Annotated in this window: 59 protein-coding genes and 1 pseudogene (1 of these 60 cut by a window edge); 36 read left to right on the top strand and 24 right to left on the bottom strand. The window is 56.5% G+C overall.

What is annotated here, in order from left to right; all coding sequences use genetic code 11:
* Positions 1–105 precede the first annotated feature (105 nt).
* The 6 genes from ACXAET_RS21585 to ACXAET_RS21610 form a co-directional block, all read right to left on the bottom strand.
* Positions 106–267: a hypothetical protein gene (locus tag ACXAET_RS21585; RefSeq protein ID WP_267367431.1), complete on the bottom strand. Its 162-nt coding sequence runs from the start codon at positions 265–267 to the stop codon at positions 106–108.
* Between the two features lie 622 nt (positions 268–889).
* Complete coding sequence (locus ACXAET_RS21590) at positions 890–1144, bottom strand: BrnA antitoxin family protein (RefSeq protein WP_475190598.1); 255 nt, start codon at positions 1142–1144, stop codon at positions 890–892.
* On the bottom strand, positions 1101–1376 hold the full coding sequence (locus ACXAET_RS21595; protein ID WP_170638286.1) for a BrnT family toxin: 276 nt from the start codon (positions 1374–1376) through the stop codon (positions 1101–1103). The genes ACXAET_RS21590 and ACXAET_RS21595 overlap by 44 nt, the downstream gene beginning before the upstream one ends.
* 113 nt (positions 1377–1489) lie before the next feature.
* Positions 1490–1684, bottom strand: a complete 195-nt coding sequence (locus ACXAET_RS21600; RefSeq protein WP_267366216.1) for a hypothetical protein — start codon at positions 1682–1684, stop codon at positions 1490–1492.
* A gap of 10 nt (positions 1685–1694) precedes the next feature.
* Positions 1695–2297: a hypothetical protein gene (locus tag ACXAET_RS21605; protein WP_267366217.1), complete on the bottom strand. Its 603-nt coding sequence runs from the start codon at positions 2295–2297 to the stop codon at positions 1695–1697.
* Positions 2294–3187, bottom strand: coding sequence for a DUF3560 domain-containing protein (locus ACXAET_RS21610; RefSeq protein ID WP_475190605.1), 894 nt, complete (start codon positions 3185–3187; stop codon positions 2294–2296). Before ACXAET_RS21610 ends, ACXAET_RS21605 begins: the two co-directional genes overlap by 4 nt.
* 95 nt (positions 3188–3282) lie before the next feature.
* Between ACXAET_RS21610 and ACXAET_RS21615 the strand changes: the two genes are divergently transcribed.
* The 4 genes from ACXAET_RS21615 to ACXAET_RS21630 all read left to right on the top strand — a co-directional run bounded on the left by ACXAET_RS21615 (position 3283) and on the right by ACXAET_RS21630 (position 7531).
* Positions 3283–3801 carry a TIR domain-containing protein gene (locus ACXAET_RS21615; protein ID WP_475190607.1) on the top strand — a complete coding sequence of 173 codons (519 nt, stop codon included), beginning with the start codon at positions 3283–3285 and terminating at the stop codon, positions 3799–3801.
* Positions 3802–3877: 76 nt separating this feature from the next.
* A complete protein-coding gene (locus ACXAET_RS21620) occupies positions 3878–5311 on the top strand; it encodes an SIR2 family protein (RefSeq protein ID WP_475190608.1) in 1434 nt (477 codons plus the stop codon).
* 76 nt (positions 5312–5387) lie between these two features.
* Positions 5388–5858 (top strand): toll/interleukin-1 receptor domain-containing protein, encoded by a 471-nt coding sequence (locus ACXAET_RS21625; RefSeq protein ID WP_475190613.1) that lies wholly within the window; start codon positions 5388–5390, stop codon positions 5856–5858.
* Between the two features lie 584 nt (positions 5859–6442).
* Entirely contained in the window at positions 6443–7531 is a 1089-nt protein-coding gene (locus tag ACXAET_RS21630; protein WP_475190616.1) for a M20 family metallopeptidase, read from the top strand.
* On the opposite strand, the gene ACXAET_RS21635 is transcribed toward ACXAET_RS21630, so the two are convergent.
* Both ACXAET_RS21635 and ACXAET_RS21640 read right to left on the bottom strand, forming a co-directional pair.
* Positions 7501–8166, bottom strand: a complete 666-nt coding sequence (locus ACXAET_RS21635; RefSeq protein ID WP_475190617.1) for a TenA family protein — start codon at positions 8164–8166, stop codon at positions 7501–7503. The genes ACXAET_RS21630 and ACXAET_RS21635 overlap by 31 nt on opposite strands.
* Positions 8159–9001 (bottom strand): BtpA/SgcQ family protein, encoded by an 843-nt coding sequence (locus tag ACXAET_RS21640; RefSeq protein WP_475190620.1) that lies wholly within the window; start codon positions 8999–9001, stop codon positions 8159–8161. The genes ACXAET_RS21635 and ACXAET_RS21640 overlap by 8 nt, the downstream gene beginning before the upstream one ends.
* 32 nt (positions 9002–9033) lie before the next feature.
* Between ACXAET_RS21640 and ACXAET_RS21645 the strand changes: the two genes are divergently transcribed.
* Positions 9034–9927, top strand: a complete 894-nt coding sequence (locus ACXAET_RS21645; protein ID WP_475190623.1) for a PfkB family carbohydrate kinase — start codon at positions 9034–9036, stop codon at positions 9925–9927.
* Between the two features lie 55 nt (positions 9928–9982).
* On the opposite strand, the gene ACXAET_RS21650 is transcribed toward ACXAET_RS21645, so the two are convergent.
* From ACXAET_RS21650 to ACXAET_RS21675, 6 genes are read right to left on the bottom strand one after another with little or no spacing between them, the layout of a single operon-like run.
* Positions 9983–10741: a glutamine amidotransferase gene (locus ACXAET_RS21650; protein WP_475190625.1), complete on the bottom strand. Its 759-nt coding sequence runs from the start codon at positions 10739–10741 to the stop codon at positions 9983–9985.
* A 21-nt stretch (positions 10742–10762) separates the two neighbouring features.
* Positions 10763–11827 (bottom strand): phosphotriesterase family protein, encoded by a 1065-nt coding sequence (locus tag ACXAET_RS21655; protein ID WP_475190628.1) that lies wholly within the window; start codon positions 11825–11827, stop codon positions 10763–10765.
* Positions 11824–12831 carry an ABC transporter permease gene (locus ACXAET_RS21660; RefSeq protein ID WP_475190630.1) on the bottom strand — a complete coding sequence of 336 codons (1008 nt, stop codon included), beginning with the start codon at positions 12829–12831 and terminating at the stop codon, positions 11824–11826. The genes ACXAET_RS21655 and ACXAET_RS21660 overlap by 4 nt, the downstream gene beginning before the upstream one ends.
* Complete coding sequence (locus ACXAET_RS21665; protein ID WP_475190633.1) at positions 12831–13619, bottom strand: ATP-binding cassette domain-containing protein; 789 nt, start codon at positions 13617–13619, stop codon at positions 12831–12833. The genes ACXAET_RS21660 and ACXAET_RS21665 overlap by 1 nt, the downstream gene beginning before the upstream one ends.
* The gene (locus tag ACXAET_RS21670; RefSeq protein WP_475190636.1) at positions 13616–14545 is read right to left on the bottom strand and encodes a substrate-binding domain-containing protein; all 930 of its coding nucleotides are present in this window, start codon (positions 14543–14545) and stop codon (positions 13616–13618) included. Before ACXAET_RS21670 ends, ACXAET_RS21665 begins: the two co-directional genes overlap by 4 nt.
* A gap of 1 nt (position 14546) precedes the next feature.
* On the bottom strand, positions 14547–15620 hold the full coding sequence (locus ACXAET_RS21675; protein ID WP_475190639.1) for a LacI family DNA-binding transcriptional regulator: 1074 nt from the start codon (positions 15618–15620) through the stop codon (positions 14547–14549).
* Between the two features lie 306 nt (positions 15621–15926).
* Between ACXAET_RS21675 and ACXAET_RS21680 the strand changes: the two are divergent.
* From ACXAET_RS21680 to ACXAET_RS21690, 3 genes and pseudogenes are all read left to right on the top strand, one after another.
* Positions 15927–16694, top strand: a pseudogene (locus tag ACXAET_RS21680) (IS6 family transposase).
* A 47-nt stretch (positions 16695–16741) separates the two neighbouring features.
* The gene (locus ACXAET_RS21685) at positions 16742–17338 is read left to right on the top strand and encodes a DUF6088 family protein (RefSeq protein ID WP_267362916.1); all 597 of its coding nucleotides are present in this window, start codon (positions 16742–16744) and stop codon (positions 17336–17338) included.
* Positions 17339–17340: 2 nt separating this feature from the next.
* Positions 17341–18348: a nucleotidyl transferase AbiEii/AbiGii toxin family protein gene (locus tag ACXAET_RS21690; RefSeq protein WP_267362918.1), complete on the top strand. Its 1008-nt coding sequence runs from the start codon at positions 17341–17343 to the stop codon at positions 18346–18348.
* A gap of 55 nt (positions 18349–18403) precedes the next feature.
* Here ACXAET_RS21690 and ACXAET_RS21695 read toward each other — a convergent pair whose 3' ends face one another.
* Positions 18404–19102: a DnaA N-terminal domain-containing protein gene (locus ACXAET_RS21695; protein WP_267362920.1), complete on the bottom strand. Its 699-nt coding sequence runs from the start codon at positions 19100–19102 to the stop codon at positions 18404–18406.
* Positions 19103–19475: 373 nt separating this feature from the next.
* On the opposite strand from ACXAET_RS21695, the gene ACXAET_RS21700 reads away from it, so the two are divergent.
* Together ACXAET_RS21700 and ACXAET_RS21705 are read left to right on the top strand one after the other, a co-directional pair.
* Positions 19476–20786: an AAA family ATPase gene (locus ACXAET_RS21700; protein ID WP_267362922.1), complete on the top strand. Its 1311-nt coding sequence runs from the start codon at positions 19476–19478 to the stop codon at positions 20784–20786.
* Positions 20783–21835 carry a ParB/RepB/Spo0J family partition protein gene (locus tag ACXAET_RS21705; protein WP_267362924.1) on the top strand — a complete coding sequence of 351 codons (1053 nt, stop codon included), beginning with the start codon at positions 20783–20785 and terminating at the stop codon, positions 21833–21835. Before ACXAET_RS21700 ends, ACXAET_RS21705 begins: the two co-directional genes overlap by 4 nt.
* A gap of 84 nt (positions 21836–21919) precedes the next feature.
* Here the strand turns inward: ACXAET_RS21705 and ACXAET_RS21710 are convergent, their stop codons facing one another.
* Complete coding sequence (locus tag ACXAET_RS21710; RefSeq protein WP_267362926.1) at positions 21920–22975, bottom strand: tyrosine-type recombinase/integrase; 1056 nt, start codon at positions 22973–22975, stop codon at positions 21920–21922.
* Positions 22976–23205: 230 nt separating this feature from the next.
* On the opposite strand from ACXAET_RS21710, the gene ACXAET_RS21715 reads away from it, so the two are divergent.
* Entirely contained in the window at positions 23206–23871 is a 666-nt protein-coding gene (locus ACXAET_RS21715; protein ID WP_170481383.1) for a hypothetical protein, read from the top strand.
* Positions 23872–23875: 4 nt separating this feature from the next.
* Here the strand turns inward: ACXAET_RS21715 and ACXAET_RS21720 are convergent, their stop codons facing one another.
* On the bottom strand, positions 23876–24985 hold the full coding sequence (locus tag ACXAET_RS21720) for a transporter (RefSeq protein WP_267362930.1): 1110 nt from the start codon (positions 24983–24985) through the stop codon (positions 23876–23878).
* 236 nt (positions 24986–25221) lie between these two features.
* Here ACXAET_RS21720 and ACXAET_RS21725 point away from each other — a divergent pair, with 236 nt between their 5' ends.
* From ACXAET_RS21725 to ACXAET_RS21745, 5 genes are all read left to right on the top strand, one after another.
* Complete coding sequence (locus ACXAET_RS21725) at positions 25222–27216, top strand: heme lyase CcmF/NrfE family subunit (protein ID WP_170634736.1); 1995 nt, start codon at positions 25222–25224, stop codon at positions 27214–27216.
* Between the two features lie 4 nt (positions 27217–27220).
* A complete protein-coding gene (locus ACXAET_RS21730) occupies positions 27221–27790 on the top strand; it encodes a DsbE family thiol:disulfide interchange protein (RefSeq protein ID WP_170634734.1) in 570 nt (189 codons plus the stop codon).
* Entirely contained in the window at positions 27787–28275 is a 489-nt protein-coding gene (locus ACXAET_RS21735) for a cytochrome c-type biogenesis protein (RefSeq protein WP_170417876.1), read from the top strand. Before ACXAET_RS21730 ends, ACXAET_RS21735 begins: the two co-directional genes overlap by 4 nt.
* Complete coding sequence (gene ccmI, locus ACXAET_RS21740) at positions 28272–29420, top strand: c-type cytochrome biogenesis protein CcmI (protein WP_170634732.1); 1149 nt, start codon at positions 28272–28274, stop codon at positions 29418–29420. Before ACXAET_RS21735 ends, ccmI begins: the two co-directional genes overlap by 4 nt.
* A gap of 114 nt (positions 29421–29534) precedes the next feature.
* A complete protein-coding gene (locus tag ACXAET_RS21745; protein WP_170634730.1) occupies positions 29535–29993 on the top strand; it encodes an ATPase in 459 nt (152 codons plus the stop codon).
* A 9-nt stretch (positions 29994–30002) separates the two neighbouring features.
* Here the strand turns inward: ACXAET_RS21745 and ACXAET_RS21750 are convergent, their stop codons facing one another.
* From ACXAET_RS21750 to ACXAET_RS21760, 3 genes are all read right to left on the bottom strand, one after another.
* Positions 30003–32099, bottom strand: a complete 2097-nt coding sequence (locus tag ACXAET_RS21750) for a protein-disulfide reductase DsbD family protein (protein ID WP_170634728.1) — start codon at positions 32097–32099, stop codon at positions 30003–30005.
* Between the two features lie 117 nt (positions 32100–32216).
* Positions 32217–32420, bottom strand: a complete 204-nt coding sequence (locus ACXAET_RS21755) for a hypothetical protein (protein WP_475190658.1) — start codon at positions 32418–32420, stop codon at positions 32217–32219.
* A gap of 9 nt (positions 32421–32429) precedes the next feature.
* On the bottom strand, positions 32430–32741 hold the full coding sequence (locus ACXAET_RS21760) for a DUF2933 domain-containing protein (RefSeq protein ID WP_267362933.1): 312 nt from the start codon (positions 32739–32741) through the stop codon (positions 32430–32432).
* A 376-nt stretch (positions 32742–33117) separates the two neighbouring features.
* Between ACXAET_RS21760 and ACXAET_RS21765 the strand changes: the two genes are divergently transcribed.
* Complete coding sequence (locus ACXAET_RS21765) at positions 33118–33771, top strand: L,D-transpeptidase (RefSeq protein WP_170634726.1); 654 nt, start codon at positions 33118–33120, stop codon at positions 33769–33771.
* A gap of 10 nt (positions 33772–33781) precedes the next feature.
* On the opposite strand, the gene ACXAET_RS21770 is transcribed toward ACXAET_RS21765, so the two are convergent.
* Complete coding sequence (locus ACXAET_RS21770; protein WP_152460782.1) at positions 33782–34054, bottom strand: hypothetical protein; 273 nt, start codon at positions 34052–34054, stop codon at positions 33782–33784.
* A 351-nt stretch (positions 34055–34405) separates the two neighbouring features.
* Between ACXAET_RS21770 and ACXAET_RS21775 the strand changes: the two genes are divergently transcribed.
* The 8 genes from ACXAET_RS21775 (at position 34406) to ACXAET_RS21810 (ending at position 39983) form a co-directional block, all read left to right on the top strand.
* Positions 34406–34996, top strand: a complete 591-nt coding sequence (locus tag ACXAET_RS21775) for a L,D-transpeptidase (RefSeq protein ID WP_170634724.1) — start codon at positions 34406–34408, stop codon at positions 34994–34996.
* Between the two features lie 67 nt (positions 34997–35063).
* A complete protein-coding gene (locus ACXAET_RS21780; protein ID WP_170634722.1) occupies positions 35064–35513 on the top strand; it encodes a c-type cytochrome in 450 nt (149 codons plus the stop codon).
* 153 nt (positions 35514–35666) lie between these two features.
* Positions 35667–35849, top strand: a complete 183-nt coding sequence (locus tag ACXAET_RS21785; RefSeq protein WP_152460779.1) for a hypothetical protein — start codon at positions 35667–35669, stop codon at positions 35847–35849.
* 60 nt (positions 35850–35909) lie between these two features.
* Entirely contained in the window at positions 35910–36461 is a 552-nt protein-coding gene (locus tag ACXAET_RS21790) for a c-type cytochrome (RefSeq protein WP_170634721.1), read from the top strand.
* A 9-nt stretch (positions 36462–36470) separates the two neighbouring features.
* Positions 36471–37370 carry a c-type cytochrome gene (locus ACXAET_RS21795; RefSeq protein ID WP_050605716.1) on the top strand — a complete coding sequence of 300 codons (900 nt, stop codon included), beginning with the start codon at positions 36471–36473 and terminating at the stop codon, positions 37368–37370.
* 39 nt (positions 37371–37409) lie between these two features.
* Positions 37410–38780, top strand: coding sequence for a multicopper oxidase family protein (locus ACXAET_RS21800; protein ID WP_170634718.1), 1371 nt, complete (start codon positions 37410–37412; stop codon positions 38778–38780).
* On the top strand, positions 38780–39253 hold the full coding sequence (locus ACXAET_RS21805; RefSeq protein ID WP_170634716.1) for a c-type cytochrome: 474 nt from the start codon (positions 38780–38782) through the stop codon (positions 39251–39253). Before ACXAET_RS21800 ends, ACXAET_RS21805 begins: the two co-directional genes overlap by 1 nt.
* 1 nt (position 39254) lies before the next feature.
* On the top strand, positions 39255–39983 hold the full coding sequence (locus ACXAET_RS21810; RefSeq protein WP_475190680.1) for a DsbA family protein: 729 nt from the start codon (positions 39255–39257) through the stop codon (positions 39981–39983).
* A gap of 35 nt (positions 39984–40018) precedes the next feature.
* Here ACXAET_RS21810 and ACXAET_RS21815 read toward each other — a convergent pair whose 3' ends face one another.
* The gene (locus tag ACXAET_RS21815) at positions 40019–40216 is read right to left on the bottom strand and encodes a heavy-metal-associated domain-containing protein (RefSeq protein WP_170634714.1); all 198 of its coding nucleotides are present in this window, start codon (positions 40214–40216) and stop codon (positions 40019–40021) included.
* A 173-nt stretch (positions 40217–40389) separates the two neighbouring features.
* On the opposite strand from ACXAET_RS21815, the gene ACXAET_RS21820 reads away from it, so the two are divergent.
* From ACXAET_RS21820 to ACXAET_RS21845, 6 genes are all read left to right on the top strand, one after another.
* Positions 40390–42900, top strand: a complete 2511-nt coding sequence (locus ACXAET_RS21820) for a heavy metal translocating P-type ATPase (protein ID WP_170634712.1) — start codon at positions 40390–40392, stop codon at positions 42898–42900.
* Positions 42901–42915: 15 nt separating this feature from the next.
* Positions 42916–43302: a Cu(I)-responsive transcriptional regulator gene (cueR, locus tag ACXAET_RS21825; RefSeq protein ID WP_152460772.1), complete on the top strand. Its 387-nt coding sequence runs from the start codon at positions 42916–42918 to the stop codon at positions 43300–43302.
* Positions 43303–43919: 617 nt separating this feature from the next.
* Entirely contained in the window at positions 43920–46115 is a 2196-nt protein-coding gene (locus tag ACXAET_RS21830; RefSeq protein ID WP_170634709.1) for an efflux RND transporter periplasmic adaptor subunit, read from the top strand.
* Positions 46112–49291, top strand: coding sequence for an efflux RND transporter permease subunit (locus ACXAET_RS21835; RefSeq protein WP_209251487.1), 3180 nt, complete (start codon positions 46112–46114; stop codon positions 49289–49291). The genes ACXAET_RS21830 and ACXAET_RS21835 overlap by 4 nt, the downstream gene beginning before the upstream one ends.
* Before the next feature lie 29 nt (positions 49292–49320).
* Positions 49321–49662 (top strand): copper-binding protein, encoded by a 342-nt coding sequence (locus ACXAET_RS21840; protein WP_209251489.1) that lies wholly within the window; start codon positions 49321–49323, stop codon positions 49660–49662.
* A gap of 565 nt (positions 49663–50227) precedes the next feature.
* On the top strand, positions 50228–50848 hold the full coding sequence (locus tag ACXAET_RS21845) for a class I SAM-dependent methyltransferase (RefSeq protein WP_170634705.1): 621 nt from the start codon (positions 50228–50230) through the stop codon (positions 50846–50848).
* 73 nt (positions 50849–50921) lie between these two features.
* Here ACXAET_RS21845 and ACXAET_RS21850 read toward each other — a convergent pair whose 3' ends face one another.
* Both ACXAET_RS21850 and ACXAET_RS21855 read right to left on the bottom strand, forming a co-directional pair.
* Complete coding sequence (locus ACXAET_RS21850) at positions 50922–52319, bottom strand: ATP-binding protein (RefSeq protein ID WP_170634703.1); 1398 nt, start codon at positions 52317–52319, stop codon at positions 50922–50924.
* Complete coding sequence (locus ACXAET_RS21855) at positions 52316–53041, bottom strand: response regulator (RefSeq protein ID WP_170634701.1); 726 nt, start codon at positions 53039–53041, stop codon at positions 52316–52318. The genes ACXAET_RS21850 and ACXAET_RS21855 overlap by 4 nt, the downstream gene beginning before the upstream one ends.
* 172 nt (positions 53042–53213) lie before the next feature.
* Here ACXAET_RS21855 and ACXAET_RS21860 point away from each other — a divergent pair, with 172 nt between their 5' ends.
* From ACXAET_RS21860 to ACXAET_RS21880, 5 genes are all read left to right on the top strand, one after another.
* A complete protein-coding gene (locus ACXAET_RS21860) occupies positions 53214–53771 on the top strand; it encodes an EF-hand domain-containing protein (RefSeq protein ID WP_247748071.1) in 558 nt (185 codons plus the stop codon).
* A 252-nt stretch (positions 53772–54023) separates the two neighbouring features.
* Positions 54024–54746, top strand: a complete 723-nt coding sequence (locus tag ACXAET_RS21865; protein WP_371811950.1) for a TVP38/TMEM64 family protein — start codon at positions 54024–54026, stop codon at positions 54744–54746.
* A complete protein-coding gene (locus ACXAET_RS21870; protein WP_267362940.1) occupies positions 54743–55111 on the top strand; it encodes a hypothetical protein in 369 nt (122 codons plus the stop codon). Before ACXAET_RS21865 ends, ACXAET_RS21870 begins: the two co-directional genes overlap by 4 nt.
* An 84-nt stretch (positions 55112–55195) precedes the next feature.
* Entirely contained in the window at positions 55196–55555 is a 360-nt protein-coding gene (locus ACXAET_RS21875) for a hypothetical protein (protein ID WP_170634699.1), read from the top strand.
* A 132-nt stretch (positions 55556–55687) separates the two neighbouring features.
* On the top strand, positions 55688–55729 hold the beginning of the coding sequence (locus ACXAET_RS21880) for a YncE family protein (RefSeq protein ID WP_170634697.1). It continues 1008 nt past the right edge of the window; 42 of the gene's 1050 nt are visible here — the first part of the coding sequence; the start codon lies at positions 55688–55690; the stop codon falls past the right edge of the window.

Here is a 55729-nt window from a genome sequence, read left to right on the forward strand (position 1 = left end):
GGGGCCGAAGGGAGAAAGGACGTGATTGGTTCGGGTCGGAGGCCGGTGTGCCGGCGTCCGACTAGCACGCGGTCACGCGCCCATAGGCGCGGGATTTGCCCGGAACTATGGCTCCCGGCGTTTGGCCGTGAATGTGATCTTGATGACGATCAAGTTGACCTCGATGCTGAGGCTCAAGTCGATCTTCTGAAGCTGTTTTCTCACTGCTCTAAGGCGACGAGCTGCCAGCCTGCGAAGCTGTTTTGATTTTTTGCGAATGTATTTCATGTCTGTCTCCTGTTGAAAATTCGCGGCACCCGAACACGCCGGGAAAGCAGACCAGTCAACACGCGCGGCACGCGCCCCGAAGGGCTTGGTGTTTACTGGTCTGCGCGGCGTGTATCTTGGCCGCTTATTTTCGTCGGGACAGATCTAAGACAGGCGCGCGAAAAACAGAGGTTCGCAATGGAGGGTGCGACCTGGGGCTGAGTGTAGAAATCAGAAGTTTGAGGGAATGGCAGTCGGCCCAGACTCGCGGCAACGATCGGGCCGACTGGCTCATAAGAGCGTTTTGCCGATTGCCGTCGGCATAGTGAAGTTAGCACGGATTCTGCAGAGGTTAAAGGCGATCCGCTCCGGCCGCGATGGCGGCCCCGCGCGCGGGCAGCGCGCGGTCCTGGCTAATCGGGGCAAGTGGCCCCGGTTCGCCGGGACACCAAAACCGATTGAGCTGGTTAGCCTGGATAGGGATTTGCTGGGCCGTAATGCGTGCCCGCCTCAATAAAGCAGCCATCGTGACCGCTGAGCCATGCCCGATGAACTTGGGACCGGGCAAAAACGCGGCGAAGTGGCCGGGGCATTATCCAACCACTGTAACCCGCCAGATAGACCCGATGATAAAGCCGGGCCATCACAGACCCGCCGCCTTTCGCAGTGCATCATTCATTCGGCTTTGCCAGCCTTTGCCATCGGCTTTGAACGCCTCCAATACTTCAGGGTCCAAACGGATGGTTGTAGAAACCTTGGTAACTTCGGCTTTGGGCCTGCCGCGTGAAACCGGGGCCTTGGCTAACTTTTCAGTCCAATAGGGTTGCGACAGGTCCGGCAGATCGTCGTCAGCTTCATCGCCCAAGTACGGGGCCGTATGCTTTTTGCTCTCGTTCATTGGCTTTCCTCATGCTGATAATTCGATGCGACGCGCCGCGCGGCGTCCAAGCCACAACAACCATTCGACCACCTAAGAACCCGATGGTGATGTTGCGTGTTTCGCCATAGTCGCGGCGGTCATCTTCAACCGTTATATGCGCGTCCTCAAATACTTCCCCGGCTTGCGCCATATCCAAACCGCGAGTTTCAAGGGTCGTCTGGCGTTTCGCTGGGTCATACTCGATCTTCATATATTGTTACTACACTAAATAGGTTCAAGGCGCAATATTTGTTACTACAAAAAATAGCCTAATTGTTGGTTTTCAGAGGATTGCGCGTCGCGGTCGCAACGCGCAAAACACTGTTAAACTTCCTTTCCGTCATTGTCGAACCGGCGCACAAGCTGAAAGTCTATGAAGCCAGACGAAACCAAATCGGCAAACTGTGCGCGGGCTTCGTCTGAATCGGCGTAGGTTTCCGGGTCGGCTCCATCCGGCAAGTCGATTTCGAAAAACTGCATTGCATCGCAAGCGACCCTGACAATTGGTTTTGTAGACATCGGCATTCCCTCAGCGGCGGATTCTGATGATTTTCGTGTGAACGCTGGCCGTCGCAAAGGTGTCTGACGGCAAGGTTTCGAGTTCTTCGGCCTCGTCGTGGTGGAAGGTGACAGGGACCAGGGCAACAAGGGTTGCCGGTTCGTCATGCCCACCCCGCCCTAGCAGGGACAAAGCCGCCTCGATGTGGGCGCGTACCTGCTTAAAAGGCGGGTTCATGATGATGCGGGGAAACTGCGCGCGGCCTTGGACTTCCTCCGCATACTCAAGAAAACAACGGTTGATAGTGGGGCCAATGGCGCGCAGCTTTGCCGCAAGCGTGTTGTGGCGCTCGATCATGGTCAACTCGCAAGTGCTGTGACCTGATGCAGTCAGCGCCTTTGCGAGCTGGCCGGTTCCGGCGCTTGGCTCCAATGTCAGATAGTCACCTTGCGGCCCGAGATAACCAACCATCCGCGCAGCGACAGGATCAGGCGTAACGTGGCATTCGGTGAACTTATCAACGGCGATGACTTCAGGGGCTTTCAACTCGTCCAGCTTGGGCGCATCCTGTCGCGCCCTAACCGGTATGGTTAGGGGCTTGTTTGGGCGGTAGTAGATGCTTGGGCGCGTCATTGGGCAATTTCCTCGTCAAAATCGGCGGGGGCGTCATGCTGCTTTTGATCGGTGATCAGGATAGCAGCCCACCCAGCCGAGAAACGCGGCCCTTCGTGGTTCGGGTTCGGTGCGATCCGCACCCGGAAAGCGCCACAAGCTGAAAGCCGCGTTCCCCTGTAGTCGGTGCCAATTTTGGCAAATTCGGCCTTGGTCATTTCCACCTGCGGAACAAACTCGACTGTTCTATTCCAAGGGTTGCGAACCAAAAATTTGCCGCTCTGCGCTTTGAAATTCAGAATAGGCGGTTTTGCCGGTTTCTTTTCGGGCGACACATATCCACAAGACTGCATCAAGTCGCGCAGCTCGGCCAGTAGTTTCTTGTTCCGGCGCGCGCGCACCTTGGGGTCATTCTTCCGGTTTGCATGACGCTCAACACCTGCCGCGCGATATTGCCAATAACCGATAGCGCCATGAGCCTTAACGGCTTTGTCCATTGCGTTGTGCATCCGCTCTTGAGTCTTGCGGGCTTTGCGCTCGGAGTGATGCCCGACAAGGATAGGCTGACCAAATTCGAATGCGCGGGACAGTTCGTCAGCGGCCCGGTGAAATGCGTTTGCCTGTTCGGCGCGTTTCTGTGCGATCCCGTCCAGGCGATCCGCTTTGATCTGCGCCCGTTCGGCCATTGTGGTTTCTTCGGGTTCAATCTCGCCTGCCAGTTCAAGCGCAAGGTTTTCGCGGGCAACAGTCCACATAGGGGCGACGAACAATTCTTGCTTAGGTGCCCATTTGAAGCCTGCGGCTTTGACCCGTTGGAAGGTTTCGGCGTCCAATCGCTCCGAAGCATACAATCGGATTTTGTTGTCCTCGGGGGAGTAAGTTGCAGTGATATTAATATCAAAATCAGCCATTCGTGGCGTCTCCTTATCCTGGCGATGCGGTTGCCGATGTTTCCCCGCTATCCGCTAATGGGCGCGGCCTTCTGATCTGTTAGCTGAAAGACCCCGTGTCTTTCGGCTGGCAGAACAGGAAGGGCAAAGCCCTGCCTGTGGCCTGGGGCGGGACTGTCACGGGGTCGGAGTGGCAAAAAAATGGGAGGGAAGGGAACAGCCCGGTGACGCCGAACAAGTGGGAAGAGATCAAGAAATCCGGCGATGCGGCGATCAAGAAATGGATCAACGACAATATGTCGGGAAAATCGTGTCTTGTTGTTCTGGTCGGAAGCGAAACAGCTGCCAGACCATGGGTTAGGTATGAAATCCGCAAAGCCTGGGAAGACAAGAAGGGCGTTCTTGGCATTCATATTCATGGACTCAAGGACCTCGGCGGAAACACATCCCTCAAAGGCAACAGTCCCTTTTCAGATCTTAAGGTTTCCGAAGAAGGGAAACTCGTTACTCTCGGCACTGCCCCAATCCTAAAAAACCCGGCGGGCAGCACCTCCAAGGAAATCTATGCTTCCATTCAGAACGGCATCGATGGCTGGATCGAGGAAGCGATCAAAAACCGAGCGAGCTACAAGTAAGTGCGTGGTCAGGCCTCTCATCTAGTTTTGCACTTCTCGAAGATCATGTTGGATTGCCCTGACATTAGGAGAAAACATGAAGCGTGAAATTATTCTGTTCGTTGAAAAGTTTGTCGAAGAAATTCGTGCCGAGAATGCCGCCGTTTTTCTTGGCGCCGGCGCGTCCAAAGCTGCTGGCCACGTGGATTGGGCGGAGTTGCTCGAGCCTTTAGCTAGAGAGCTTGAACTAGATGTTTCCAAGGAACCCGACCTGGTCGCTCTGGCTCAGTTCCACGTGAACGAGACCCGGAGTCGAGGACAGATCAATCAAACAATTCTGGATGCTTTGGGTCGAAATCTTGAACCCACTGAGAACCACAGAATTCTAGCGGAGTTGGACATACCAGTTTACTGGACGACCAACTATGACCGATTGATCGAGGAAGCGCTGCGCGAGGCAGGAAAGATCGCGGATGTTAAACATACAGTCAAGCAGCTGGCGAATACGAGGTCACGACGTGACGCTATCGTCTACAAAATGCACGGAGATGTCGAGCATCCGGATGAGGCCATTCTAACCAAGGACAACTATGAGAAGTACTTCAAGACCCATGGTGCATTTGTCACGGCCCTATCTGGACATCTCGTATCAAAGACATTTGTTTTCATAGGTTTCAGCTTCTCAGATCCCAATCTAGACTATGTCCTCTCCAGGATTCGTGTGACATTCGAGGAGCATCAACGCCGCCATTTCGCCTTCTTCAAGAAACGCTCTAAAGCGGCAGATGAGACCGAAGAAGATTTTCGGATGGCGCAAACGCGTCAGCGATTGATGATTGAAGACCTTAAGCGCTTCAATGTGAATTCAATCCTAGTAGATGAATATGAAGAAATAACAGAGGCCCTGAGAGAGGTTGCAAGACGCTTTCGAATGCGAACTGTTTTTGTGTCTTCAAGCGCGGCCGACTTTGAGCCTTGGGGTGAACAAGCTGTTACAGAGTTCATGAGGAAACTTGGCTCTTTGTTGGTAGAGAATTCGTTGCGGATTAGTACCGGGTTGGGGCTTGGCGTAGGCAACGCGCTTTTCACCGGAGCATTAGAAGAAGTGTATCGAAGTGTTGAACGTCAGATCGATGACCACCTTTTGGTCAGGCCTTTCCCTCAGTATGTAGACGACAAAACAGAGCGCGAGGCACTTTGGCATAAGTACCGCAGTGATTTCATCCCTTCAGCAGGTTCGGCCCTATTTTTGTTTGGCAATAAAATGACTATTGATGGGATTGTTTCGGCAAACGGAATGGTCTCCGAGTTTGAGATTGCAGCAGAGAACGGGCTCGTGCTCCTGCCTATTGGTGCTACCGGCTCAACCGCTGCAGAGCTTGCCGCTCGCGTCTTGGCGGCTCCAGAGAACTATCCAAGCATTCCTCCTGACCTAATTCCACTGATCGCAGAATTGAATGAACCGGTAGGCACTTTGAATGAGCTGCTTCAGCCACTAGTGGAATTGGTACGGAAAGCCGGAACACGCTGAGTAGGCTTCATCTAGTGCAAACGCGCAGGGAGATTTTATGCCAGTTTCTATGACCGACCTTAGGTTTGAGGCGCGCATGGGCGATCAGCAGATTGCAAAATCGCTATCTGAGGCGCAACGAAGTCGGATTACAACAGCGTTTCTTTGCCACGCACATAAGGATCGCGCTCTGGTTCAAGGCGTGGTCAATCTTCTGCGCAAGGCTGGTTGGCGCGTGTACGTGGATTGGATGGACGGCTCGATGCCGAGCAAGCCGAACCGCGTGACGGCAGACAAAATCAAGAAGCGAATACGTGACCTCGACTACTTTCTTTTCTTGGCAACTTCGAACTCAATGGATTCTCGATGGTGCCCGTGGGAAATTGGATATGCTGACCCTCACAAGTACCCTGAGAAGCTTCTTATCATCCCAACACGTGAAGGCTACTCCACTCATGGCAGCGAATATCTTGAACTTTATCGTCGAATTGATCTCCGGCGAGACGGTTCCCTCGCGGCAATTGACCCAGGGTACACTGTAGGAACGGAACTCCGAAACCTCCGTTGATCTGTCGACTTTGCGAAAAAAAGACTTTGCCTTCCGGCTAACTATCCAAGTGCGCCTGCTATGCGAAGTTCAATGACCGCTTTGTTGGCTGATTGCTACTAAACTTTCAAACGCAGCGAATGGCCGCTCTCCGCCCTTTCCGCCTTTTTTCTTGATCGCTATGCTTCCGGTTTGTTTCGATGGCATGTGGGACTGTCGAGTTCAACATACAGCACCTGAAGTCCCTGTTACGTAAATATATCCGCGAGCATTAATCCACTCATGCCCCATACGCACTCCAAAAGTGTGTTTTCGAGGGGTATTGCGTTCAGAAGATATCGAAACATAGTCTCCACCTGCGTTAAAGAAACGTAAAGGGCTGTTAGCCCTTTTCCCCCGTTGCGCTCAGTACCGCGAAGATGACTGCCGACGAGAAGGCGCAGGTTCTCAATGGCACACAGTTCTAACCTGACCAGCATTTCAGCATAGCTATCAGGAAGGGAGAAAATACACCCGACCAACTTGTAAACCGCTTTACCAATCCGTCTGGGTGTCTAAGCTGCATTAAGCAGCTACATTACGCACACAATCGGAAGGCTACACGGATGACCCAATCAGACGCGGTGATCGCCCTGACCCGGCAGCTTCTGGCCTTTGACACGATCAACCCGCCTGGGCAGGAAGCCGCCTGCGTGCGCTTCTGCGCCCGTGCGTTGGAAACAGCAGGGTTCACCTGCCAGGTGATTGACCACTTGCCTGAGCGGTCGAGCCTCATCGCAGTGCGTGGTGAAGCTCCCGGGCTATGCTTTAGCGGGCATCTGGACACGGTGCCTCTTGGCCATATGGCATGGAACTGCGCGCCCTTCGACGGTGAGATTACCGACGATCGCCTGTACGGGCGTGGCAGCAGCGATATGAAAGGCGGCGTCGCAGCATTCATCGTTGCCGCACAGGCAACGACGGCGCCCGCCAGCGTTATCTTGACCAGTGGTGAGGAAACCGGCTGCGACGGCGCGCGCTGGTTGACAGAAACCACCGCCCTGCCGCCGGCTCGGGCCATGGTCGTGGGTGAATCCACTGACAACCAGCCGGTCGCCGGTCACAAGGGCGCACTGTGGCTGGAGCTTACCTCGCACGGCGTCACGGCCCATGGCGCGACGCCGGATCTGGGCCGCAATGCAATTACCGCCATGGCGCCCACTCTGGCCCGGCTGGCCGGCTGGCAGCCGGATTACGCGCACGCGGAAATGGGCCGCGCGACCTGTAACCTTGGAACGTTATCGGCCGGGATCAACACCAACTCGGTCCCCGATCACTGTCGACTGACGGTCGATTTGCGCTCCGTCGTCGGGGTCAGCCACGAGGCGCTTACGGCGGAACTGCGGGCGCTATGCGGTGCAGAGGTCTCGATCAAGCCGATCATTGACCTACCGCCTGTGTGGACCGATCCGTCAGAGCGGTGGTTTCGCGACGCCTGCCAAACCGTGATCGGCATGACGGACCATAACGCCCTGCGGTCTTCGGTGAACTACTTTACCGATGCTTCCCTGCTACAACCGGCGATGGGGGTACCGGTCATGATCCTTGGGCCCGGACAGGTGGACCAGCCGCATGTGACGGACGAATATGTCCGCATTCCTCGGCTGGTCGAGGCAGTCGCGCTTTATTCTTCGCTAATCGAAGCCTCGGCATAGGCCGCCTCGTGAAACCCGATCTCCAACCGCTGCACATGGCCAAAGACTGCAACCGTATGAATTCGCTGCGCTTCGGTCATTGTCTCGCCCAGATTATCCAACCGGTCGCGAAGCCAATGGGCCTGTGCGGTGAAATTGGGTGCCGCGTGCATTTCGACCCACTCGGCCAGCATGGGGTCGACCATAGGCGCGTTGCGGACCTGTCTGCACCACGTCCAGTACATCCACTCTGCTGCGAACATTGCCGTGACGATGGCCGTGAAATCGCCATCGCGGGCGATTTCCAACATGCCGTCCCGAAACGCTGCCACGCGCGGATCGGCCTGCAACGCCGGGTCTGGAGTGATGCCCCGCGCGGCGAAGGCCGCCTCGAAATAGGACATTTGCTCATTGGCTAAGGCATCCAACGTACCGATCAGCTTCCGCCGGTCGTCGAGATCTTCGGCCTTTGCCACCGCGTATCCGAAGATCGCGATGGCTGTGTCGACAAAGGCTCCTTCAATCAGCAAATACCGGTCGAAGACATCGGGCGCGAGCGACCCCGACGCGATGTCCCGCACGAAACGGTGCCCGACCATGGCGTCGAAATCGGCGGCGTTTTCGCGTAGGATGCGATCTGTCAGCTCCTCAGCCATCAAGCCCCTCCTGCGCCACAGCGACAAAGCGGCGCACTCGCTCGGGCTCGACAGGGTTCCACCAGACGCCGCCCTCTTTCAACGAGGACGCGACGATCACGCCGTTCGTCCGGTCCAGGATGGCAACGATGTTGTCTTCGGTCACACCGGACCCCACCAGCAACGGCAGATGTGTCGCGCCCGCAATCTCGTCGATCTCTTCCATCGTGGCACTGTTGCCGGTGCGCTGCCCCGTGGCAATCACACAATCTGCGTCAAAGAACGCAAGATCGCGGGTCAGTTCAGGGATCGACCGGTCGGCGGTGATGGAATGACTGCCGTGCTTAACGTGGCTGTCGGCAAAAATCTTGACCCGCTCGGCGCGCAGCAGGCTGCGGTAGCGCATGGCCTCGGCGGCGCGCCCCTCCATGAAACCTTCGTTGGCGACATAGGCATTGGCCCACTGGTTGACCCGAATGAAATCCGCGCCCCCGGCGACAGCGGTCGCGAGCGCCGGGATCGGCGCATTGGCCAGTACGTTGATGCCCATGGGCACGCCCACCGCACGGCGAACACGATCGGTCACGACGGACAGAAAGGCCGCCGTTTCGTGGGTGATGTCTTCGGGCTTGGAAAACGGCACATCGCCGTGGTTCTCGACGATCAGCCCGTGCAGACCACCCTCAATCAGCCTCTCGGCGTCGCGCATGCAAGCATCGTAGATGCTGTCGAGACTCTCGCCGCGATAGCGTGGTGCACCGGGAAAGGCCGGGCAATGAATCATGCCGATCAGCGCCTTGTGTCGGCCAAAGATGTCGTGGATCGCGCCGGTCGTCCGGTCAGATATTTGCTGCATGAAGTACCCTTTCAGAAAAGAAGGAAGATGTGATGAAGGCCTATGTCATAGGCAATGCCGCCCTGGACGAGACCTTGGCGATTGAGGATTTCCCCAGTCCAGGCGCGTCGATTTTTGGCGAAAGTCTGTCGCGCGACCTTGGAGGGAAAGGGGTAAACCAGGCCGTTGCGATGGCACGCACCGGCCTGCAATGTGTGTTTGTCGCCGCTCTGGGCGATGATTCGCGCGGGCGTGACATCACCGAACGACTGGCGCATGAACCGCTGAACGCTCGACTGATCCGGCTGACCGGCGTCAGCACCGATGCCTCGACCATCTTGATGGCGGCAGCCGGTGAAAATGCCGTGATCACCACGCGCGAAGCGGCCTCGGCCCTTACACCCGAACAGGCCCTCGCCGGGCTGGACGGCGCACACGCGGACGATCTGCTCGCGGTGCAAGGCAACCTGAGCGCCGAGACCACCGGCGCTCTGTTGCGCGCCGCTCGCGCAATAGGCATGCACACGGCGATGAACCCCTCGCCCCTGCAGCCTTACTTTGCGCCGCTGTGGTCGTTGGTCGACACGGCCTTCGTCAACGAGGGCGAGGCGGAGGCTCTTGGCGGTGTGGATCATCTGCTGGATCTCGGGATTGGAACGGTCGTGCTGACGTTGGGCGCTGCAGGGGCGGCTTTGATCACTGCGGCGGAACAAATCACTGTGCCTGCGGTGCCCTGCACGGTGCGTGACACCACCGGGGCGGGTGATTGCTTCATGGCAACGGCGCTGGCCTCGGCGGCGCTGCGCGGCGTGGCTTTGGACGCACGTGCCTTGGCCGATGCAGCCCGCGCCGCAGCGCATACGGTGGCGCGGCCCGGCACCGTTGCGGCCTTTCCGACACAGGCGGAATTTGCCACGATCCTTGGCCCCGAAACCCACCCCCCCTGACGGACCGGGCCGCCCGCTGGTTTCGGGCGGCCCAAGCCGGCGCAGGGGCCCACATTCAGCGCGCCACGAGCCAGCCCAGCACATTCTTCCACAGTCGGGCATAGCCCACCCATTCGCAGAACTCCGGCGACAGCCAATGAGGCCCTATATCCGATGTCCAGGCAGCGGTCCGCCCGGCCCCGTGCGTTCCCAGCACCAACAATGGATGGCCACCCTGCTCCTCGGGAATCCGCGCGACGACCTCTGCACCTTCTCGCAGCTCGACCTCGTTGACGCCGAGGATCGGCGGCCAGACACCTTCAATACCCGCCATCACAAAATGATTGGGGGCGAGCACCTCGGCTACCGCGCCTTCGGGGATTTCAATGCGGTCGTCCCACGGAAAGCAGGTGACGGGCAACGTGTCCTCGACCGGGGTCTTGCGCCAGCGCGCCTTGCCGTCGATCCCCTGGAACGAGAAATAGCCGCCCATCATGATCAGGTTGCCGCCCTCTTCGACCCACTGTTTCAACAGGCGTAGACGGTTGGGCACGCATTTCGACCGCAACCAGACATCGGGCGGCAACAGAAAGGTATTCGCGCCAATGTCCGATAGGATGATAATGTCGTAGCCCTTCAAGCCATCCATCTCGAAGGGGAAGCCCTCTGCCGCCTCATGCGCGGTCATGTAGTCCACCTCGAACTCAGACCCCTTGAGCGCCTTCAGCAGCGGATCGGCACCCGTGTGGAAATGCACCGATCCGAATTGATCGAAGCCCTTGAAATGGGTCTCAGACGTGGTCCAGCTTTCGCCGACTAGCAAAACCTTGGTCATAGTTCAGTCCTTTTCAGAAAGTTATGCGCTCGCGTCAAAGACGCGACGGGGATTGGTCACCATGAGCGTGTCCATCGCCTGTGCAGGCAGGTCATGGCGCAGCAGACGAGGCAAAAAATGCTTCGTTACGAAGGCATAGCCATTGCCGCCGTAGCGGGTCAGCATCATTTTCACGAAGACATCCTGAGAGAGCAGAATGCGGTCAAGGAATCCGGCCTCGACCAGCGTCATAATCGCCCGCGCGACTTCGTCATCAGAGGGGCATTGCACACCTTGATCGGCGTAGAAGTAATCCATCCCGATCATGTCGAACTCGACGAAAGCGCCGCGTTGCGCGAGGGTCGCCTGATAGACCGGGTCCATGTGCGACGGGTTCATGTGGCACAGCACGGTATGGCGAAGGTCGGCGCCTTCTTCCTCGACGATATCCAGCACGCGATGCCCCAGCCGGAACCAGCCCGGCAGATGCACCATCAACGGCAGGCCAGTGCGGACCTGTGCCTGTGCCGCACCACGCAAGGATTTCTCTTCGTCGGCGGTAAACTCTGACGACACGCCGATCTCACCGATCAGACCGATTTTAGCGTCGGTGCCGTCGACGCCTTCCAGCGCCTCTTGCACGATCTGGTCCGCGATACCATCGACCGATAGCCGCGCAACCTCGTCCGGCATGGATGAGGCAAGGTAGTAGCCCGCCCCCATGACCACTTGCACCCCGGTCTCGGCCGAGATGCGTCGCAGCTTGGTCGGGTCGCGCCCGATGCCGCGACAGGTCGGATCGACGATGCTCCGCCCCCCCACGGCGGTGAACTGGTGCACCTCTTCGATGGCCAGCTCAAGGTCGTCGAGCGCGATGTTGTGTTTGTTGACAAACGGATCCTGCCGCAACTCGGACAGCAGTTCGATGCTGACCGGCGCGTTGACAAGGTATTCTCGCGCGGGGTCGGTGGGCGGATGCCACCAACAGGAACAATCGTTCTGCAGATGCTCGTGCATCAGTGTATGTCCCAGCCGGGCTGAGGGGATCGGCCCGGTCACGGTCATCACCTGACCTGAGCGGACGTGGCAGGGCGACAGCTCGCTCATGACACGGCCTTTTTTTTGTCGAACCGCCATTTGCGGTCGAACAGACGCGCGTTCATCCAGATCGCGACAAGGATGATGGTCCCGGTGACGATCTGCGTGAAGAAGGGCGAGATATGCATCAGGATCAATCCATTGCCGATCACGGCAATGGTCATTGTGCCCAACACGGTGCCCAGCATCGACGCCTTACCGCCCATAAGGGATGTACCGCCCAACACCACCGCTGCGATCACCTGCAACTCAAACCCCTGTGCCGCATTCGACGAGCCAGAGCCAAGGCGCGCAGCGATCAGGATACCCGCCACCGCACAGGCGAGACCGGACACCATGTAGACGGATGCCAGCACCCGCTTGGCCGGCATACCGACGCGGCGCGCCGCCTCGATGTTGGACCCGACAGCGATGACCTGCCGCCCGTATTGGGTCCGCAGCATCACGACAAATCCCAGTACTGCCACGAGGATAGCGATCAGTGCCGGCACCGGGAAACCGGCGATCTCGCCACGTCCCAGCCAGAAAAACCCGTCGGCATCGCGGATTGGGATGGAATAGCCCTCGGTCATGTACAACGCCGCACCGCGTAGGATCGACAGACCCGCCAGCGTCACGATGAAAGCAGGGATGCCCTGATAGGCCACGAACCAGCCCTGGATCAGGCCGATCCCCGCCCCAAGCACCAGCATCAGCACGATGGCCATGGGCCAGGGCAGCCCGGCTGCCATGACAATAGCAGCAGCAGCATTGATCAGAGCCACCATCGACCCCACCGACAGATCAATCCCCGCGGTGGTAATGACCAGCGTCATGGCCACCGCGACCACAAGGATCGGCGCCGCCTGTCGCAGCACATTCAACAGGTTGCCCGGCATCAGAAAGGTCGATGTCATGGCCCCGAAGAACACCATGCAGACCATGAAAAACAAGGCGATGGACAGCACCTGCGCATGTTCGCCCACGAAATCGGCCAGCTTTGATCCGGCCTGACGTTCCGTATATGCCACCATCAGTGACCCCCTTTGCCGACAATCAGGTCGACCAGTTCCTGCAGATCCGTCTTGTCAATGTCGCGCTCTGCGACTTTGGTGCCTTCGTACATGACGGCGACCCGGTCGCAGACGCGGAACAGATCCTGCATTCGGTGGGTGATCAGCACCACGGCAGCGCCGGTGGCCTTCACCCGGTTGATAAGTTCAAGCACCGCCTCAACCTCGGCCACGGCCAATGCCGAGGTCGGCTCGTCCATGATCAGCACATTCGGTCTGAAGCTGGCCGCGCGGGCGATGGCGATAGCCTGCCGCTGACCGCCGGACAGTTTCTCGACCTTGGCGGTTAGGCGAGGAATACGGATTTCCAGCGCGGCAAGCATCTTTTCCGCCTCTTCCAGCATCCGGGGCTGGTCGAGAAAAGGGCCGCGCTTCAGTTCGCGCCCAAGGAAAAGATTACCCACAACATCCACGTGATCACATAGCGACAGATCCTGATATACCATCTCGATGTGCAGATCGCGGGCCTCGGAGGGGCTGCCGAAACGAACAGGCTGGCCGTCCATCAGGATCTGGCCCTCGTCTGGGATGTAGGTGCCAGACATGACCTTGGACAGCGTCGATTTCCCGGCAGCGTTGTCCCCAATCAGCCCAAGGCATTCACCTCGACAGATATCCAGATCGACACCGCGCAGCGCCTGATGGGACCCAAAGGTCTTGTGGATATTACGCAAAGCCAGAATGGGAGCGGCAGTGGCAGAGGGGGGTGCGTCCCCCCTCCCCTCTTCATGAATCTCCGCCATCATCATTCGAACAGCGACCGGAAGTCGTCCACGTTCTCCGATGTGACGATGGTTACCGGCACCGATATCTCGGCTTCGACGCTCTCACCCTCATGCAGCGCGATCAGCGCCTCGACAGCAGCAGCCCCCATGGCGGCGGGGTCCTGCTGGATCACGGCCTTGAGATAGCCATCGTCGATGGCGTCAATAGCCTGCGCCGTCAGATCCCAGCCAAAAACCGACAGGTCATCTTGTTTTCCCTGCGAAGAAACAGCGGCAATCGCGCCCATCAAGGCGGGTTCGCCGGTCGCATAGATGGCCGTTAGATCGGGGTTGGCGGTGATCAGGTTTTCGGCAGCCCCCAGCGCCACATCTTGGATGTTCTGCCCGTCAACCGTGCCCGCAACAGTCACCGTGTCGCCGTTCAGCGCGTCTTCGAAACCATCCTTGCGCACATTCTGGATGTAAGAGTTCAGCGCGCCCACGATGCCCAGCTTGGACGGATCGGCCATGTTTTCGTTGTAATAGGCGGCAAGGTCAGCGCCGGCCTTGGCGTTATCCACGCCAATCTGCGCCTTCTGCGGACCGCCCTCGGGCAGGATCGCATCAATGGCCACCACGGGAATGCCCGCCGCGTCGGCCTGTTGCACAGCTGGCATGATGCCGTTCACGTCGATGGCCACCACGGCCATGCCAGCAACACCTTCCTGAATATAGGTCTCGACCGCACTGTTCTGCGCCGCAGAATCGTTGTTGGCGTTAAAGATCACCAGGTTCACGCCCGCGGCCTCTGCAGCCTCCTGTGCGCCACGGTTCATTTCATTGAAAAACAGCGCCTGTTGGTTGATCTGCACAAGAGCAAATGTGGGGGCGTCCTGGGCCAACGCCGTGGTTGCAAGCAGGCAAGCGGCAGCACCCACGCCAAAGGCGCGTCGGGTTGTTTTCATGGTCATGTCAGTACCTCCGTGAGTTGGAATTCGGTTGCATTAGGAGAGTTGACCTGGGAGGCGGGCCGACGGAGGCCCGTTCTACCAGGGTAACGGGCAACAGCTCCTCTTGCGGGAGCTTTTTGCCCTCGGATGGTGCAGAGGTCTCGAGCAGCAGGCGCAGCGCCCGCTTTCCAAGATCCCGCACCGGCTGGCGCACTGCCGTGACGGCGGGTGCGAACAGGTGCAACGGGCCGACATCGTCAAACCCGATGACAGAGACATCGTCGGGAATTGAAACGCCGGACTCCTGTAAAACTTCGTACAGACCAATGAGCAGTTCGTCGGAACTTGCAAAGATCGCAGTCGGGCGGCTGTGGTTTGGACGGGCCACGAACTCGCGAGCCGCCTCACGCCCTGCCGCGAAGGTGTAAGTCCCCCGAGCCCGTTCAATCACGCAGTCGGGGCCGCCCACCTCGGCCATCCCGGCCGCAAACCCGCCGTAACGGCGCTGGCCAGAAATCATCTCGTCGACGCCACCGATGAACAAGACGTGCCGATGACCCGACTGCGCCAGATGACGCCCTGCCAGCCGGCCCCCTTCGAAGTTGTCGCAAAACAGCTTGGGTACCTGTGTGCCTACCACGTCCTCGTCCACCACGATGCAGGGACCGGCTGTGTTGATCCGATCGGCCAAGGCCGCATCACCTTGATGGTTCGTGATAAAAATCAACCCGTCTGCATGCCCTTGCCGCAAGAGATCGATGTAGGAAAGCTCCCGGTCTCGGCGGTTTAGTGTAGCATAAAGCGCCAAGGCCTTACCGTGGGCATCGGCTTCCTGCTCTACAGCCGCGACGAAGGTGGCAAAGAAAGGTGTCGCAATGTCCGGTACGATCAGCCCAATGGTATCGGTCCGCCCAAGGCTAAGCCGCCTTGCGTGAGGGTTTGGTTTGTAGTTCAGCGCACGAATGGCGGTGTTGATCTGCAGAGCGGTTTTTTCGGGCAGATCGAGCGAGCCGTTCAGGAAACGGGACACCGTCGTCTTGGAGACGCCAGCAGCATTTGCAACATCCTGAAGATTGGCCATTCGTGTTCCCGCCATGTCCGATCACTCCTGAGATTCAGGTAAATCGGTTTAGTAAACTGGTTTACTAGCGATCATGCGGATAGAATCATGCGTCTGTAAAGAAAAATGTGTGTTGAAGACATAGATCCAAAGCGACCGCCGAAATTTTGTGCGGTACGTGGCCCACACCTCCGCCAACGATCAACCAGCCAACCGGTCCTCTGGTAATTCAGTGTTTGCCAAGCATTTCCCAGCAACCACAATCTGGAGCTACTCTTTCCTCAAACTTTACTGAGGTATTGCCAAGTTGCTCGTCCGTCTTGACCGGGCTATCCGCGGGTCATGAACATTCCGACCAAAATGCCGCGCCTGAAAGGGTTCCGCTATCCTCGTGAGATCATTGCTTATGCAGTCTGGGCGTACCACCGCTTTGCACTGAGCACGGCGGATGTTGAGGACCTGATGGCAGCGCGGGGCGTGATTGTAAGCCGGGAAGCGATCCGGTTATGGGTCAATCGGTTTGGGCAGCATTTCGGAGACTGCATCCGGCGAGATCGTCTGCGGCCAAACGACAAGTGACGAATGGACGAAGTTGTGATTTCGATCCGTGGCAGAAAACACTGGCTATGGCGCGCCATCGAAGCAATTGGTAATGTCCTCGACATTCTCGTACAAACTCGCCGGAACGCAAGAGCTGCAAAGCGGTTCTTTCAGAGGCTCGTGGCTCAATTTGGTGAACCGAGGGTCGTAATAACTGACAAGTTGCGCAGCTACATCAAGCCGATCAACAAGTTGGCTCCGGACGCCGACCATCGCGCCCACAAAGGCCTGAACAATGCAATCGAAGTGTCGCACAGGCCGACACGGAAGCGAGAAAAAATGTTCGGGCGGTTCAAATCACACCGGCAAGCCCAGAGGTTTCTGTCTGCGCATGACCAGATCAACTTAATCTTCCGCCCTCGCCGATACCAACTCACCGCCATCTCATACCGCCACGCACGGATTGATGCGTTCACACTCTGGGATGAGTACACCGCAGAAATGACAGCCCGAGCGCGGAACAAAATCACTTTTCATGAATCCTCAAACAACTTGGCAATACTCTGCTAACTTGTAAGTCAGAAAAAAGTATTATATTTTCTGACAAGGAGAAAACTATGATCACTTCATCGATTAGACAACGCATCATCGGAAAAGGCCGGGGCTCAATCTTTGCGCCAACCGACTTTCTGGATATTGGCTCCCGCGCAAGTGTGGATCAGGCATTGTCGCGTTTGGCGGATCAAGGGATGATCCGACGGTTAACGCGTGGGCTTTATGACTATCCGAGAAAGAGCGCCCGATTAGGGCTGTTGTCTCCGTCAGCCGATGACATTGCCAAAGCGATTGCACGCAAAGACAATCAGGTTCTACAGCCCTCCCCTGCCATGGCAGCCAACCAGTTGGGGCTGTCGACCCAAGTGCCGTCCAAGCCGACTTACATGACCGACGGCCCGACCCGCACCAAGACAGTTGGTCGACAAGTCATCCAGTTCCGGAATGCATCATCCAAAACGCTAGTTGGTGCAGGCCAGAAAACCGGCGCCGTATTTCAGGCGTTACGCTATGTTGGCAAAAACCGGGTGGATAGCCGTGTTGTCGACACGCTGGCCCGCAATCTGGATGTTAAGGACCGCGCATTGCTCGCAAGACAAAGTAGATATGTTCCGACCTGGATGCACCCGGTAGTGCAGCAAATCGTGGCACGGGTCTGATCTTGGACCAGTTTGCCAACGATACTCCAAAGAACCGTGAAGAAGCGTTTCAGGAAACGGCCGCAAAGCTTGGCATTTCCAAGGCAATCGTTGAGAAGGATTTCTGGGTCTGCTGGTCGCTGAAACATCTATTCGCCCTGCCCTCTTTTGGCACTCACATGATCTTCAAGGGTGGGACATCGCTATCCAAGGTCTATGACATCATCCATCGGTTCTCAGAAGACGTGGATCTGTCTCTCGACCGGGCACAGCTCGGTTTCGACGGCACACGTGACCCCGAGCACCCTGCCCTTTCAGGCAAAAAACAAAAGCAACTGCTGCAGGAGCTTCAGGATACGGCCACCAAAGTAGTCTCAGGACCGCTTCTGAAAGAAACCAAGATCAAGTTTGGCGCCGTGCTTGATCAGCACTTTTCCCTCTCGGTCGATCCTAATGATGCACAAACCTTGCTTTTCGCCTATCCATCCGAGACAAGTGCGGCCAGCGGCTACATCCAGCCGGTAGTGCGGTTCGAATTTGGCGCCCGTGGGGTTCACCTTCCAGCCGAGTCCCGCAGGATATCACCTTATGTGCATCAGGCATTTCCAGACCTGTTGGAGGCGAGCGACGTCGATGTGAAGGTCTTGGGTGTTGAACGCACATTCTGGGAGAAAGCCACGATCCTGCATATGCTCTATCATCAGGACATCACCAAACCTCTGGCTGACCGTATGTCGCGCCATTATTACGACATGGCTCAGTTGATCAAACACGAGACCCATTCTCGCGCTATCGAACAGATCGACTTGCTGGATCAGGTTGCACACCATAAGTCCGTCTTCTTCAAAGCGGCTTGGGCTAACTACGAGAATGCCAGGCCCGGATCTCTAAGATTGCTACCGAACCCTGAGCTGAAAGCAGCGCTGCGCCGGGACTATGTGGGGATGCAAGAAATGATCATCGGGGATCCCCCCTTGTTCGACAACATTCTGAAAACCATCGGGATGTTCGAGGCCAAACTCAACGGTTGAAATCAGCAATTTCGGTTGTCTCACGGCACAGCGTGCGACCTACAAATCTGGATTGTTAGCCGAGCAAACACACTTTCTGAATTCGCCCGAACTCGAGCTGGACCGCTCCAAGTAAAGGTTTCAAATGGTGAGATTGAATGTACTGTGCGATGAACTTGCTGGGTGCGCGCAAGGTGATTGTCTGATCTTGCATTTCAACAAATTTGAGATCGCAGTACCAACTTTTAAACAATAGTGCTTCAGACTCTGATAGGCGCCGAAGCGCCCTGCCCCACGGACCCTGAAGGTCTTGTCCCTCATGTTCAACAGCTTCTGGTTTTTCTTGGCCAAATTGTACATGAACAACCTTTTTGGTCGGTTTTGGAGTTTGTGTCTCCATGCGCGATACAAAATCAGAACCAACATTTCGCCAAACCGGTTCGCTCAGACGGTAAATTTCCGTGTAGTTGAGTCGGTACGCTGCGACGCGGCCTCTAACCCCAGGCCTAAGCTGGAGAAGTATACTTGAATCCGTCAATCGCTTAATTTCTCGCTTGACGGTTCGTTCGTCCACGGACCAGAGGCGGGCCATTTCTTTTTGTCCGACCGTCAGCTCATCAGTGCGCCAGTTGTATCGGGCCGTTATCAACGCAATGAGCCGCATCATCGAACATTGAAAACCGGGTGTGCCATTCAATCCCGCAACAGAGATTGCAGTCAAAAGATCGTACTTCTGAGAACCGGCCTGATATCCTGTAAATCGTTTTATTTCCATTTTGATACTGCCACTGTGCCTCGAGCGGATCGGTTTCGCTGACCGATTCCATCAATTGGGTTCAGTGTGATGAAATCCCGTAGTTTGTCAACGGGCTTTGAAAAACAGGATGACCACCTCTTTCTTTAAAATCAAAAGAAAATTCGGTTAATAGGTTATAGGTGACACTATGCTGTCACCATATTGGGGGTCGAGTGTCACCATATATCTGGTAATTGGTCGCTGCCTGTCACCAAAACATAGCTTCGCTTTCGAAATACCTCCCGTTTTAACCGAGTCGGAGGCGAAAAAGCGGAAATTCCATTCTTTACGTTTTGCAGTTTTCCAAAATCGCGTTATTAGAAGACATTCGTGATATAACAAGAGCAGCACCATGCGTGACCACACCGACCTTCAAGCTATGAACGAACGAAGCCTGGCCCAACAGGCTGCCGTCCGCCGCGCTACTTTCTCGCCCGCTGACGAGAAAGTGCTTCGACCATTCTCGATCTGGGAAATTAGCCAGTTCATGTTTGATGTCCCGGCGGACACCTTGAGAAAGAAGTTGGCCGAAGATCCGTCTCTTCCGCAAGGGGCGACTGAAGATGATGGGCGGCAAAGATGGTTTTCTCTGGCTGAGATAAATGAGTTGAGACGGCGCCTGAGATTTAGAGGTAAAAGCCTTCTGCCTCAAAGGCCGGCAGGCCGGGCTATGAGAGTAGCGGTTTCGAACTTTAAGGGTGGTGTCGGCAAAACTGTCGTTGCCCAGCACTTGGCGAATGCGGCCGCGCTTGATGGTTACCGTGTTCTGGTGGTGGATTTCGACCCCCAGGCGACACTCACGCATTCGATGGGTCTGGCTGAAGTTAGAGAGTGGAATACTGTCTGGGGCATTATGTGCCGCGATCTCTGCCGTGAGGCGAACCGGATCGCGGACGAATATGATGATCCCGCAGATTGCCCCTACCCTACTGCCGACGAATTGCCTGAAGATGTTCAGTCGATTGGCGCGCAACGTGTACAAGACTTCATTCAAAGAACTTCTTGGTCGACGATTGACATCATCCCGAGCTGTGCGAACGCGGCCTTCGTTGAATTTGCGTCCGCTCAGTACAGGTCCATTCATAAGGCATGGAGTTTTTTTGGATGCGTAGCAAGATATCTCGATGAGTTGCCTGACGACCAATATGATTTGATTGTTTTCGATTGCCCGCCGGCAATTGGATACCAGTCTTTGAATGCGGCCTTTGCTGCTGACATCCTCTATATTCCGTCTGGTCCTGGTTATTGGGAGTATGACAGCACAACGAGTTATCTTGGTCAGCTTGGCGATGCCTTGGAAGACATAACCAGCGGGTTCGAACGTATTGCACAGGATGCTGGTATCACGCTTCCTAAAAGGTTCGATGACATACGTGTTCTCATGACTCGCTTCGAGGCTAGCAACTCTTTGCACGTCGCGATGATGGATGCTTTCAAAAATGTCTTCGGCGCCGATGTCTGTCAAAATCCCATCGAAATGACACGAGCGGTCGAGCAATCTGGTAGGTTCCAGATGTCTGTTTACGAGCAGGACTACAGACAGATGACTCGGGACACATGGAAACGGGCGCGTCAGTCTTTTGATAATGCATACAGCGAATTTAAGGATGTCGTCCTAAGGGCTTGGGAGGCGCGTACTAAAATTGAGGAGCGGGTAGAATGAGCGGGAATAAATTTGGCTTCACTCCAATTGATGAAGATGACCTTAAGAAAACACGCCGCCGCGAAGTGGGGCCGATGGGGGCTGCGGTTCGCGAGACAGCAAACAGCTTAAATGAAAGCACTGAGAACCGTGTCGAACAGCGACGGCAAAATGCCTCCGATGCTAAGGAGTATCGTAAAGCTCGTGATGAGGGGCGAGTCTTGGTTGCGGTCGGCATCAATGAAATTCATACGACAGATCTGCCACGAGATCGCTTGGATCTTTCGGCTGTCGCAAGTTCCGACGAGATGGATGAACTCAAGGCTTCAATTCAGGAACGCGGCCAGAAGGAGCCCATAGAGCTTTATAAGGATTCAGATGGACGCTTCCAGCTCAAAAAAGGTTGGAGACGAGTAACTGCTCTTAAGCAGCTTTATGAAGAGACCGGTGATGAACGCTTTTCCAGTGTTACGGCGCGAGTTGCCAAATCCCAGAGTGATCGCATCGACCTCTATATTGACATGGTTGAAGAGAACGTTGTTCGGGAAGACTTGACGTTTGCTGAGATGGCGCAAGTGGCAATTCTTGCTTCTAAAGATTCAGAGTTGGGGGCAGGGGATGCAGAAGCTTTGGTCGGAAGGCTGTACTCATCCCTGCACAAGATGAAACGCTCTTATATTCGTAGCTTTGTTTACCTGCTCAATGAACTTGAGGGTGCGTTGCCGTTTCCAAAGAGTGTTTCCAGAAACCTTGGCGTTGAGGTTGCGCGGAAACTTCGAGCGTCATCGGACTCAGCTGCTGCATTAAGAGATGTGTTAGTACGCGCATCCACAGCCGGTGAGCAAAACGAGATACTTGATGCTTTCGTGGCAAATTCTGATGCTGAACCAGCTAGCGGCAAGCGGCGTGAGAAGGTTGAGAGCGTGAAGTATGAGTTCCACGTGGGCGCTTCAAAAATCACTGCGCGCAAGGGAGAGTGCAGGATATTGTCTGGTCAGGACTTTAGTTCGATTGACCGGTCAAAGCTCCAGAGAGCGGTTGAGGCTTTCGAAGCTGTTTTGAACGAGTAGTAACCCGCGGGTTACCCATGCTCAGATTTCTTAATTTTGATGGCGGTAACCCACGGGTTACCGCTTTCTTCGTTTAGCGCCAGCTTACCCCAGCAGATCTGCCGCCGGGTTTTCGGCGATATCGACATCGTCATAATACTTCTGCGCCTGGGCCATGGAGCGGTGCAGCGACAGGCGCATGGCGGCCTGGATCGGGGCACCGTCCAGCGCGGCCTGGGTCAGGAAGCCCGAGCGCAGCCCGTGCGGCGAGGCAAAATCTTCCGGCAGCCCGGCCAGCGTCAGCCGGTGCTTGACGATCTGCGCGATTGCGTCCGGCGAAAGCCGACGTTTCAGCACACGATCCGCTTTTGAGACTGGTCTGAACAGTGGCCCGTTCTTAATCTGTCCTACCTCGATCCAATGGACCAAAGCCTGTGCCGCGCGACCCTTCAGCACCAGCCGCGGGGTCTCGCCCTTGGCCGTGGTCTTGGTTTCCAGCAGCGAGATCCAGACCAGTCCCTTTTTGTCGAACTCTTTCAGCGACACGTCCTCGCGCATCAGGGCGGTGAGCTCGGAACGGCGCCGTCCCCCCGAGGCCCAGCCCAGCATCAGGATAGCCCGGTCGCGGCAATCCCGGCGCGTGCCGCGACAGGTGGTCAGCAATTGTTCCAGCACATCTCGTGTAATCGGGTGCTGCGATTTCGGGGCAGGGGGCCGGGCGGCGGCGCGGCGCGCCTTGGCCCGGGCCTGCTTCACCTGCGGCGCATCAAACGGGCTGGTCAGGTTCTTCATCCGGTGAAAAGCCAGCCAGGAGGCAACGCGCCGGTCCAGCGTCGACGGGGCAGGGCATGCCAGCGTCTTGCGCAGCCCTTGCGCGATGAGTTTTTCGGCGGTTTCGCGGGCCACATCCGTTTCCGGTGCATCATTCAGATCGCGGGCGTGATCGAGGATGAAGGCCAGCGCGGTGGCCTCGGATTCCGGCCAGTCCAGCGTCGCACCAAAGCGTGTCTGTTTCCAGGCGGTGATGTAGAGCAGATCGCGCTCATAGGCCCGCAGCGTGTTGGTTGGCGTGCCGCGGATATAGAGATCGGTCAGCGCCTCCTGATCTTCGACGGAGAGGGCCGGAGAGGGGCTGGGCAGATAGGGGGCAGGCGGCTTCATGGGACCTATTCTGCGCTGATTTTGAGGGCTGCGCAATCAAAAGCGATAAGGGATACTTATCGTATGTAACTTAAAACTGATAACGCAACAAAAGTACCGAGCAAAAGTAACAGATTTTGCGCGTAAAGTAGGTAGAGGGCTTGCGGAATAATAAAATCGGAGGTTCTGTCGCAGGTCTGTAAACCAATTGACATCGACATTGCGCTGGAACCGTTGGCAAACTAAATGAAATGAACAGATATTTTGCCACTGAATTGCCTTTCTGGAAGTTTGCCAGAAACACGCTGATCGTCAGTTGCCTTGCGTTGTTTCCGCTGTTGGCCATCTTCGTTTTGCGCACGCCGGGCTTTGCGACGCACCTCCTGAACAGTGGTCCCGCGTTTGTTCGGTTTTTGCGTCAGGTGGTGACGAATGGGTTGCCGGTCGTTTTCCTTTTAAATTATCTCAGCTTTTTTCTTTTCGCCGTTGGGGTAAGGGCGCGGGGCAGGGGGGCCATCCCGGCCCGGTATCTGCTAATTGACCTGCTGCTACGGGCCGTCCTGTTCATCGCGCTGCACGCGCTGATCTACGCGCTTTCGGCAGACTGGTTCGGGTCTTTCGGCGGTGATCCCGTAGTGGCGTTGCGGGTAGTCGGTCCGACGCTGGTACGCTCCGCCTACTTCGAGAACATCTCAGGCGTTTACCTGTACGCCACGCTGGTCGGAGCGCTGCCGCTATACCTATCCGTCGTTCAGAGCCAGATCGCCCACGGTACTGGATTTGCAGCCCAACTGGCACGTCGCGTACCTGGGCGCGGCGGACCTGTGATATTGGCCCTGCTACTGATGGCGGTGTCAGTGGTCGTTCTGACCACCGCGGCGGCGCTGATTGTCCGTTTACAGTCGGTTTGGGGCTGAAGGGTCAGAACGCCCTGCGTATCGCGAAGGAGACTGCGTAATCGCGTTCAAGCTGGGGCCCATCCAGATCTTGATACACAGGGATCACGCCCTCGATACCCAGGCGCGTGCCCGCCAAAACGCCCGACCCCGGCACAAGGTAATTCACTCCGATTCCGATACTCAGAAACTGGCCGCCGCGCAGGGTCGGATCAGCGGTGGGCACCATGCCTGGGTTCAGGCGCGCATCCGACCCGTCAATGTTTTCCACGATGTCGCCGACCACCCGCAACGAGGAGCTGAACTGGTCATTCCAGCGCCGTGCACCCCAAACTGTTGCTGAATAGACGTCACCCAAGGTGTAACCGGCATCATTCTCACCCATCCGGATCATGGCGGCCAGCTGGGCGCCCCAAGACCAATCCGCGTTCTGGCCCGTATAGGTGACGCCCGGCAGCAGGTCGTAGGTGCCTGAACCCAGTTGCATGGGGTAGGGCAGCAGCTGGTCCGGCCCAGCTGGCGTGGTGTCGGTCTCGTCTATCGAGCCAGTCGGCAGACTGAGGCCAAGAGATAGTTCCAGCACCTGCCCGTCGGATTTGTAGATATCATATCCGCCGATGATCTTCAGATCGCCAAACCCCTGTGCCCTGGTCTCAAAGGTCTGGCCCATGCGGGTCTGGTGCTTCATCGTCTTGCGGGTATAGGGCAGCATCGCCATCACCGAGATCTCGTCGGTCACACCGTACATCAGGCCGACCATCGCCATGTTCATGCTCATGCTGAGCGGCGCGATCGGATACTGCGACAGAACGTTCGAGGTAGACAGCGACTGCGTTCCGGTACGATTTCCGTCCATCTCCATGTTCATGTAAGAGAACACAGGCATCAAAACACCCTCGGGTGGATGCATACCGCCAACGACACCCGTTGGCGGCACCGCGTCGGGGCGCATCATCCTGGACATGCTTCCCATACCTGACATGTTGCTGGAGGCTTGCGGGTTCATCGCCACGTTGTCAGCCGGACGGGTTTCCGGTTGGGCCATGGCAGTTGACCCAAGGCTCAGCCCCCCAGCCAGTATTACAGCCTGGAGGCGTTGCCAGACGCACGTAATCTTGCTGTTGCTCCGTGTCATGATGCCCTCGTGTTCGTTTGTTTCCTGAGTCCCTGCCCTGAAAACAAAGTGTTCGGTACGTCCATCGGTGAAGTCGAAATGGTGGGGGTCTCCAGCGCTGGAAGGTCAAGGCCGCCGGCCAGATTTGCGCTCGTCAAGCATGCATCAGCCGAAGGGGGTGCGGCAATAATGCGCTTGACCCTCCAGCGCTGGATTGTCGGACAAGGCCGCAAAACCGGAAATCCGGAGGGATTGGAATGATACCGGAAATCGGGCAGTTCGCCCTGGCGCTTGCCCTGGCCGTGTCCTTGGTGCAAAGCGTATTTCCCTTGATTGGAGCAGCACGGAACAATGTCATGTGGATGCGATCGGCATCTGCGACCTCGGTCCTGCTGACAGCGCTGGTTGCTATCGCCTTCGCCGCTCTGATGTGGTCCTTCGTGGTCAGCGATTTCACTGTGCTAAATGTGGCCAGCAATTCTCATTCGCTGAAACCGATGCTTTTCAAGGTGGCTGCGACCTGGGGTAGCCACGAAGGGTCGCTGCTGTTGTGGATTCTGATATTGGTGATTTTCGGGCTGGGTGTGTCTCTGTTGGCTTGGAACATCCCACTGAAACTCAAGGCGCGCACTCTGGCAGTGCAGGCCTGGATCAGCGCGGGGTTCCTGTCATTCATGCTGTTCACCTCGAACCCGTTTGACCGGGTGTTTCCGGCACCGCTGGATGGTCAGGATTTAAATCCGCTGTTGCAGGATGTCGGCCTGGCTATGCACCCGCCGTTCCTATACCTGGGTTACGTCGGCTTCTCTATCGTATTTTCTTTCGCCGTGGCTGCCCTGATTGAGGGGCGGGTCGATCCGGCATGGGCGCGGTGGGTCCGACCCTGGACATTGGCGGCCTGGGTGTTTCTGACACTTGGTATCGTTCTGGGCAGCTGGTGGGCCTATTACGAACTGGGTTGGGGCGGCTGGTGGTTCTGGGATCCGGTCGAGAATGTCTCGTTTATGCCCTGGCTTGCTGGCACAGCGCTGTTCCATTCGGCCATTGTGACCGAAAAGCGCGGCAGCTTCAAAAGTTGGACGATCCTACTGGCCGTTTTGACCTTCTCGTTGTCCTTGTTGGGGACATTCATTGTCCGCTCAGGCTTGCTTACATCGGTCCATGCGTTTTCGGTCGATCCCGAACGCGGCATTTACATCTTGGCGCTGTTGGCTGTCGCGATCGGTGGTTCATTGACGCTGTTTGCCATACGCGCACCGGAGATGGAGGGCGGCGGTCTTTTTGCCCCGATCAGCCGCGAGGCCGGTTTGCTTATTAACAACCTGCTGCTGGCCACCGCAACGGCGACGGTTCTATTCGGTACGCTTTATCCGCTTTTGCTTGAGGCTGTGACAGGTGAAAAGATTTCGGTTGGACCACCTTATTACAACGCCAGTTTCGTGCCGATCATGCTGGTTTTAGTCGTTGTAATGGGGATTGGGCCGCTGTTGTCATGGAAGCGGGCGGATTTGCGCGGTGTTCTGTCCCGGCTCAAATGGGTGGCCGGGGTTAGCCTGCTCGTAGCGTTGCTTGTGTGGTATCTGGATACCGGCGGCCCAGCCTTGGCGGTAGTGTCGATCGGCCTTGCGGTTTGGTTGCTGGGCGCTGTGCTGACAGAGTGGGCCAGCCGAATTAAGCTGGGTGAGGCACCGTTGGCCGAGTCCCAGCGTCGGGCCCGCAGCCTACCGCGTTCTCATTACGGCATGGTCGTGGCCCATGCGGGGTTGGCTGTCTGTATGATCGGCTTTATCGGGTCCAGCGCTTGGAAATCCGAGGTCGTGACTTTTGCCGAGCCCGGAACACAGATTGAGATAGCAGGGTTCGACGTGCGTTTTGACGGTGTGGAACAGCTTCGCGGTCCGAACTATCTGTCTCGCGCGGCCACACTGACGGTATTTCGCGATGGCGCTTATGTCACCACGCTTCAACCCGAGCGCAGGGCCTATCTCGTGGCGGGTACCAGTACGACCGAGTCGGCAATTCGAACGACGTTGGCAGGGGACCTTTACGCCTCGATATCGGAACCGGCGGCGGAATCAGAACAGAGCAAATGGACCCTGCGTATCTTGTATGAGCCATTGGTGGTCTGGATCTGGATAGGTTCAGGATTGTTAGCATTTGGTGGTGTCTTGTCACTCTCCGATCGGCGTCTACGCGTCGGTGCACCACGAAAGCGGACTGGGCAGAGCTCCGTTCCGGTGGCGGCGGAGTAGGGCAATGAAACGTCTATTTGCACTGTTCCCAATTACGATTGCCGGCATCCTGGGTGCCTTCCTGCTATGGGGACTGAATCCCGATCGCGATCCAAACGAAATCCCGTCTGTATTGATCTCGCAGCCGGTGCCTGAGTTCGACTTGCCGCCGGTCGAAGGGCTGGATACCCACGGGCTGTCCAGTACCGATCTGGTGGAAAATGACGGGTCAGCTCCGATCGTGGTCAACGTGTTTGCGTCCTGGTGCGTGCCCTGCCGGGCCGAACATGCGGTGCTGACGCGTATGGTACGCGATGAGGGCATTCGCCTGATGGGCATTAACTACAAAGACAAGCCGCAGGACGCGCGGAAATGGCTCGACGATCTGGGCAACCCTTATGAGCGCATCGGTTCCGACCTGGACGGCCGAGCCGGGATCGAATGGGGGATTTCCGGCGTGCCGGAGACCTTTGTGATTGATGGCGCGGGCAAGGTCGTATTCCGTTTTGTCGGCCCGGTGCTGGGCGGCGAGGCAATTTCAAAGATGCGCACCGCGCTGGATCAGGCGCGGGCGGCCGGAGGAGAGGCGTCATGATACGTCGCATTGTAATTACCGCGGTCACTCTGGCGATGCTGGTGTCGCAGCCGGCATTCGCGGTTGAGCCCGACGAGATACTTGCAGATCCGGTATTGGAAGAGCGGGCCCGGGCGATTTCGAAACAGGTGCGATGCGTGGTGTGCCAGAACCAAGACATCGACAGTTCTAACGCTGGCGTGGCGCGCGACCTTCGTCTGCTTGTGCGCGAACGGCTGGTGGCAGGCGACACGGACCAGCAGGTTATGGACTTTCTGGTTGCGCGTTATGGCGACTATGTTCTGTTCAACCCGCCATGGAAGCCATCAACTTACATTCTGTGGGTTGCGCCTATCGTCATCCTGGGGCTGGGTGGTATCGCGACTGCAGCGGTATTGACCCAAAATGCGCGCCGATATCGGAAGTCGCGAAAACAAGAGACGGAACGCGGCGCGAGCGAAGAACGGAATCCCGAAAACCATTCACTCACGGAGCCGCACGCATGATCTGGATTATCTTTTCATTCATGGCCGTGGCGGTGTTTCTGACGCTCGCCCTCTCCGGCCTGGGGCGCAAGACCTCGGACTTGTCGAGACGCGAAAGCGCCTCTGCCATCTTTTCCGACCAGATCGGCGAAGTGGAGAAGGACCTGGAACGAGGAATTATCTCAGCCGAAGAGGCCAAGGCCGCCAGAGCCGAGATAGAACGTCGCCTGAAGGCGATTGACCGGCAATCGGACGACAAAGCGATAATGGGCCATTCCGGGCGTGCGCTGATTTTACTTGCCGCGCTGGTAGTTCCAGCGCTCGGAGCCGGTCTTTATTGGCAACTGGGTAGTCCCTACATCCCGAGCCAGCCATTTGCCCAACGCGAGGGGGAGCAGGCCGAAGCCCGTGAAATCGCCGACCTTGCCGTGCACCTGAAGTCGCGGCTTGAGGCGGATGAAACCGGCGGGCCAACCGAGGGATGGGTGTTGTTGGCTCAGACCTATATGCGGATGGGACGCTTTGGAGATGCCGCAGACGCGTTCGAGGGGTTGCTGGACCGACCCAATGCGAATTCAGCGCTGGTGTCGCAATATGGCGAGGCGTTGGTCTATGCCGATGACGGTGTCGTTACGCCCAAGGCCGATCGGGCGTTTGAACGAGCCTTGGAACTGGACCCATCGAACCCAGCAGCGACATTCTACAAAGCCGTTGGTCTGGAGCAGGCTGGATCGCCTGATAAGGCCTATGACCTACTGAAGACGCGGATGGACGCCGAAGAGGAGTTCCGGCCATGGATGGAGAGTTTTGTGGCCCAGCTTAACCGCATCGCCCCGTCGATCGGACGGGCTCCGGTGAATCTGGCGGCTTTTGCCCCTTCCATGCCCGGCCCAACTGCCGATCAGGTGGCGGCGGCCGAGGAGATGTCAGACGAAGACCGGCAGGCCTTCATCCGCTCGATGGTAGAACGGCTTGCGAGCCGGATGCAGGAAAACCCAGGCGATCTGGACGGCTGGATGCGGCTGGGCAACGCCTATTCGGTGCTGGGCGAGACCGACGGCGCCCGGAACGCCTATGGCAGGGCAAGGGATCTGGCGGATGACCTGCCGCAGGGGGATCCGCGCAAGGTGGCAATCGACCGGGCATTGCTGGAACTGGGGGGTTGATTCCCGCAGCCCGGCGTGGATCGGGCCGGCGCCGACTTCGCGCTGATGCCCAGTGAGCCATCTGGAAAATTCCGGTTTAGGCTATCGCATGCCGATCTTTAGGAGGTTGAGACCATGAAAGTTGAAACGTTTTCTGATCTAATTGTCTGGACGCGGGAAATGCATCATTGGCTCGCCGAATGTTTGGCCCACTGTTCGACACAGTCAGAGCAGGAGTTGGCCAGGATGTTGCTTACCTACTTCGCCGATCATGAGGCTGCTCTGGAGAAAATCGTCGATGGTTTCGTGAAACGAGCCGATCCCAAAGCGCTCAACACCTGGGTATATGACTATTTGGGCAATGAGCCGATCGACCCACATCGCGCCTGCGACAGGCCGTTCGCACAGATGAGCGTCGATGAGATCTGCGAAGCGGTCTTCGATCTTCACAATCAGGTGATCGACTTATATCGGTATTTGCACGGGCGTGCCGAGATACCCGATGCACGCGAACTCCTTCAGGCGCTACTGGATATGGAAGAGCACGAGACCATGCGTTTAGCGCAGCAGAGCAACCGCGTCCGGGATATGTGAACTCCGGGGTCAGGATCCGCTTTCCACGGCTCCGCCCGCAATCGGCGCGGCCTGTTCCATCGCGTCGAGAATGGCGTTCGTGGTCAATATCTCTGGCAGGGCGATGCCTTCGGGGGCCGACGGGCCGTAGACGATGTTGAAGGGGATCCCGAACCGTCCATTGTCGTCAAGGAAACGGGCGATCACATCGTCGGGGCGGGTCCAGTCGGCCTGCATCGGAATTGCTTTGTCCGATTGCAGTGTTGCCAGAACCTCGCCGCGTTCCAGCACCAGCGCTTTGTTGGCCTTGCAGGTCAGACACCAGTCGGCTGTGACATCGACGAAAACCACCTCGCCGCGCGACACAAGGCGGGCGATTTCGGAGCGGCTGAAGGTAATCCATGGAATCTCTCCGGCTGCCTCAAGCAGCCTGGACCGGTCTTTGCCGGCAATCGCAACCGGTGCGGCAAACGCTGCGGTCAGCGTCAGCAACAGGGCTGTCCAGCGCAAAACGGGTGGCATCGTCGTACTTTTCCAGATCAATAGGACCAGAACAGTTGCAGCCAGCACGGTAGCAGTTGCAGCAGTGTCTCCGGCCACCCCGATCATCACCCAGACCAACCAGCCGATCGTGGTTAGCAGTGCCGCCGACAGGGCCCATTTTAATCCCACCATCCAACGCCCCGGTTTAGGCAGAGCGGTGGTGAGTTTCGGGTGCACTGCAACCAGCAAGTAAGGAATGGCCAGCCCGACCCCCATTGCGGTGAAGATCGCCACGATATCCACCGGTCGGCCGGTCAAGGCAAAGGCCACCGCCGTGCCGAGGAAGGGGGCCGAGCAGGGCGTCGCCAGAACTGCTGAAAAAGTTCCGGTCAGGAAATCCCCGACCAGCGACACGCGGCCCTTTTCGACATGGGCCAGCCGGGTGTTCAGCGACTGCGGCAGCGTGATCTCGAACAGGCCCGCGAGGCTGGCTGCAAAAACCGCCAGCACCACGATCATCACCGCAAGGAAAAGCGGATTCTGGAACTGGATGCCCCAGCCGACGGAATAGCCCAGCGACCGCGCCGCAATGGTGATAGCCGCCAACAGCCACATGAATGTCAGGATTCCGGCTGCCGAAGCCAGGAACCCGGCGCGAATCTGAGCCGCAGAGCGGTCGCGAGCCTTTACCGCCGAGGAAAGCTTGATCGAAAGCACTGGCAGTACGCAGGGCATGACATTCAGAATCAACCCGCCACCCACCGCCAGCAAAATGATCCAGACCAGCGCGCTGGCTGAAGTTTCGGCGGCCGCGATCTCATATGGTGGCGGGGTAGGGGGAGAGTCGGTACGGGGCGAAAACTCGGCCACGCGGTTGGTGTCGGTAACCGTGACGGACAAGGAGGGGGGGTCCTGTGCCAGAGCGAGGACCGGGAACTGCACCCATAGCTGACGCCTGTCGCCAGCGAGCCGGATGTCGGGTGCACCAAACGCGGTATCACGTCCCATGTCGGGAAAGACATCAGGCGCATCAAAGGGCAGGTCGCTGGTGAAATTCAGCGTCAGCATCTCGGACACGGTATCCAGGGTCGCGGCATCGGACTTCATTCCGCTTGTGTTTCCCGTGGTTGGCACCCGCGACAGAAAGGCATTTATAAGCCGGGCCGAGTCCTGATCCCGACCCGTTCCCTGAGTCAGCGACAAGTCCAGCGAAAACTCGACCGGCACACAGATATCGGAACAGATCAGCGTTGTCACAGCGGCCTTCAAGTCAACTGGCGCTCCGGGGTTCTCGAGTGTGACGGTCAGCGGAAAGACCACTTCGTCCTTGTACCCGAAATTCTCGATCCCGAAGGCGCGAAAACGGATCGGCGCGGGCCAGTGAAACTGTACGTCGCTGACGTTTTGCGAGCCGTTCCAAGTGATCTTGGGCGGAATTCCCACCTCACCAGGCGACTTCCAGTAGGTTTTCCAATCTTCGCCCAGTTTCAGATGCAGTCCTGCAGTGATCGTCTTGACGTCAGGCGCGATCCCGTCCTGCGCGGTAATTATGTGTGCGACCAGGGGCTCTGATTCATACGCTTGGGATGTAGCTGCAAGGCTTGTCCCGGCGGAAGTCTGGCCAAAGATTAACCCCAAGATCATAATACATAAATTTAGGAGTGTTCTTGCCATTGCGCGTTGCCATCGGTTGTTTTGCACCCGTCTCTGCCAGATTCCAGCGCTGGAGGGTCAACGAGCCGGAATGTCACATCCCCACGATCAGCTCACGAAACCTTCGCGCCCGTCTTCGCAGATGAAATAGGCCCCGCCATTCGCGCCCTCCCACTGAACCCGGCAACCTTGGGGCAGTGCGTATTCAGGCTGCGGCGGTTGCAACGGGCATAGTTTAGGGCGTGGTGCGCAGGCCGCCAGCGAAAGAGCGGCCAGCGACACGGCGATCGACCTTGAGTACCGAAACTTCATGATTGAAGATTATTGCCGGGGTACCGTGTTCGGCCCCACGGGGACGTCGGTTGCCTTCGGCCGATCCGATTCCGAGTTGGTCGAATGGCAGGATTTTCCCATCGCCTTGTGCAACAAGAAATGTGCTCCAACGCACAGGATCAACGGTGCGAACAGACTCAAAGAGTCAGAAAGCCCGCCAACCATTCCGCCGGCGATAAAGTAGAGAGCGATCGGCGTCACCATGACAATGCAACAAGACATCATGCCCCATTTCATGATCTTGCCACCGGTAACCGGTGTTGCCGCTTGCGGCGCGTCTGCGGTCTGCTTTTCTTTCACGTTCAGCTCCAAAATTGGGATTGGAGACCTCTGGTAGCGCCTTCCCGCGATGGAAGGTCAAGCTGATTTGGCGCGAAGCGAATTTGAAGCAGACAAACCAGTTCTGCAATTCCCAGGGCGTTACTCGGTACATAGACGCGGTCCGAACCTGGAAGATTTCAGGGGATATAACATAGCAGGCATTGTCGTCCCGAGGCTTGGTGAAGGTTCAGGTTAAACACGAAGCTGCCTAAGTCACTTTATGCCTTGAAAACTCGCGGGTGGATCGTAGCGGTATCGAACGAACAATTGAATGGACAAATCTTCCCCCGTCGCGGATTGTCTAATCCCCTGGATACTAACTCCAGGCCCTAACCAGGCAACAGGAGGGCTATAAATGCTGACCAGACGACATTTTGTTGCAGCCTCGCTCGCCATTTTCTCTCAGCCGGTTCTTGGAGTGACGTCGGCGGCTGCCTCGCAATGGTCGGAGTGGGATGCGCAAGTAACGCCAGCCAATTTTGATCCCGCAACATCCAATCCCTGGGGGTTACACCCACGTTTCCTGCCTCAGCGTGTGCAAACCAATCGACCACTTATTCCGGGTGACATTCATGTCGACGCGGTGGCACGATATCTGTATTTCATCGAAGACGGTGGCACAGCAATGCGTTACGGCGTAGCCATTGCCCGAGGCAATCTTTACGAGCCCGGTGTCTACACAATCAAGCGAAAGGCCAAATGGCCGCGTTGGACTCCTACAGCCGAAATGATTGAACGCGACCCTGATGAATATGCGCAATTCGCAGATGGTGTGCCCGGTGGGCCGACAAACCCATTGGGATCAAGGGCGTTTTATCTGTTCGAAGGTGGTCGCGACACATACCTGCGAATTCACGGAACGCCTTATCCAAGATCTATCGGAGGTCGCGCAAGTTCTGGCTGCGTAAGGATGGCGATGCCACATATCATCGGGCTTTATGATCGTGTCAGGCCAGGGTCCACGGCTCATCTCTACCCTCCCGAGCGCCTTCTGACCGCGACCAGCTGATAGGCGCTTGTCAGGCGCGCGTACAGATTGGGCGCCCTTCAATAGTCCTGAGTGGCAGGTAGGTTGTTTCAACCGGCCCCACGTAGCGATACCAATAGCAACCGTCCTCGGGCATGATTTTAACGGCGTTCAGGTCCTGGCCCGGAGCAGCGATCTGGGCAACGGCGTCAGGAACTCGGGAAAGCGTTCCGGGCTCGCTTTCTGCAGATATCGACGTTGTTTCGGTGCAGGCGCCGACGAGCATAAGTGCGGCCAGTGCTTGGAAAGCTTTCTTGAAGCACATGGTGTTTAGTCCACTGTGTTTGTCATTTGTAGTACCTGATACCCTCGCATCGACGGGTGATCACATCAATTCACCAAGAACTAAGCAATTGTTAGCGTTGCTTTTTTGTGCTCGGTTGATTCAAGAAAGTCAGGTTTTGCTTAAAGCAGCCTGGAATTACGTCCAAGAAAAACTGCTTTTCCACAATGACTTGATGATTTGGGTCCGCCTTCCAAGGAAATATTCCTGCGCCGACGGCAACAACAATTCAGACGAGGCATCCCATATGAAATGTCATTTGCGTGTTGACCTTCCAGCGCAGGAACCGGGCATACGAGCTATTTGAGTCGGAAAAAAAGAATAAACTTTGGGATGGCAGGCATGAAACGGAGCAAAGAAAGAAAGGTTGTTACGCGACGTGAAGTGATTGCCGCGTTAGCTGCGACGACGCTTTTTCCAGCACCTGCCGTTTGGGCCCAATCAACGGCAACTGAGGGGACGCGCCGCAATGTTTCCTCATTCCGCGTTGCTAAATGGCAGGACCACTTTGATACCTTAAAAAACGGGGTAATCCTGTCCGATACACAGTCCAAGGTCATGCAATATTGGTCAGAAGACGAAAGCGTTTACCGGATGTATCCGACCAGTGTACCGCTCACGGAAGACCTTACAAGGCTGGGTTACACCACGGTTATTCGCAAGGTCGAAGGGCCATCTTGGCGACCAACGCCGGCAATGAAAGAGCGCAATCCAGCATGGCCTGACTATGTAGGCCCGGGTCCTGAGAATCCTCTGGGGACACATGCGCTCTATTTGAGCTGGCAATACTACCGCATCCACGGCACCAACGACACGCGCAAGATCGGGAGAAGATCCTCCAACGGCTGCATTGGCTTGTACAACGAGCAGATTGCGGAATTGTTCGAACTGGCCACTGTGGGCACTCAGGTAAAACTGATCTGACCTTGGTCAGGCCGATTTATTTTGCGCGCGTTGAACCTAAGAACTGACAATCATGTGAAGAACAGAGATGGATAAACTTACACTCTTGATCGGCGGAGTAGTGATCGCAGGCGCCGCCGCGTTCGTCTACAACTTAAATCAGCAACCAACAGGTCACTCGATGACGCCGCCCGATACGTCAGCACTGGAGCCAGGAGACCCAATCGAAAACGTCAATCTGCCGGAACAGCTAACCGAATTTGCGGCCGTCGGCAAAGTGGCATTCGACGCCAAATGCTCGGCGTGCCATGGCGCGAATGCAACGGGTCTGGAAGGCCTTGCACCACCTTTGGTGCATAAAATCTATGAACCAAGCCACCATTCCGACGAGTCATTTTATGTGGCAGTCCAGAATGGAGTTCGGGCACACCATTGGAAGTTCGGCAATATGCCGCCGGTCGATGGCTTGACCCGTGCGGATGTGAAAGGCATCGTGGCGTATATCAGAGAGCTGCAGCAGGAAAACGGGATTTTCTGAAGGTGACGAGCCGAATGAGCAGTGCAATTCGTTACATCATACTGTCAATGGTGCTGACCATTGGCGGGCTGCTTGTGACGGCCGATTCTGCTCATGCACATGGCAGTGGTTCACAGCACGTGATTGACCAAACGGACTCAGCGGACGTTGAGCATGTCAAGCAGGGTCATCCCGGACATTGTCATGGCGGAACGATTTGCAACGCTGTTGGTCTATTTTCGATGGGTCCACCACCGCCTGGCCCCCAAGATACTGAACAAAGATACTCGATCCCTCGAGCCCAATACCGGGTTCTCGGTATCGCGGCGTTTGACCCACCGCCGCCGCGTGTCCTGATCTGACCAGTCGAATTGCGCTCAACTTGGGCGCGTCGAAGCAGACGACAAGGACAAAACAATGAACATTCTAAAATTGACCACAGGCGTTGCCCTGGTTTCTCTGTTCGCAGCCGCCGCCCTGGCGCATGGTGGCGCAACCGGCATCGTCAAAGAACGCATGGATGGTATGTCCGCGATGAAGGACAGCATGAAGATCCTTACGCCGATGATGCAGGGGAAAACGCCCTACAATGCGCAAACGGTACGAAGCGAGGCCAAGAAAATCGGGCGTCACGCTGGCGAGAGCATGACAAAGCTGTTTCCAGAGGGATCTGATGGCAAACCCTCGGAGGCCAAATCGGAGATCTGGCAGGATTGGGGTTCATTTGCAGAGTTAGCCAGGCAGTTGGAAACCTACTCTGAAGGCCTTGTGCTTGCGGCGGACAACGGGTTGATGATGTCCGGGTCGGGCCATGGTTCGGGCATGATGGGCGGCGCATCCATGATGGGTGCCGGAATGATGGGCGGCAGTCCAAACCAGGCACAACTTTCTGAAATGCCGGCAGATGGTGTGTTCATGATGCTGAGCCAGACATGCTCGGCATGTCACACGCAGTTTCGGTCGGAATAGGAATGCGTCATGAGACCGATATTCCGATTGGGCCTTGCTGCCGCCGTAACGGCGTCAGCGGGACTTGTTGCCGTGATGGCTTGGCCAATTGGCCAGCCCTTACAAGCTCTCGACATTCAGGGTGACGTTAACCGCGGGGCTTATCTGGCAAGGGCAAGTGGCTGTATCGCTTGCCACACAGATTTTGCCAAAGGGGGCGCGCCCTTGGCCGGTGGGGTGGAGTTGGATACCCCGTTCGGCACGCTCTTTTCACCGAACCTGACCACAGATCCCGATCACGGGATCGGTGACTGGACAATCGAGGAGTTTGCTCGCGCTGTGCGTCAAGGCGTGTCACCCGGCGGACAACCCTACTACCCGGCCTTTCCTTATCCGTTCTATGCCAATTTCACGGATCAGGATATCGCCGATCTCTGGGCCGCCTGGCAAACGGTTGCACCGGTAGCGGAACCGTCAAAAGAGCAGGAAATGGCGTTCCCCTTCAATCAGAGATGGGGCCTGAAGCTGTGGCGCGCGGCTTTTCTGGAACCACCCCGTACTGATCCCGTGCCGGGCAATGACGAAGTGTGGAACCGGGGTCGGCTACTGGTCGAAGGTGCTACGCATTGTGCGGCCTGCCACACCGGGAGGAACCTGGCTGGCGCAAGAAATTCGGACACGGAACACTTCAAAGGAAGTGACTCCCTGCCGGGCGGTGACAAGGCACCGGCCATCGACTTTGAGACCCTGCAAAAGCGTGGTTGGACGGTAGATGATTTGGCCTACGCGTTGCGCACCGGCGTCATGCCTGATGGCGATGTCTTCGGCGGCGCCATGGGAGAGGTCGTAAACTATGGCACCAGCTTTCTGACAGACGAAGACCGGAAGGCAATGGCGACCTATCTGCTGGATGTGCACGACGGGGGATAATCGAGTGAGAGATCAAATTTTCTTTGGAGGGAAGTCCTCATGAAGCTCAATCGCAGGCAATTCGTTGCAGGCACGTCGGCACTAATCGCAGTGCCGACTATCGGGAGGGCGGCTACCGCCCCCCGAATAATCGAGGCGCGTTCAGGATTGGCACGTGTTGCCCCCGACAGCTATCCTGAAACCGAGATATGGGGATATGATGGCGGTGTTCCGGGCCCCGAAATTCGTGCCAGGCAGGGCGAAACGGTTCGCCGGACACTCCTGAACTCACTGCCTCAGCCTACGGCAATCCATTGGCACGGATTGCGGGTTCCGAACAATATGGACGGGGTGCCGGGCCTTACGCAGGAGGCTGTACCAACCGGCGGCGAATTTCAGTATGACTTGCCTCTGAAGGACGCGGGGACCTTCTGGTATCACTCTCACAACCAGTCAACGGAACAAGTGGCCAGGGGCCTTTACGGCGCGTTCATCGTCGACGAAACGGACCCGCCGGACACGGACCATGACATCACGATCCTTCTGGATGATTGGCGGTTGGGTAAGGACGCTCAAATAGTAGATGATTTTGGTGCAATGCATGATTGGACCCATGCAGGTCGCATGGGTAACTACGTTCACGCACGTATATCGCCCATGACCGAAGTTTTGACGAACCAGCGTTTGCGAATTCGAATGGTCAACGTGGCAACTGATCGGATCATGTATGTCTCAGTAGGTGGCGCAAACGGGAAACTGGTCGCTTATGATGGCATGCCTGTAAGGCAGCCAGAGGATTTTGAAACCCTTGTTTTCGGGCCTGCACAGCGAGCAGACTTAATTGTTGATGTCACAGCGGAATCGAACGAATCCGTTCAAATAACTCTTCACGAACGCGATGAATCGTTTGTCATCGCTGAGATTCCGGTTTCGGGAAGCGGCACATCTGCTAACCGCGGTGTGATCGCAGCCCTGCCACCCAACCCTGCTTCTTTTCTCGAAGATGTTTCTGACGCTTTGACAGTTCCATTGGTGATGGAAGGCGGGGCGATGGGCGGACTGCGTCAAGGCACTTTTAACGGCCGGGTCATGAGCACCAATGAATTGGTCCAGGAAGGGCAGATCTGGACATTCAACGGTGTCGCCGGGTTACCTGAAAACCCACTTGCTGCCGTTTCGCGTGGCGACATAGTCCGGATTCAGATGCAGAACGACACCGTCTTTCCGCACGCTATGCACTTGCACGGGACGCACTTTCAGGAAGTTCTGCCGAACGGCAGCCTGGGGCCGCTGCGGGACACAATCCTGGTTGACCGGATAGAAACGCGGGAGATTGCGTTCGTTGCGGATAACCCGGGGGACTGGCTGTTTCATTGCCACATGCTGTCGCATCAGGCCGCTGGTATGAAGACCTGGCTGAGCGTGGCGTGATGAACAAGAGCGCGGCGAAATGGGTGTCACTGGCTGCTGTGGTGATCATTGTCGCGGTCGCTGGCTGGGGCCTGGGTGGGCGTGCGCAGAACAGTTCATCGGCGGATTCGGCACGTGGTGCAGTTTTGTACGCCGAAAACTGCGCGTCATGCCACGGGGCAGATTTGGAGGGTCAGCCGGATTGGCAAACACCTGATCCGGATGGCGTCTTGCGGGCGCCCCCGCATGACCGAACCGGGCACACCTGGCATCACGGCGACAAGCTGTTGTTCGACTATACAAAGTTTGGCGGGGACCAAACTTTGAAACAGATGGGTGTCGCTGACGTCAAAAGCGGCATGCCAGGCTTCGGGGACACTCTGTCGGATCAGGATATCTGGGACATCCTCGCCTTCATCAAGGAGAGTTGGCCGGATCGGGAACGCAAGCTGCAAGAGCAACGCACCGAAGCAGAACAAACGGAAGGAAACTGATGTGAAACGAATACTTGCAGGCTTAGTCGCTATCGCCATGTCGATTGGCATTCCTATGGCACGCGCCGACGAGCTGTCTGACTCCGATGTAAAACGGCTGGCTCTCGAAGCCATTTTGGAAAACCCTGAGATCATCATGCAGGCGATTCAACTGCTTCAACAGCGCGAGGATCAGGCAAAAGCCGAAGCAATTGGAAGCGTCTTGGAAAATCAGCGTGAATTGCTGGAACAGGATCCGAATGCGCCTGTCATCGGAAACCCGGAAGGCGATGTAACCGTGGTCGAGTTTTTTGACTACAACTGCCCATATTGCAAACGCGCTGCCCCGGTCGTGAAAAACGTAATCGCAGGCGATTCCGATGTACGAGTTGTCTATCGAGAATGGCCCATACTCGGAGAAGGTTCCGACTTCGCGGCACGCGCCGCGCTTGCCTCACGTAATCAGGGAAAATATGAAGAATTTCATTGGGCGCTTATGGCTCTGAACGGTCGTGCCACTGAGGCCAGTGTACTGAAAGTTGTCCGTGAACTCGGCCTGGACGAGGATCAATTGCGCGCAGATATGGAGGCGCCGGAAGTCGACGCACATATTCAGGTGTCCATGGAATTGGCCCGACAGCTTGGCTTCAGTGGCACCCCCTCGTTTGTGATTGGAGATGCTCTTGCCCCGGGGCTGATCGCCGAAGATGAAATGACCCGGCTAATCGAGGCAGTCAGAGACGCAAGATAAAACCAAGGCGGCGACAGAATGCGCCCCTAAGTGTCTCATGCGACCGTGGCTTCGTATCCCTCGGACTTCAGAGCAGCAAGGATTTGATCAAGTGGATTGGCGCTTAAGACACGTACCCTGCGGTTTTCCATGTCAAAGTCCAACTGTGCGGAGGAATCCACCGTGGCAACGGCTTTTTCGATTGCTGACTTGCAGTGCCCGCAGCTCATATCCGGGATATTTAGGGTCGTCATGGATGTTTGCTCCTGTTTTCCGTTGTCCCGGCTAAAGTATTCCAGCACAGGAAGGTCAAGTCGTGAAAATTGGATCGCCAAAATTAGTGGAAAAGAAAGTCAACCCCATCACTTGACCTTCCACTTGCTGGAACCCTTATGTTGCCCGTCAGCAGAACATTTGTGGTGACAATATGACTGAAATTTCACATGCACGGTTTCAAGTTCAGGGTATGAGCTGCGCTTCTTGCGTAGGGCGCGTCGAGCGCGCGTTGAAAGATGTGCCAGGGGTAGATGCCGCTTCGGTTAATCTCGCCAGCGAAAGCGTTCAGGTCGATTTCCGCGATCCAGCCGATAAAGCGGCCATTGCTGATGCGTTAAACAGCGCCGGATATCCGGCACGGACGGAAGAGGTAACGCTGGATATTCAGAACATGTCCTGCGCATCGTGCGTGGGGCGCGTTGAGCGGGCATTGCAAGCAGATGATGGCGTCTTGTCCGCGTCGGTCAATCTGGCCACCGAAAGTGCAACTGTACGTTATGCTGAGGGAGTCACAACACCCGAAGCCATCGCGGCGCTTGCGGCATCTGCTGGCTATCCGGCGAGCCTGCGATCCGCGACGCAGACCGAACCACAAGACCGCAAAGCCAAAGAGATTCGCCAATTGGCCCGGCGAACAAGCTTTGCCGCCTTGCTCGCTTTGCCGGTCTTTATCCTTGAAATGGGCTCGCATGTTATTCCGGGCATGCACCACCTGATAGCGAGCACGATCGGCATCCAGAACAGCTATTACCTGCAATTCCTTCTGACCACGATCGTTCTTTTTGGGCCAGGTTTGCAGTTCTACACCAAGGGCTTCCCTTCCTTGTTCAAAGGCGCGCCGGACATGAACTCTCTGGTGTCCCTGGGCACTTCGGCGGCCTATGGGTTCTCGCTTGTTTCCACCTTTGCGCCGGGTGTTCTTCCCGCCGGCACCGCAAACGTCTACTACGAGGCCGCAGCGGTGATCGTGGTTCTCATATTGCTGGGGCGGTTCCTCGAGGCGCGCGCCAAGGGGCGAACTGGTGAAGCGATCCGAAAATTGGTCGGTCTGCAGGCAAAAACAGCGCGAGTTGAGCGCGACGGATCGGTTGTCGAGCTACCGATCGAGCAGATCGTTGTAGGGGATATTGTGCACGTTCGACCGGGCGAAAAAATCGCGGTGGATGGTGCCGTAGTGACCGGCGCGTCATATGTCGATGAAAGCATGATCACCGGCGAGCCGGTTCCTGCCGAAAAGACCGAGGGCGCAACTGTGGTCGGCGGAACAGTCAATGGCGCGGGCGCATTGACGTACCGGGCTGAAAAGGTCGGCGCAGACACTATGTTGGCCCAGATCATTCAAATGGTCGAACAAGCCCAGGGGGCCAAGCTTCCGATTCAAGGCCTGGTCGATCGCATCACGCTGTGGTTCGTGCCGGTAGTGATCGCTGTGGCCGTTGTGACTGTGCTGGTTTGGATGTTGTTCGGACCCGATCCCGCGCTCAGCCTGGCGTTGGTAGCCGGGGTTGCGGTACTGATCATTGCTTGCCCCTGCGCCATGGGGTTGGCCACACCCACCTCAATCATGGTCGGCACCGGCCGTGCGGCCGAGATGGGTGTCCTTTTCCGAAAGGGCGACGCCTTGCAAATGCTGCAGGAAACCACTGTTGTTGCGGTAGACAAGACAGGGACCTTGACCGAAGGGCGCCCGGAGCTGACCGACCTTATTGTGGCCGAAGGATTGGCCGAGGATGAGGTTCTGCGCCTTGTTGCTGCCGTTGAGGTCACATCCGAACATCCGATCGCCACGGCCATCGTGCGCGCGGCTGAAACCCGTGGTCTGGAGCTTTCGAAGCCAGAAGACTTCACGTCGATCACCGGTTACGGGGTAAGCGCCTCGGTCGAAGGCCATACAATCTTGATCGGGGCCGACCGCCTGATGAGTCGCGAAGGGGTTGAAATGGGCGCGTTGTCTGATCGGGGCGCTGAACTCGCAATCAACGGAAAGACTCCACTTTATGCCTCCGTAGACGGAGTTATCGCAGCCGTCATCGCCGTGGCGGACCCAATCAAGACCACAACGCCAGACGCAATTGAAGCTTTGCACGGACTGGGGCTGAAAGTAGCGATGATTACCGGCGACAATACCGCTACAGCCAAATCCATCGCGGCGCAGCTTGGCATCGATCATGTCGTGGCCGAGGTTCTGCCCGAAGGTAAAGTATCCGCGTTGCAAGATCTGCGCTCAAATGGCGGAAAACTGGCCTTTGTGGGTGATGGCATCAATGATGCCCCCGCTCTGGCGGCGGCTGACGTAGGAATTGCGATCGGGACAGGCACTGACATCGCCATCGAGGCGGCCGACGTCGTTCTGATGTCAGGCGACCTGACAGGCGTGGTCAACGCCTTCGATATTAGTCAGCGCACCATGCGTAACATCCGACAAAACCTGTTCTGGGCTTTCAGCTACAACACGCTGCTCATACCGGTTGCAGCGGGGGTGCTCTATCCGTTTGGCGGCCCGTTGCTGTCGCCGGTTCTGGCTGCAGGTGCCATGGCGCTGTCCAGTGTATTTGTCCTGACCAACGCGCTGCGGTTGCGCTGGGTTAAGCCGATCAAAGTTGGGCGAGAACAGATCTCGCAGAATGAAGAGCAGGCGCTGCGATCAGCGCCTGCTGAATAGAAAAGGAGAACCGCTGTGAATATCGGAGATGTAGCAGAACGTTCGGGTCTGCCTGCCAAAACCATCCGCTATTACGAGGATATCGGATTCATCAAACCCAGGCGCAGTCTGAACGGGTATCGACATTTCGACGAAAAGGAACTGCACAAACTGGCCTTCATCGGGCGGGCCCGTTCCTTGGGCTTTACCATTGAGGATTGCCGTTCACTACTGGCGTTGTACGAGGACAAAGAACGCGCAAGCGCGGACGTGAAGGATATCGCCAAACAGAACCTAAAAGAGATAGATGCCAAGATCGCGGACCTGAAGGCCATGCATGCTACACTGTCTCATCTGATCGACGAATGTGCTGGCGACCACCGCCCTGACTGCCCGATCCTGAAGAACCTCGGCCAAACTTAGATGCGCTCATCGTATGAACTGCCTCCGATTTTGGCAGTTTGTTACGTGTATTCGCGGGAATCAGCTTCATTTCGATGCAGCGCACCAACTCACCTGTTTTTTTCTCCGACTGGCTTGAACACACGTTACGTTCGTCCTAACTGCACGGGATGGAGTGGAAGTTCTTCTCAGTGTTGCGAATGACGTTTCTGACATGCGTCTGCTTGGCGATGACCTTCGTCGGCACTGTTGTGGTCGCGAGCAGTGACGTCAAAAACAGTAGCACCTCTGAGCCTCACGGCGTTTCAATGGCTGCAAAGTCATCAGACTTCAAACACGACCATAGCGGTTTGCATCCGACGACTGGCCAAATCCACACTGATAGCCACGTAAATCACAGCGGAGAATGTCATTCCGGCATCTGCTGCGTTGGTGAATATCCTACCCAAGTGAGTGTTGCTGTGTTGGCTACAGCTTTCGGGCAGCAAAACCGAAACATGGATTCGGAAACCCATCTGTCTCAGGGACCTCTGACTCCCGATCGTCCTCCTCAAATCTCCTGACATCCTCAGGCCCGCAAGCGCGGGCATTCATGTTGTTTCGGTTCCAGCATTCAATGCGACCGTCGGGAGATTATTATGCGTGGAAGATATGCGGCACTATCAGTACTTGCCTTGGCGTTTGGCCTGGGTGGAGGTGTCATTCTTGAAAGACTGTACCTGAATCCAATTGATCAGGGCCAGTCGAACGAACCAGAGGTCCTTTATTGGGTAGCACCGATGGATCCGAATTTTCGGCAGCCTGGACCTGGAAAATCGCCGATGGGTATGGATTTGATCCCGGTTTATTCTGGGCAGGAACCTACCGGCGACCCTGAAGAAGTCACCCTAAGCGCTGCGGAAATCAACGCAATTGGTGTGCGGACTGCGGTTGCACGCATGACTGATATCGAACCTCGCATCGAGACGGTGGGTTTCGTCGGCTTTGACGAACACCTGACCAATCACGTTCATACGCGTGTTGAAGGTTGGATTGAGCAACTGAAAGTTCGCGCGGTCGGTGATCGGGTTGAGAAGGGGCAAGTTTTATTTGAACTCTTTTCACCATTGATCGCAGCTGCGACCGGCGATCTTGTACGCGCAGTTGAAGCCGGTGACCCGCGGATTTTGGACGCGGCGCGCAATAAGTTGATCAGCCACGGTATGTCCGCACGTCAGGTTGCAGAGATCGAGGCGGGCGGTGAGTTGGTTCGAAATGTGCAAATTGAGGCGCCTCAAAACGGTGTTGTCATAGCGCTGAATGCCGCTGATGGAATGTACCTGCAGCCAGGCACGCTTGCGTTTTCGGTCACCGATCTTTCTGAAGTATGGTTGATCGTCGATGTTTTCGAACGAGATATTGCACGTTTGTCGGAGGACATGCGCGCAATAGCAAGGTTCGAGCACCTACCCGGTCGCACCTTCGAAGGCGAAATCGACTATGTTTACCCTGAGCTTGATCCGCAAACCCGAACTCTTCCCGTCAGACTGAGTTTCGATAACACCGACGGCGTTCTTCGGCCGGGCATGTTTGGCAGCGTTAGCCTTATACCGGATGAAAGCCGGAATGTTCTCACTGTTCCATCAGAGGCGCTAATTCGTACTGGTTCGGCGGAACGCGTCATCTTGAAAACAGGCGATGGTACTTTTCGCCCGAGACTGGTGACCACAGGTCTTCGAGACAGTTTCGGCGAGGGGGGTCGAACAGAAGTTCTGCAAGGGCTTGAACCCGGTGAGGAAGTTGTCGCATCCGCACAGTTTCTAATCGACAGTGAAAGTGCTTTGAGCGCCGGTTTCACCCGAATGGCACCAACGGATACCGAACCAGCACGCGGGGCAGGCACCCTGGTTTCACTCGATGCCGAAAATCGTATGGCAACTGTTCGTCACGATGTTCTCGAAAGCCTCGATTGGCCCGCAATGACTTCGCAGTTTCCGGTTAGGTCTGGTGTTTCGCTCGACCGTTTGAATGCTGGCGACGCGGTTGCTTTCGTGATCGCGCGGGGTGCGGATGGGCTTCTGAGCCTGATGGAGCTTGCGCCGGACGACGGTATTGCCGGAACTGGAGCTGGTGTTGCGCGCGCCGTCACTTCCGATGGCAAATTGACGCTTGAGCACGGACCAATCCCCGAGCTCGGTTGGCCGGCCATGACAATGGATTTGTCGGTTGTCGGAGTAGATCTCACTACCGTGCCTATCGGCATGCCAATTGAGTTTGATCTGGCTGAGGGAGAAGGGGGGATGTTCTCGATTGTGGCAATTCGCGAAGAGGGCTCCACGCCAACGGATTCTGTTGAACCTGAAGAAACCAAGACGCCTTCTGCTCCACCGATTGTGGTCACCGGCACGATCAACCTCGTTAATGCTGAGGCGGGAACTGCAAGCATCACTCACGGGCCGATGACTGAGATTGGTATGCCGGGGATGACCATGGATTTCCCATTAGAGCCGTCATTGGACCCTAACATGCTCGAAGTCGGTTCTGAAATGACTCTGACTTTCGCGCGTGCAGATGGCATGACAATGGTATTGGCCGAGGCAACGCCTATTGCGCCGCCGCTTCAGGTTTCTGGCCGGATTAACAGTATCGACGCAAACGCGCGGACCGCGAATGTAACACACGGTCCGATGACTGAGATCGGCATGCCGGGCATGACCATGGATTTCCCGGTTGCGGAGGGGATTGAGGTTTCTAACTTGCCTGTAGGGATTGATGTTTCTTTGATCCTTCGCCGCAATCCCGACTTTTCGATGACGCTGTTAGAGGTCGCGCTTGATGGGAGTGTTACGCAGTGATCACGGCCATCATTCGTTCTTCTCTTGCCAACAGGTTCGTCATCTTGGCCCTCGCATTCATGATAGGAGTTGCGGGTATTTGGGCCATTCGTGAGACGCCGGTTGATGCAATCCCGGATCTTTCGGATGTCCAGGTAATTGTTCGCACGCCATATCCCGGGCAAGCACCTCAAGTTGTCGAAAACCAAATCACATATCCACTTGCGACAGCCCTATTGGCCGTACCCGGTGCAAAAGACGTTCGCGGGTTCTCGTTCTTTGGAGACAGCTTTGTATATGTCGTCTTTGAGGACGGGACGGACCTCTACTGGGCTCGGTCGCGTGTGCTCGAATATTTGGGCCAGATTACCGGCAGCTTGCCTGAAGGCGTGTCACCACAACTTGGCCCAGATGCGACTGGGGTCGGGTGGATTTATCAGTATGCGCTGGTTGACAGAACCGGAAATCATGATCTGGCTCAGCTCAGGACTCTGCAGGATTGGTTTCTGAAATACGAATTACAAGCCGTGGAAGGCGTCTCAGAAGTCGCCACCATCGGCGGAATGGTCAAACAGTACCAGGTCGTCGTCGACCCAAACAAACTACGTGCCTATGACATAACACTTGCACAATTGAGGACGGCTATTCAGGCGGCCAACCGCGAGACGGGCGGCAGCGTCATTGAGATGGGTGAAGCCGAATTCATGGTCAGGTCATCGGGCTACATCGATGAATTGTCAGACCTTGCAAGCGCGCCATTGATGGTCAACGAGCGCGGCGCCGCTCTGACGCTTGGAGACGTCGCTGAAATCCGCCTGGGGCCTGAAATGCGCCGTGGTGTCGGGGAGCTCGACGGGCAAGGAGACGCGGTTGGCGGAGTGGTCATCCTGCGATGGGGTGGGAACGCATTAGCGACGATCAAAGCGGTGGAAGCGCGCATAGAAGAGTTGCGTTCAAACCTGCCGGAAGGGGTCGAAATCATAACGACCTACGACCGATCTGGTGTGATTGAGCGCGCTATCGATAACCTCCAGAAGAAATTGACGCAGGAATTCATCGTCGTTGTTCTTGTGTGCGCGGCTTTTCTACTTCATCTGCGGTCATCCCTCGTAATTCTTCTGTCGCTCCCTCTGGGAATCTTTGCCGCATTTATTCTGATGAAGGCGCAAGGAGTAAACGCAAACATCATGTCGCTCGGCGGCATAGCCATCGCTATTGGTGCGATGGTCGACGCATCGATTGTGATGATCGAGGCGATGCACAGGCGGTTGGAAAAAGAAAAGCTCACTGCAGAGAACAGATGGCGGATTGTGCAAGAGTGCGCGTCTGAGGTGGGACCAGCACTTTTTTATTCTCTGGCGATCATCACGGTTAGTTTTCTGCCTGTCTTCGTTCTGGAAAATCAGGAAGGTAGGCTCTTCTCGCCACTCGCTTATACCAAAACCTACGCCATGGCTGCAGCCGCCATCCTTTCGATAACGCTGGTTCCGGTCTTGATGGGTTACTTTGTAAGGGGGCGTATTCTACCGGAGCGAAAAAATCCGCTAAATCGCTTGGTCGTGTTCGTGTACCGCCCATTTCTGGACGCGGCAATTGCCTGGCCATGGGCAACAACACTGTTGGCCGGCGTTCTGGTGACGTCCATGTGGTACCCGTACCAGAGAATTGGCTCTGAATTCATGCCCGAGTTGAACGAAGGTGATTTTCTCTACATGCCGAGCTTCTACCCCGGGATCTCGACGGGAAAAGCCCGTGAGGTACTGCAGCAGACCAACCGTCTGATCGCGACCGTGCCTGAAGTCGAAACTGTTCACGGTAAAGTTGGGCGTGCGGAGACTGCAACCGATCCAGCACCTCTAACGATGGTGGAGACCACTATCCAACTCAAGCCGAAAAAAGAATGGCGACCCGGCATGACAATGGAGAAAATCCGGAATGAGCTCGATCGAATTGTTCAGGTTCCGGGCGTCACAAATGTTTGGATCCAACCTATCAAGAACCGCATCGATATGCTTGCAACCGGTATCCGTACACCTGTCGGTGTCAAAATATCCGGCACCGACTTGGAGGTCATTACAGATATAGGGATCGAAGTAGAACGTGCGGTCGCTGATATTGAAGGGACGGCTTCCGCCTACGCAGAGCGACCTGTTGGCGGGCGTTTCATCGAAATCGACGTCAAGCGTGATGCCGCCTCCCGATACATGATGAGTGTTCGAGAAGTTCAGGACGTAGTGCAGACCGCAATTGGCGGTATGCAAGTGTCGGAATCTGTGGAGGGGCTGGAGAGGTTTCCTATAAACCTTCGGTACCCTCAGGCATGGCGAGACAGCCCGGAACGGCTCGAAAATCTTCCTGTCGTCACGCCGTCGGGTGCTCATGTGCCACTGTCCGCTCTCGCCGATATTCGAATAGTTGACGGGCCGGGAATGATACGATCAGAGAACGCTCGACGAACTGGGTTCGTGTTCATCGACATCGCAGGGCGCGACCTGGGCGGCTATGTGGCCGAAGCACAAGAGGTGGTTGCAGAAAAGGTCAACCTGCCTCCGGGTTATTCGCTGACCTGGTCGGGGCAGTATGAGTACATTGAGAGAATGCAGGACAGGCTGACGATCGTTGCTCCTGCAACCCTGCTAATCATCACGCTCATGCTTTTCTTGGCGTTCAATCGGGTGATTGAGGTCGGGATAATTCTTGCGGCGCTTCCGGTCGCATTGGCAGGTGGGGTTTGGTTCTTATGGTATCTTAACTTCGATATCTCAATTGCTGTGCTCGTGGGCTTCATCGCGCTGGCGGGAGTTGCCGTGGAAACAGCGATTGTCATGTTGCTGTACCTCAATCTTGCTTGGGAGAAACGTCGTGGGCTGGCGCAATCGGAACAGCGAAAGCTGACACGTGACGATATCGAAGACGCGGTGTTCGAAGGCGCCGTTCTTCGGGTTCGGCCGAAGGTAATGACTGTAGCCACGATCTTTGCAGCACTGATACCCATCATGTACGGCACCGGTACAGGCTCTGAAATCATGCAGCGGATCGCTGCGCCGATGATTGGGGGCATGGTGACAGCGACCCTTCTTACGCTTTTCGTCATTCCCGCAATATTCGTGATTTGGAAACGGCTCGCGCTCAATCGCGTGAACCGAGAGATCTCCCACACGATCCAGGAAGTGCCCCCTGCGCTTCCGGCAGAATGATACCCACAACCTTGAAACAGGAGCATCTGATGAAAACTTTGACTGCTATTGTGGCCCTTTTGGCCGTGTCTACGACAACCAGCATCGCGCAAACGAACCAGGGCATGGACCATTCCAACATGTCCATGTCTTCCGAACAGATGGAAGGGGCGGTTCACGCAAAAGCTTTGGTGAACTCAATTGGCGACGAAACCGCTAACGTCAGCCATGATCCGATCCCCGAGATCGGGTGGCCCGCGATGACGATGGATTTGCAGCTTCTTGAAAATGCCCAGATGATGGGTGAGATTAGCGCCGGTGACGAAGTCACACTGATGTTGGTCAAAAGCGATGGTGGTATGTATGCGATCGGCGCGATCATGAAAAACTGAGTCTGTTGATGCGGCAGCTATTCACCAATGATGTGATTGTTCGCCGTTTCAAGGACTGTAGGAAATTCTATGAACTAAGAGAAATGGAGTAGGAGCCACTCAAGAACCAAATCGTATTTCAACGATCTGTGGCTCTGCTCAAAAGTTATCAGTCCATTGTCGGTTAAAGGCGCTTTAATCAATTCGTTGACTGATTGAAGCCCCAAAGCTCAGAAAATCTTCCGGCTATACTGATTGAACAGAGCAATCCAGGCAAGCAGTACACAAACTGCCAACGCTTCGGTGTCTCCGGCCCGCGCCACTGCAGTTAAACTGCGCAAAATTCTGGAGCTACTTGCGCAGCCCAGTGGAAATCTGACCGACAAGCAAATCCCACCTAAAACATTTCACTATTGGAATGTGTGTACTACAATGTCGCCGAGCTGACTTCATGCGGCCATTCAACGAACCAGCATCGAATTGTCTGAAGCGTTGCCTTGTTGGTTTTTGCTCCAGTCGAAAACGCAGCGCGGAGCGGTCAAAATGAGGATATCTCCAGGGCGATGACTTGGGAAAACGATACGACATGACGGCTAACACAAGAGAGCACTGGGACGATGTCTATGGCGAGAAGTTTGACACCCAATTGAGTTGGCACGAGGATGATCCAGAGATATCGCTTGAACTCATCGAGTTGATCAGAGTGTCTAAGCCTTCATCCGTCATCGACATTGGTGGAGGTACATCTCGTCTTGCTGGAGCGTTGCTTGCGAAGGGGCTCCATGACGTGACAGTTCTCGATCTATCGCAGGTCGCGTTGGACACGGCCCGGGAAAGGTTGGGGCGCGCCGCTGAAACAGTCACTTGGATTTCCGCAGATATAACTTCCTGGGTCCCCGATCGCAGATATGACGTCTGGCATGATAGGGCGGTTTTTCACTTTCTCGTGGATACGTCGCAACGCGCGGCCTATCTGGAAAGCGTGAAGAGAGGGGTAAAAATTGGCGGCCATGTGATCATTGCTACGTTTGCACTTGATGGGCCGGAGACTTGCAGTGGTCTCCCGGTCGCCCGCTATAGTCCGAGCGATATCGCCGTGCTTTTCGAAGACCACTTTGAACTCGTCGCGCATCGCCATCACCTGCACCAAACCCCTTGGGGGGAAAGTCAGTCTTTCCAGTTCAGTGTTCTCCGCCGCTGCGTTTGAGCCCACACCTGATACTGGCCCAAAGCGGTGCGCTTCCAATAAGCTTTCAGAACGTGCCGATTGTGTTCACAAGTTACGTTTGGCCCTCAAAAACTGGCAGAACCACCTTAGCGCACAAGCCGCCAGTTTCCCCGTTTAGCAATTCTATCGTGCCACCGTGCGACTGGATGATCGTACGTGCGATCGACAGCCCCAAGCCGGTTCCGCCAGTCTCTCGCGAGCGGGATGTTTCAAGCCGCACGAATGGGTCGAATACCGCATCGAGCATATGCTCGGGGATGCCGGGCCCCTGATCCTGGATCAATATTTTTGCCTCATTCCCCTCTTGCATGACCGAGACGTTGGCCCGGGCACCATACCGGCAGGCGTTTTCAATGATATTGCGTAGAGCTCGCTTCATCAGCATCGGCCGAAGCGTGACGGCCGGATTGTCTGCTACCGATACTTCAACCGTGTTACCGGCTTGCACAATGTCTTCGGTCGTTTTGGTTACGAATTCACCAATTCGAACGGTACTGGAAGGTTCGTGCGTGGCCACGCCCTTGGCAAATGACAGGGTAGAGTTCACCATCTCCTGCATTTCCTCGATGGTCTCGATCAGATGGTCACGGGTCTCCTCTTCCTCCACCAGTTCGGCGCGAACCCGCAATCCCGTCAGTGGCGACCGCAAATCGTGACCCAGCGCCCCCAATAGCCTGGTCCGATCGGCAACATAGCGAGTCAGCCTGTCACGCATATGGTTGAACGCCTGTGTCAAATCTCGCACCTCGGTCGGACCAGAAACCGTCAGTTCCTGGACGTCTTCACCGCGACCAAACTGGTCTGCAGCCAGTGACAGGCGGCGCAACGGGCCGGTCAGCCGTGTCAGTAGAAACCAAATGGCTGCTCCAAGAATTAAAGTTGCAGTTAAACCAAAGCTGACGAAGGACTGCAAAGGCCATTGCAGAGGAGGGTTATGGAACCGGGTATCCACGTTGAGCCATTGATCGGTCGTCAGAGCGATCGACAGCTGCATCTCAATTGCGGAAACGTGATCACGCATCATTGCAATGTGCATTTCAGCCATTGTAGACGGAACACCTTCGACCGGCAGCATATCGGGAGAGAACTCATGTAACTCTACCCTGATGGGACGGTTTTCATAGCCTGGCAGAATTCTGCGGATTGTGTTTTCGACCGTCCCACCAGCGCTATGTCCTGTGTGATCGACCGCGGGCGTATCTGTAAGGCTGAAACGCACCAGTGGAGAGCTTGCTGCCCGCAGGATCGCGTCGTGCATCTCGGGTGGAGCTTCTTCAATCAGCCGCGCGATGTTTGCGGCGCGTCCGGCGGTTTCCAGGCCAAGGGCCATATGAACTGCCATTGAGCGTTCGTCGACGAACAGCCACAGGCTGACCAGTTGCGCGGCAGTCAGCGCGGCGATGATCAAAAGGATAAGCTGACCGCGCAGACTTTGGGCAAAGCCTTTCATTCCGTAAGCTCGCGCACGTCGGTCGACAGGCAATAACCGCCGCCCCTTACCGTGGTGATGAGCTTCGGGCGCGTTGGGTCAGCTTCGATCTTGCGACGCAAGCGGCTGACCTGGTTGTCGATCGTACGGTCGAACAAGTGCGGGCTGCGGCCGGCGGTCAAGTCCAGCAGTTCGTCTCGCGACAGGAGTTTGCGGGGCCGCTGCAGGAATACGGCCAGCAGCCGGACATCGGCGGTGGTCAGACTTTCTTCGGCCCCTTCGGCGGATATCAAGGTGCGACTGTCGGCATCCAGAACCCAGCTCCCAAAGGCGATCCGTTTGCCGCTCAGATCGCCAGCCGGAGGGGCGGTGGTTTCGGAACGCCGCAGGATCGCCTTGATCCGGGCCAGCAATTCACGTGGGTTAAATGGTTTGGGCAGGTAGTCATCGGCGCCGATCTCTAAACCCACGATACGGTCGGTGTCATCGCTGAGGGCTGTCAGCATCAGGATCGGCGGGCCACCGGCCGCGGACAGGCGGCGGCAGACCGACAATCCGTTTTCGCCCGGCATCATGATATCGAGTACGATAAGGTCAATCCGACCGGCCGCCAGTCGCGCGTCCATCTCGGTTGCGTCGCGCGCGGTACTGGCGCGCAACCCATTCTTTTCCAGATAACGGCTGACAGCATCACGGATTTCGCGGTGGTCGTCGACAATCAAGATATGTGGTGCTTCGGTCATGGCGCGATCATAGGCCTCGGCGCGGTACAAATCCCGGCTTTTTTGTAACCCTTTGTATCAGTTGGGCCGGCTGCGACACAACGATACAAACCGGGTTGAGTAGGAGGGTGGTGGCGCGGCCGAGGGCGGCCATATGCTTTGTGTAGAAACAAAAACCCGAGAGGTGAAAGTCATGAAAGTTACCTTCACGCTGGCCGCCGGAGCCATTGCCGCGACTTTGATGGCGCTGCCCGCGCTTGCCGCCGGTCAGCATGGCAGCAGCGCGCAGATGCAGGGCCATCAGGGCGGCATGATGCAGGGTGCGCCCGGCGGTATGATGGGCGATCACGCAGGCATGATGCAAGTGATGATGAAAATGCATGGTCAGATGATGGGTGGTATGCATGGTAAGGGTATGATGGGCGGCAACTGGCTGGCGGTTCTGGACATGGAGGTTCTGGACATGGACGAGGACGGTCGCCCGAGCGAATCTGAGATCGCCGAAGGTCTGAAGGCCCGGATGCAGGCGCATGACGTTAATGGAGATGGCAACCTGTCGATTGATGAGTTCGAAGCGCTGCATTCCGGAATGATCCGCGAAACTATGGTGGACCGATTTCAGCATCTGGATGCCAATGGCGATGGCGCGGTGACCACAGGGGAAATCGAGAAAGGCGCGAAGACGATGTCGCCGAAACACGGCATGAAGTCCTCGAAACCTGTGACAAAGTCTTCTGAAACCAACAACTGAAACGCAACCGTGTAGCCGGGTCATCGCACTCGGCCACAAACCACTGAGGAACAAAGCGATGATGGGGTATGGCGCTGGAATGGGGTTTGGCATGATTTGGATGTTGCTGATTGCAGTGTTGATCGTTCTGGCGATCGTGGCACTGGTCAAATACATCGCTAAGTGACCTCGGAATCCGTCACTCCCGTATAGGGGTGGAGGGCTATGTCATAGGAGGAACGAAAGCTGGAAGGCCTGCACAGCAATAGCCGTTTGGTTTTCATCGCGGTTTTGATCGCGTTGCTGATCGCCACCATCTGGTTGTGGCTGTCTGGCGCGTTGGACGCAGGACTATCGCGCGAAGTCATTACTGCGTGGGTGGATTGGGCCGGCCCGTTCGGACCCATTGTCATCATCGGCTTCATGACAGCCGCAGTGGTTGCCAGCCCAATCCCCAGCGCTCCGATCGCTGTCGCCGCCGGGGTGGCATATGGGCATGGGCCGGGAACCGCATTGGTTGCTATCGGGGCGGAGTTGGGGGCGCTGCTGGCGTTCCTGATAGCCCGTTGGTTGGGGCGCGACGCGCTGCGCCGGTGGTTCGGCGACAAGCTGGACATGGGGTTGCTTGGATCGCAGAATGCCCTGATGTTGACCGTGTTCACCAGCCGCCTGATGCCTTTCGTTTCTTTCGACATGGTCAGCTATGCCGCTGGTCTGACCCGACTTCAATTTTGGCGGTTCGCACTGGCCACCTTGGCTGGAATCTTGCCGGCCAGTTTCGTTTTGGCCCATCTGGGCAGCCAGATTACCGAAACCGCGACGGGCGGCACCAGCCTTGCGGTTATCGGGCTTGGGCTGTTGACGGGGGCGCCACTTATTTGGTTGGCTTGGAAACGCAAGATGCCCGTTGGCTCTTCAGACCACGAATTGAGCCAGATCAATGCGACCGATCCAAGCGGTCCTAAACTGTTGGAGAATGGAGGAAACCCTAAGTGATCCGCGCACAATGGATATCAACTGCGACACGGACGGGTCGAGCCATGGGCCGGCTGCAGGTCCTGTTGATCTGTGCGTTGGTGGTTTCGATGCTGATTTCTGTTGTGCCGTCCCATGCCGGGCATGACATCGCGAAGGCCGCCACCCAGGCCGAGCTCGTTATCGATGACAGCGGTGGGTATCCCGCGTCTCATCCATCAGAAGAATTAGACTGCTCAGTGCACCCGGGCTGTTATGCGATGGCAGTTATGGCGGCACCTGAATTGCTCTCGATGCGTATTGCTACGCTCGTAGCGCCAGAACGGTTCCGGCCACGCGCAAGCCTGCCGGTCGCACCACTACCACATCCGCCAAACCTGTCCTGAACGTGACCGGCAATGGCCCCGGAATCGCTCCGGGGTCTTGCCCAAGCCGTTGATTGCGGCCCAACTCAGTTCAGGACACTTACCATGCTTACCATTCTGTACTTTTTCGTCACGGGCGTGGTGCTATTCGCACTGTTGCGCCTGACCTGTGGTCCCTGTGTGATGGGGACACAAGAACATCATCCCGTTGTTCCGGTGACAACCCTTGGCTGGGCGCTCAGCCTGTTTCTGGCCGCAACCTACCTGCTGTGCGTGGCCTTTGACCTGATCTTTCCAAGTTTTGCCATGTACCGGGCTTGGATCGGCCTGATGCCCGGAATGACTTGGCTCAGCCTGCCCTCATTCCTGTTGGGACTGTTATGGGCGTTTCTCTACGGCTGGTACGCCGCGTTGCTGTTCGGCGGACTGTTCAATGTCTTTGCGGCTCGCACAAAACTCAACTGATTGAATGGACAAAGCCATGAAGGCCATCGCTCTGACCCTGCTTTTGACGCCCTTCCTGATGGCCGTCATCTACCGGATTTTTCTGCACGTGCCCGCCAAGGTGCGCGTTTCAGTTGACGAAAGGAAACCTAAATGACCCTGTTCAATCTGGCCGCTGGCCTGTCTGTAGTAGCT

The sequence above is a fragment of the Ruegeria sp. AWH4_226 genome, assembly GCF_056159225.1.

What these genes read in the sequence shown, in the direction of transcription:
- ACXAET_RS21585 (WP_267367431.1), bottom strand. Translation starts at nt 267, where the DNA reads ATGAAATACATTCGCAAAAAATCAAAACAGCTTCGCAGGCTGGCAGCT.
- ACXAET_RS21590 (WP_475190598.1), bottom strand. Translation starts at nt 1,144, where the DNA reads ATGAACGAGAGCAAAAAGCATACGGCCCCGTACTTGGGCGATGAAGCT.
- ACXAET_RS21595 (WP_170638286.1), bottom strand. Translation starts at nt 1,376, where the DNA reads ATGAAGATCGAGTATGACCCAGCGAAACGCCAGACGACCCTTGAAACT.
- ACXAET_RS21600 (WP_267366216.1), bottom strand. Translation starts at nt 1,684, where the DNA reads ATGTCTACAAAACCAATTGTCAGGGTCGCTTGCGATGCAATGCAGTTT.
- ACXAET_RS21605 (WP_267366217.1), bottom strand. Translation starts at nt 2,297, where the DNA reads ATGACGCGCCCAAGCATCTACTACCGCCCAAACAAGCCCCTAACCATA.
- ACXAET_RS21610 (WP_475190605.1), bottom strand. Translation starts at nt 3,187, where the DNA reads ATGGCTGATTTTGATATTAATATCACTGCAACTTACTCCCCCGAGGAC.
- ACXAET_RS21620 (WP_475190608.1), top strand. Translation starts at nt 3,878, where the DNA reads ATGAAGCGTGAAATTATTCTGTTCGTTGAAAAGTTTGTCGAAGAAATT.
- ACXAET_RS21625 (WP_475190613.1), top strand. Translation starts at nt 5,388, where the DNA reads ATGGGCGATCAGCAGATTGCAAAATCGCTATCTGAGGCGCAACGAAGT.
- ACXAET_RS21630 (WP_475190616.1), top strand. Translation starts at nt 6,443, where the DNA reads ATGACCCAATCAGACGCGGTGATCGCCCTGACCCGGCAGCTTCTGGCC.
- ACXAET_RS21635 (WP_475190617.1), bottom strand. Translation starts at nt 8,166, where the DNA reads ATGGCTGAGGAGCTGACAGATCGCATCCTACGCGAAAACGCCGCCGAT.
- ACXAET_RS21640 (WP_475190620.1), bottom strand. Translation starts at nt 9,001, where the DNA reads ATGCAGCAAATATCTGACCGGACGACCGGCGCGATCCACGACATCTTT.
- ACXAET_RS21645 (WP_475190623.1), top strand. Translation starts at nt 9,034, where the DNA reads ATGAAGGCCTATGTCATAGGCAATGCCGCCCTGGACGAGACCTTGGCG.
- ACXAET_RS21650 (WP_475190625.1), bottom strand. Translation starts at nt 10,741, where the DNA reads ATGACCAAGGTTTTGCTAGTCGGCGAAAGCTGGACCACGTCTGAGACC.
- ACXAET_RS21655 (WP_475190628.1), bottom strand. Translation starts at nt 11,827, where the DNA reads ATGAGCGAGCTGTCGCCCTGCCACGTCCGCTCAGGTCAGGTGATGACC.
- ACXAET_RS21660 (WP_475190630.1), bottom strand. Translation starts at nt 12,831, where the DNA reads ATGGTGGCATATACGGAACGTCAGGCCGGATCAAAGCTGGCCGATTTC.
- ACXAET_RS21665 (WP_475190633.1), bottom strand. Translation starts at nt 13,619, where the DNA reads ATGATGATGGCGGAGATTCATGAAGAGGGGAGGGGGGACGCACCCCCC.
- ACXAET_RS21670 (WP_475190636.1), bottom strand. Translation starts at nt 14,545, where the DNA reads ATGACCATGAAAACAACCCGACGCGCCTTTGGCGTGGGTGCTGCCGCT.
- ACXAET_RS21675 (WP_475190639.1), bottom strand. Translation starts at nt 15,620, where the DNA reads ATGGCGGGAACACGAATGGCCAATCTTCAGGATGTTGCAAATGCTGCT.
- ACXAET_RS21685 (WP_267362916.1), top strand. Translation starts at nt 16,742, where the DNA reads ATGATCACTTCATCGATTAGACAACGCATCATCGGAAAAGGCCGGGGC.
- ACXAET_RS21695 (WP_267362920.1), bottom strand. Translation starts at nt 19,102, where the DNA reads ATGGAAATAAAACGATTTACAGGATATCAGGCCGGTTCTCAGAAGTAC.
- ACXAET_RS21700 (WP_267362922.1), top strand. Translation starts at nt 19,476, where the DNA reads ATGCGTGACCACACCGACCTTCAAGCTATGAACGAACGAAGCCTGGCC.
- ACXAET_RS21705 (WP_267362924.1), top strand. Translation starts at nt 20,783, where the DNA reads ATGAGCGGGAATAAATTTGGCTTCACTCCAATTGATGAAGATGACCTT.
- ACXAET_RS21710 (WP_267362926.1), bottom strand. Translation starts at nt 22,975, where the DNA reads ATGAAGCCGCCTGCCCCCTATCTGCCCAGCCCCTCTCCGGCCCTCTCC.
- ACXAET_RS21715 (WP_170481383.1), top strand. Translation starts at nt 23,206, where the DNA reads ATGAACAGATATTTTGCCACTGAATTGCCTTTCTGGAAGTTTGCCAGA.
- ACXAET_RS21720 (WP_267362930.1), bottom strand. Translation starts at nt 24,985, where the DNA reads ATGACACGGAGCAACAGCAAGATTACGTGCGTCTGGCAACGCCTCCAG.
- ACXAET_RS21725 (WP_170634736.1), top strand. Translation starts at nt 25,222, where the DNA reads ATGATACCGGAAATCGGGCAGTTCGCCCTGGCGCTTGCCCTGGCCGTG.
- ACXAET_RS21730 (WP_170634734.1), top strand. Translation starts at nt 27,221, where the DNA reads ATGAAACGTCTATTTGCACTGTTCCCAATTACGATTGCCGGCATCCTG.
- ACXAET_RS21735 (WP_170417876.1), top strand. Translation starts at nt 27,787, where the DNA reads ATGATACGTCGCATTGTAATTACCGCGGTCACTCTGGCGATGCTGGTG.
- ccmI (WP_170634732.1), top strand. Translation starts at nt 28,272, where the DNA reads ATGATCTGGATTATCTTTTCATTCATGGCCGTGGCGGTGTTTCTGACG.
- ACXAET_RS21745 (WP_170634730.1), top strand. Translation starts at nt 29,535, where the DNA reads ATGAAAGTTGAAACGTTTTCTGATCTAATTGTCTGGACGCGGGAAATG.
- ACXAET_RS21750 (WP_170634728.1), bottom strand. Translation starts at nt 32,099, where the DNA reads ATGATCTTGGGGTTAATCTTTGGCCAGACTTCCGCCGGGACAAGCCTT.
- ACXAET_RS21755 (WP_475190658.1), bottom strand. Translation starts at nt 32,420, where the DNA reads ATGAAGTTTCGGTACTCAAGGTCGATCGCCGTGTCGCTGGCCGCTCTT.
- ACXAET_RS21765 (WP_170634726.1), top strand. Translation starts at nt 33,118, where the DNA reads ATGCTGACCAGACGACATTTTGTTGCAGCCTCGCTCGCCATTTTCTCT.
- ACXAET_RS21770 (WP_152460782.1), bottom strand. Translation starts at nt 34,054, where the DNA reads ATGTGCTTCAAGAAAGCTTTCCAAGCACTGGCCGCACTTATGCTCGTC.
- ACXAET_RS21775 (WP_170634724.1), top strand. Translation starts at nt 34,406, where the DNA reads ATGGCAGGCATGAAACGGAGCAAAGAAAGAAAGGTTGTTACGCGACGT.
- ACXAET_RS21780 (WP_170634722.1), top strand. Translation starts at nt 35,064, where the DNA reads ATGGATAAACTTACACTCTTGATCGGCGGAGTAGTGATCGCAGGCGCC.
- ACXAET_RS21785 (WP_152460779.1), top strand. Translation starts at nt 35,667, where the DNA reads ATGTCAAGCAGGGTCATCCCGGACATTGTCATGGCGGAACGATTTGCA.
- ACXAET_RS21790 (WP_170634721.1), top strand. Translation starts at nt 35,910, where the DNA reads ATGAACATTCTAAAATTGACCACAGGCGTTGCCCTGGTTTCTCTGTTC.
- ACXAET_RS21795 (WP_050605716.1), top strand. Translation starts at nt 36,471, where the DNA reads ATGAGACCGATATTCCGATTGGGCCTTGCTGCCGCCGTAACGGCGTCA.
- ACXAET_RS21800 (WP_170634718.1), top strand. Translation starts at nt 37,410, where the DNA reads ATGAAGCTCAATCGCAGGCAATTCGTTGCAGGCACGTCGGCACTAATC.
- ACXAET_RS21805 (WP_170634716.1), top strand. Translation starts at nt 38,780, where the DNA reads ATGAACAAGAGCGCGGCGAAATGGGTGTCACTGGCTGCTGTGGTGATC.
- ACXAET_RS21815 (WP_170634714.1), bottom strand. Translation starts at nt 40,216, where the DNA reads ATGACGACCCTAAATATCCCGGATATGAGCTGCGGGCACTGCAAGTCA.
- ACXAET_RS21820 (WP_170634712.1), top strand. Translation starts at nt 40,390, where the DNA reads ATGACTGAAATTTCACATGCACGGTTTCAAGTTCAGGGTATGAGCTGC.
- ACXAET_RS21830 (WP_170634709.1), top strand. Translation starts at nt 43,920, where the DNA reads ATGCGTGGAAGATATGCGGCACTATCAGTACTTGCCTTGGCGTTTGGC.
- ACXAET_RS21840 (WP_209251489.1), top strand. Translation starts at nt 49,321, where the DNA reads ATGAAAACTTTGACTGCTATTGTGGCCCTTTTGGCCGTGTCTACGACA.
- ACXAET_RS21845 (WP_170634705.1), top strand. Translation starts at nt 50,228, where the DNA reads ATGACGGCTAACACAAGAGAGCACTGGGACGATGTCTATGGCGAGAAG.
- ACXAET_RS21850 (WP_170634703.1), bottom strand. Translation starts at nt 52,319, where the DNA reads ATGAAAGGCTTTGCCCAAAGTCTGCGCGGTCAGCTTATCCTTTTGATC.
- ACXAET_RS21855 (WP_170634701.1), bottom strand. Translation starts at nt 53,041, where the DNA reads ATGACCGAAGCACCACATATCTTGATTGTCGACGACCACCGCGAAATC.
- ACXAET_RS21860 (WP_247748071.1), top strand. Translation starts at nt 53,214, where the DNA reads ATGAAAGTTACCTTCACGCTGGCCGCCGGAGCCATTGCCGCGACTTTG.
- ACXAET_RS21875 (WP_170634699.1), top strand. Translation starts at nt 55,196, where the DNA reads ATGCTTACCATTCTGTACTTTTTCGTCACGGGCGTGGTGCTATTCGCA.